The following is a 45,684-nucleotide window of genomic DNA, read 5'->3' as shown; positions in this document are numbered from 1 at the left end:
ACTTGATAGGGATATAAACGCAGCAATTAATATTCTAAACCGCTGGTTCAACGGGGATAGCCTGATAAAATACTTAAATTAACCATTATTAAGTGAAAATAATTCAGGAATCCCCATCCTCTATAGGATGGGGTGGTTCAAGGCCGGTTACCATACATGGGGTAATTGGACACCAGGTTCTTCCCTCCACTTGAAAGTTTACTTTAACACAACTGAAGTGGGAGTATACAACAACAGCGCTCACATTTATTGGAAATGGAAAGATTGGGGTCCTGATGACACCCACGAGGCGCTTGAAGTATGGGCCAATGCATCAATAATCGTTGCAGAACCGGAATTTACCGTCAATAAGGTTGCTTCAAGCAACATTGTTGAGGTCGGTGACATTATAAACTACAATATTACCGTGACAAACACAGGACTTGTGAATCTTACTGGTGTCTTCGTTCAGGATAAGAATTATTCCAATGGATTGAGATATCTGGACTATACCGATAAAGATTCATGGGAGTTTGATGGTGTTGACAAATGGACTTTTGTAGGAGTTTTAGCTCCTGGTGAAAGTACAAGTCTTCTCCTTTCATTCGAAGTAACCAAAGCAGGTTTGCTAATAAACAATGTTATTGCAGGTAACGGCCTTAAAAATGAAACTCACAGTAGTGAAGCTGACGTAGAAGCAGAAGAACCGGAAGAAAACAAAACAGATGGTAATCCTGATGGTCCAGAGGGATCAGACGAAGATGAGATTCCACATGATTCTGAAAACGTGGATGATGATTCTGATAAATCCGGTGATGGTTCTGAAGAAGCAGATAATGTTTCTGGTGAAACCCAGGATGGAAATGAAGTTCAAGCTGAAACTTCAAAATCAGTGATGAACGCCACTGGTAATCCTTTATTTGTTTTGTTACTCTGTTTAATTGCTTTAGGTTTAGTTCCGTCAAGAGGTAAAAAATAAACATATGTGATTTAATCATATATTCTTTTTCTTTTTTTTAGATTTCAAATAGGAATTCTTTAAGTTTTTTTCTGTAAAAATTGATATACAATAGGTTAAGTTTATTTAACAATTTCAATAAAATAATTTACATGGATTTGCCTTTAAACATAGTCATTGGGAATGTCATTTCGCTGATTGCGGGTGTTTTCATCATTTTAAGCATGTGGGTCAATGATGAAAAGCAGGCATACAAATACCAATTCCTCAATGCTTTTATCCTGATTGTATCTTCAGTTTTCTTCTTTTCATGGACTGGTGTTGTTACCATGGCTGTTGCGGCTTCAAGAAATGCAATGGTCTATTTTGACAGGCTGACATTCGGCTGGACCATGTTTTTCATTTCTGTTTCAGTGGTATTTGGCCTTCTGGTGAATACCCTCGGGCTTGTTGGAGTTTTGCCAATCATTGCGATAATCCAGCTTTCACTGTGCAACTATTATCTAAAGACTATCAAACCGATTAAAATCAGTTTCATCGTAAACAGCGCCATTTATGTTGTCTATTTTCTTGCAATTTGGGATATTTCATCAGCTTCCATCGAAAGCTTTACAGCTCTTGTCGGATTGGTATCCCTGGCAAGGCTGATTTCCTCAGAGTCCAAGTCAGCCTAATTTGCTGATGAATTCCATGATTTTTGCCACGGTCTGGTTTTGCTGGTTTTCCGGGGTAATGTTCGCGTCATTGTCACCGGTTTGTTTTCCGTAGTATCCGAATTGGGCATGATTTCCGCCGTCAATGACATGTTCGGTCATATTGCTCATAAGAGGCTTTGCTTCATCATATGATTTTTTGTTAAGATTCCCGTCGTTTGATCCATAGATTGAGAGTGTCGGTTTTGTAATGTTTTCAGTCGGATATCCTGCAAGCAATATCAGCCCGTCACCTTTTCCCGAATGTGCCATATAGGAAGATGCAACCACTCCTCCCAAGGAATGTCCGCACAATACATATTTTGAGTAGTTAGTTGTATCGATAATCTTATTTGCTTCATTTTCGCCAAATAATGCGAGATTGAACGGCATCTCGACAAGATAGCAGTCAATGCCTTTTGAGGATAATTCGCACAGCATCGGCAAATAGGAGGTGTATTCAATTTTGGCACCGGGATAGAATATCAATGCGGTGTCGTTTCCATATCCGTTCAGAAATAATCCGTTATCAACTTTAGTGACATTAACGTCATCAGTTCCGTTCAGATAATCTGTTGCAGTCGCTTCGGCATGGCTGCAGTCCGTTAAATAATACATGGAATATGCAACGGCCAATACTGCAATCACGATAATTGCGATTTTGATTTTTTTGTTCATGGTAATATATTTTTTTCGAAACAATATTTAAATTAAACCTCAAACAGAACTAATGTCATGAAAAGACTTGCGATTTTTGATTTTGACGGAACACTGTTCGATTCGATTCATGATGTGCTGATTTGCTTCAACAGGGCACTGGCGATTCATGATTTTCCTGCACTGGCCCGTGAGGAGCTCATTCCATGCCTGGGAGGAAATATTGATGAGATTGTTTCGCTTGTTTTAAAGGACAACAGCACTCCCCAGAATGTTGAAGCGGTTAAGGAGACATATCTTGACTTGTACTATTCGTCTGAAAAGGAATTGACCGTTCCATTTCCAAAAGCCCATGGACTTTTGAGAAAACTGCAGGATGATGGGGTGATATTGGCCATCAATTCAAATCGGCTGTCAGATTCATTAGAGCATTTTGTCAATAGATTCTTCAGCGACATTGATTTTGTCCTGATTGAAGGCCACAATCTCGTTGACCCGTCAAAGCCTCATCCGTGGGGTGTTCAAAAAATATTGAAAAAGGCGGAAGTCCCTCCCGAAGATGCAATCTACATCGGGGATTCCAATACAGACATTGCCACTGCAAAAAATGCAGGAATCGATTGTGTTGTCGTAAAATGGGGTTATGGCAGTGAAAACGACTGGAAAAATGACTATATTCTTGAATCCGTTGATGACATGTGCGAGATACCAAAGTATTTTTAATCCAAAATCCAACTATTAATTATGTTATTCGTAAACTATCCCAAATGTTCAACTTGCAGAAAAGCTAAAAAATGGCTGGACGAACACAATATCGATTATGACTCAAGGCATATCATAGATGACAATCCCTCTGCCGATGAATTGCGCAAATGGTGGGAAATATCCGATTTGCCTCTCAAAAGGTTTTTCAACACAAGCGGCATGAAATATCGCGAACTCAAACTGAAGGACAAATTGTCTGACATGTCCGAAGATGAGCAGTTGGATCTTCTGGCCACTGACGGCATGCTTGTCAAAAGGCCTATTCTTGTCGGTGGTGATGTCGTGCTGGTCGGCTTTAAGGTAAATGAATGGGAAGAGAAATTATTGTAGTTTCCTAAAGAATGCAAATTTTTAAAAATCAATTGAATTTTTGAAAATATCATATTTATTTTATACTATAAGATGTATGTAACGCAAAATGTTAGTTAAAAATAGTTTTTTCAAAAAAATACATATAAAAGCATAATAATGGATACCATGCTTTTATTCTTTTTTCATTCAAGAAATTAATATGTTTTTAACAATTCAGGGATGTCTTTGATTACCCTTTCAAATCTGACCCCATAGGTGTGGCTTGGATCGTCAATGGTTTCCTCTATTGCCTTTTTGGTGAGTTCTCCGGCAATCTTTGCTGCTGAAGTAGGGCTTTTGCCAACCATGATTGATCCTACAAATGATGAGGCAAATACATCTCCGGTTCCGTGGGATATGTAATCAACTCTGTCGTTGTATACCATTTCCATTGATGATTCGTCCTTGTCCAATACAATCATTCCCATCTTATTTTCCTTGTGGGTATCTCCTTTAAGGATAACGTATTTTTTTGTAAACTCTGAAAGCTCGTTTGCCATTTCAACCATTTCTTCCTTTGTGAACTCTTCCTTCCATGGCTTGTGCAGGATGTAGCATGCCTCTGTTGTGTTTGGTAAAATGAAATCACCTATTTTACAGAGCTCACCCATTTTGTCTGCAAATTCCTGGTCGAATCCGTTGTAGAATTCGCCCTGGTCTGCCATTGCCGGGTCAACAAATACGATTCCGTCCGGTTTCAGTCTAGAGTCTATTATGTCTTTGATGTAGTCTAGTTGTTCTATTGAAGCTATGAATCCAGTGTATATCGCATCGAAATATATTCCCTCCTTTTCCCAGTGCTTTTGGATGGCCGGAAGGTCTTCTGTCAAATCCCTTACAGTAAAGTCTGTAAATCCTGAAGTGTGTGTGGATAAAACAGCGGAAGGCAATATTGCAGTCTCTATTCCGAAAGCAGATATTACAGGCAATGCAACGGTTATTGAGCACTGTCCGTAACAGGATATATCCTGAATTGTTAATATTTTTGTTGTGTCACTCATTCTTTCAACTCTAAATTAATAATATAAGTTAATTTGTATTTTTGCCTAGAAAAATATTTATATATTGGTATTGTTACCTCAAAAATCATTTTTTCAATCTGATTCTGGAATTCAAATTAACTATATAACAATAGTTATTATATATTTATAAATGTTTTCATATCATTTAAAAAAAGATAGAGATGGGTTAGAATTTTTTGATTCAACTTTTTTTTAAAGGGAATTAACTATTTAGGCTGATATCGCAATGATTTGTCAAAAAACTCTCTTAAAATCCCATGGTCATTGAATATGTATGCGTGTTGTATTTAGAGGAAAATGGGCGACCATGTTCATTTGCAATCTTTTGAATTCACCATCTCTCGAAAGTGCATTGTGCGCTTTCACTCAATAGTAGGTCAATGCTATTTAAAAAGTTTTGGTAACCGATTGGTCACCATAAACAGAAAAGTTTATATACTTCAAAAACAAGTCAATATAGCCGACTGATTTTTTGGAGGTAACTATCATGAACATCACTAAACATGTAACATCTTGTCCTATAGAATTGGTTGTAAAATTGATTAACAAAAAATGGGTAATTCAGATATTGAGAGATTTATTTTACGGTAAATCCCGTTTCTATGAATTCAAGGAAGACAAACCTGATCTTTCAAACAAGGTATTGAGCCACTGTCTGAAAGACATGGAAAACAACGGCCTGATTCAAAAGATTGTCGACAAGTGCGACAAGAAGAACGTCAGGTACATATTGACCGAAAAGGGCAAATCGCTCAACAAGGTTATATATGAAATCGCCATGGTGACCGTTGACAGCGAGAACTACTCTGATAAAATCAGAAATGACCTGAAAACAAGTTTTCAGGAAAACCTGCTTTAGGTTGAAAAATTAATATTTGGGTTTCGGTGTGGACCCTAAAAAACTACTTTTTTTCATTAACTTTAATATACAAAAGAAACTTAATTATTATTGAATAAAATATTTTAGGGGACAAAATATTGTTAGATATAAAATTATTCAGAGAAAATCCGGAAATAATTATAGACTCTGAAAAGAAGAGATTTAGAGACACTGAAAATGTTGAAAAGGTAATAGAATATGACACCTTATGGAGAGACGGTGAGAAAAAGCTCAATTCATTAAGGGCTGAGAAAAACAAATTATCCAAATCATTCAAGAAGGCTAAAGAGGAAGGCAATCTGGAAGAGGTAATTGCCAGATCCAAGGAAGTGGCAGCTGAAATCAAAGAGCTTACAGCCAAAAATGCCGATTACCTAAAGCTCAGAGATGATTACAGGTATAAGGTAGGAAACGTCATTGACGAGGACGTTCCGATTTCAGACACTGAAGATGACAATGTGGTTGTTAGAACCTACGGCGAAAAGCCGGAATTTGATTTTGAAGCTCTCAATCACGTCGATTTAATTGAATCAATTGACGGTGCAGATTTGGAGACTGCAGCTGAAATCGCAGGAGCAAGATTCTACTATCTGAAAAGAGATATTCTACACTTGAACCTGGCATTGATTCAATTTGCACTCAATGAATTGGAAAATGAAGGTTACATTCCAATGCAGACACCATTCTTTGTAAAAGGGGAAGTTGCAGCCGAAACCTCCGAACTCGGCGAGTTTGAAGAGACCCTATACAAGGTTGAAAACGAAGACATGTACCTGATTGCAACCGCTGAGCAGACCCTTGCAGCATTTCACCGTGATGAAATCATAAATCCCGATGAACTGCCGTTAAGATACTGCGCTCTTTCAACCTGCTTCAGAAAGGAAGCGGGCTCACACGGTAAGGATACCCTGGGAATTTTCAGGGTCCACCAGTTTGAAAAAATAGAACAGTTCATCTTCTCAGCACCTGAAGACTCCAAAAACCAGCATGAGAAACTGATGGAAGTGACTGAAGGAATCTATCAGAAACTTGGTCTCCCATATCAGATTATAGCTATCGTGTCCTCTGCATTGAACGACAATGCGGCCATTAAATATGACCTTGAGGCATGGTTCCCTGGATCTGAAACCTACCGTGAACTGGTTTCATGCACCAACTGTAAGGACTATCAGGCACGTAAGACCAAGACCCGTGTTGGAAGGGCAGGTTCCGGTGATGCTCAGACATTACACACCTTGAACAGTACTGCAATCGCAACCGAAAGAACAATGTGCTGTATCTTGGAAAACTATCAGCAGGCTGACGGCAGCGTTAAAGTTCCTGAAGTGTTGGTCCCTTACATGAATGGAAAAACCGTCATTGAAGCTAAAAAATAATTAATTTTAAATTTTAGTGTGTTTACACACACTTCAACTATTTTTTTTGATTGATGTAAAAAATTTATTACTTTCAATTTTCTTTTCAAAATACATTTAAACTACACATAATAAACTATTACTCATGAAGAGTAGTATCGCCAATTATCTAAATGGAAAATTCGACCCTATCGTTTTAATCAAAACCAATGAAAAGCCTGAGGACATCAAAGGTCCGAAGGAAGGACGTGGCGGATGTGTAATGTCTTTTGTTGCACAGTGTATAGCTAAAAGAAAGGCCTTTGTTTTTGGTCGTGAAAATGGAACCTGCGGAGGAATCTGGCCAGGATTTGGATGGGGAGACGGCTTTGCAACCGAAGATGCAAAGGAATTTCAGGCAACATTCCTTTCAAAAGGTGTGGATTCAGCTAAAAATAAAGAAGAATATCTTAAAAAACTTGAATCAAGACCTAAGCATGTAAAGGAAATGTTCACTGAAGGTGAAAGAATATATGAGGATTTTGAAACCGCATATGGACATATTTCATCAAGGCCAATCTATGACAGCGAGGATTATGTTGTATTCAAGCCTTTGGAAGAGCTGGATGAAGGCGAAATTCCTGATTCAGTGATATTCACAGTCAATGCATTTGAACTGATGCTCTTGCTGCAGCTTGACGGATCCCATAGGGTTGAAAGCAATCATGTTTGTGTGCCTCAATCTTCAGCCTGCCAATTGATAGGCTGTTTCACATTTGAACAGGCAGAAACCGAAGATCCTCATCTCCTTTTGGGTCCGGTTGACCTTGCGGCACGTAACCACATGAAGCATTTCATTCCGAATGATTACGTGACACTTGCAATGCCATGGAAACTGTTCATGAAACTTGAAAAGCTCAGTGAGGATAGCCTTTTCCAATCACATTTATTTAAGGATTTTGACAAATAGTTATAGTGATTATTATGAAAACAGTGGTTATTAATGCAAGTCCGAGAAGAAGATGGAACACCGCACAGGTAATGAAGGAAGCCGCCAAAGGTGCCGAATCAGCCGGTGCGGAAGTTGAATATGTTGATTTATACAAGCTTGATTTACATGGATGCATGAGCTGTCTTGTCTGCAAAAAGGCTGACAAGGACAGATGCAAATGCTATTGGAAGGATGAGCTGTCCCCATTGATTGAAAGGATTTTGGATGCTGACACATTATTGATTGGTTCTCCGATTTACTTCAACGAGCCTACCAGCCACTACCGTGCTCTTATGGAAAGGCTGATATTCTGCATATTGTCATATGACGGTTTCGGTTCATATTTTGAAGGTAAAATCAATGTTGGGCTCTTCTTTACAATGAACGCTCCTGAAGACTATTATGAGACAATGATGGAGGAATACCTGGAAAGCTCATCACAGGTCTTCGGAATGCTCAATGGTGAAGTCAAGATTTATCCTGTATTCAATACACTGCAGGTCAATGACTATTCCAAATATGCAATGGGAGCATTTGATGAGGAAGACAAGAAACTGAATCATGAAAAGCAGTTCCCGGTTGATTTGAAAAAAGCATTTGAGATTGGTGCTGAGTTGTCAAAATGAAAACAATTGTAATCAACGCAAGTCCAAGAAAGACATGGAACACTGCAGAAATCATGCAGGCAGCCCAAAAGGGTGCCGAATCTGTCGGTGCCGAAACGGAATATTTTAACCTGTATGATCTGGTCTTCAAGGGCTGCAGAAGCTGTCTTGCCTGCAAGCTCAAGACCAACACCAAGGGCAAGTGCTACTGGAATGACGACCTGACAGATGTCATAAATAAGATTTTCGATGCTGACTGTCTTTTGATTGGCTCACCGATTTACTTCGGACAGCCTACAAGCGAGTTCAGGGCATTGGTTGAAAGACTGATTTTTTGCATCATGTCCTATGATGACGGCACAAGCTATTTCACTGGCAAGGTCAATGTTGGAATATTTTATACTATGAACGCCCCTAAGGAGTTCTATGAGCAGTCCATGAAGGACAGCCTTTCAACTACCGAGTATCTCTTCTCATTTTTGAATGGGGAGATTGTAACATATCCGGTCTGCGATACTATTCAAATCAGTGATTATTCTAAATTCAACATGGCGGGCTTTTCGCAGGAGGCCAAGGAAAAGCAGTGGATTTTGCAGTTTCCGAATGATTTGGAAAAGGCATTTGAAATCGGTGCGGAGTTGAGCAAATGAAGACTGTTGTAATCAATGCGGGTCCCAAAAGAAGGGATATCAATGCGCAGCTGGCAAAATCTGCTGCAGAAGGTGCAAAGTCAGTCGGTTCGGAAGTTGAATACGTTGATTTATATAAGATTGATTTGTCTGGCTGTCGCGCTTGTCTTATATGTAAAAACGATGATGATGTCTGCAAATGCTTTTGGAGGGATGAACTGTCTCCATTGATTGAAAGGATTTTCGATGCGGATTCTCTGTTGGTTGCAGCTCCGATATTTTTCTCACAGCCTACAAGCCATTACATGGCTCTGATTGAAAGATTGATTTTTAGTCTGATTTCATACAAGGCAGGAAACAAGTTCAGGGGCAAGGTCAATGTTGGGCTTTTCTATACAGTCACCTCTCCGATGGATTATTTCGAAAAGTCTGTAAGGCCTCAGCTTAAACAGTCTGAGGATTTGCTTGGTCTTCTCAATGGGGAAGTTGTCATTGAGTCATTTTCAAATATATCCAAGAATCTAAAGTCAGATTTATCTGATGATGAGCTTAATTCAAAAGAGAATCAGTTATCTCTGGATTTAAAAAGGGTTTTTGAAATTGCTGCCGATTTAAGCAGCTAATTTTTTTTCAAATTTTTGCGTATACATTTTTTAAAAATGAATACAAACCTTTATATACTACATCGTCACAATATTTAATTGTATACAAAAATCAAATTTGTAATACAATAAATAGAGTGATAAAATGTCAAACCAAAAAAGAACTAGAAAATTTGTATTCGGAAATGAAAGATTCGGAGGTTCATATACTCCAGGAGAGTTTGAATTCACTTTCCCTGAAGATATGACCCGTGAAGACTTTGAAAAAATATTCACTCAAAAAATGGAATCCTTACACAAAAGAGGAAATGAATTTGCAGAAGAGATATTTGATCAGAAATCCAAAAGGGAAAATCTGAAACCATTAAGCATACGCGTAAAACCTCATACCAAGGAATTTTTCAAAAATCATTCTATTTTATCTCCAAGAGATGTATTGGAAATGTATGAAGAATTCAACAACGGTTCCGAAGCATTCATCAACTCATTGATTGAGGAAGAAAAGGAACTGGAAAAGGAACTGGTTGAGGTTCAGGAAAAGCTTCACAATGCAAAGCTCTTCAGAGAAAAGCTGGTTGAAATCGAGCCTGACAGTGACATTTTGACTGATGAGGGAAAATTGGCCAAACTGCAGAACCAGTATGAGGATACTGAAGTCAAGACAATCGGAAATGAGACTCCAGTTGAAAAGGCCAAAAGCGATATAATCAAGGATATTCAAATCTACAATACTCTGGATGTATGTGTTTACGGCAATGAGTATCTGATAATCACTGTCTATACCAATGCCAAACCTATTGCATACTACTTTAAAAACGAGTATTCCGATGAGGACATCTCTCAAATCATCGCTCATGTTGAAGAGTACTGCAGCGAAAATGATATAGGATTCCAATCGATCGAAAATTCAGAAATATAATTTTTTAAAGTCAAAGTGTGTTTTACACACTTCAACTATTTTTTTTGTTTTAAGTGGTGATGGTTAGTTAAGTTGCATTCATCTGTCAAAGAAGAGCAATGCTATACCTTCAATAATCAGGATGATTCCTATTATTATTGCAATATATATCGGTTGGGCCCATGCAAATGCTCCAAGAGCTATTGCGATGATTCCCATGACAAGAACCAATATTGATGTGAAAAGTGAAAATGCACTTACCCTTGATAACAGTCCGATTATACCGAAAATAATCAGTATAAATCCTATAAGATAGAATTGGATGCTTACAAGGAATGATAATGCATCAATATAGAATATGAATAGGAATCCCAGAATGATTACTATAATTCCAATTACCATTAATGGGACTGCATAGGTGTTGTTTGCATATTTTTTCATATCCAATCCGGTGTAAACTGATGAGATACCGAAAAACAGCAAACTAAATCCAACAATTATTGAAATCAGTGATTCGGATAACATTGGGAACAATATGAAAATCAGACCGACGATTATTGATAATATTCCCATGCCTTTGTTGCCGTCCATTACTGTCACCTCCATTTAGTTTATATATGTTTAAGATGTTATTTATATTATGGCAGAATTTGAAGAAATTATTAACACTAGAAGAAGCATCCGTGAATATGCAGACAGGGATGTAAGTGATGATGACATTTTGAAAATCCTTAAGGCGGGAATGCAGGCACCCGGATCAAGGCTTGGAGCCGAACCGTGGGAATTTGTTGTTGTAAAAGACAAAGAGACTCTTGCAAAGCTTGGAGAAATAAAGCCTAGGGTTACAAATGCTCCAGTTGCAATAGTGCTTGTTGCCAATATTGAAAGGTCATTTTATAAGGCAGTTTGGCAGCAGGATATGGGTGCGGCCTGTGAAAACATGTTGCTTGAAGCGGTCAACCTCGGATTGGGCGGACTCTGGAATGGAGTCGCTCCTGAAGAGGAACGCATGGAGGCAATCGGCAAAATCATAGGCATCGATGACATCGCCGATTTGAAGCCTTTCTCAATTGTCACAATCGGATATCCTGCTGACGGATGGGAAAACAAGTTCATGGACAAGTTTGATGAGGAAAGAATACACTATGAAAAATACTAGATATGACTTTAAAAGCGTAATTGACAGGACAGGTACCAATTCACTTAAATGGGAGCTTTTTGATGATGACTTGCCCATGTGGGTGGCAGACATGGACTTCAGGGTGGCTCCGGCCATTGAAGAAGCTATTCTAAAGAGGACGAAACATCCGGTATACGGCTATACGATAGTTCCCGATAATCTTTTTGAAGCCTATATTGGCTGGTGGAAGAGAAGATATGGCCTTGACATGTCAAGGAATGATATGGCATACTCAATTGGGGTAATGCCGTCAATATCATCAATGATCAGGTGCCTGACAGAAGTCGGCGATGAAATTCTGATACAATCTCCTGTATATCATGTTTTCTACTATGTGATTGAGGACAATGACCGAAAAGTCCTTGAAAACGAACTGGTCTATGAAAATGGCGAATATAAAATTGATTTCGATGATTTGGAAGAGAAACTGTCAAAGGTAGGGATGATGATACTCTGCAATCCCCACAATCCGATTGGAAAAATCTGGTCCAGAGAGGAACTTGACAGAATTGCCGATTTGTGCATAAAGCATGATGTCATTCTGATTTCCGATGAGATACACTGCGATTTGACAGATCCTGGAGTTAAGTATAATCCGTTCAAATCAGAGGATAATGTCATCAGATGTCTCTCCCCTTCAAAGTCATTCAACATTGCTGGATTTCAAAGCTCAGTGGTCCATGCCAAAAATGCTGAACTCTTGGATGAAATTAAAAAGCAGATGCACATTGACAATTCAGATTCATGCAATGTATTTGCAACGGCGGCTGTGATTGCAGCTTATGAAGAGTCTGAGGGCTGGCTGGAAGAGTTAAGGGAAGTTTTATATGAAAACAAACAAATAGTAAAGGAATTTTTAGCCAGGGAATTGCCTGTTGTCAAGCTTGTCGAGTGTGATGCGACTTACCTCCTATGGCTTGACTGTTCAGCTTTAAAGACTCCATCAAAGGTATTGTCTAAATTTTTAAGGCAGAATCAGGGCTTGTTTCTTTCTGCCGGTAGCGATTTTGGCCAAAACGGGGATGATTTCTTGAGATTGAACATAGCATGCCCTCAAAAACTGTTGAATGAGGGACTGCTGAAACTTAAATCAGGTGTCATCGCTCTTAATAACATCAACAGGTTGTCTAAAAACATATAATAATGGTTAAAGGTGAGTTAATGACTAAACAATGTTTTTACTGCAGCTATCCGAACAGGGACGATGCGACACGATGCATCAACTGCGGATTGGCACTGGATACATACTGGGATAAATCAGAAAACCGGCCGGAATTGGTTAAAAAACCAAAGAAATGATCAATCAAGTGGATTCATTAGATGATGGATACATAAACTTTTTTTTTTAATTAGTCTAGAACCTGTAAAGTTTAATCAAAATTTCTTCATGAAACGTACGGTTTTTTTTTAATTATTTTTTTCACAAATTATATATAATTTTTATTTAGTTAAATATAATTATAGAAATAATTTTAATTTGTGGTTTAGATGGAAAATAATAGGATTATCATTATATTGTTATGCATAATCATCGCAATTCTTGTTGTTGGTGTCTTTGTGTTTTCAGAAATGGCAAAAGAGGATTCCAATCTTTCAATTGCAGATAAAGAAATCAATGTTGGAGACTCCCTGGTTGTTGTACTGACCGACAGCAGTGGCAAGCCTATCGCCAATCAAACTGTTAACGTAAAGTTAACTGACAAGGACGGAACAGTGATTGATGAGGACATAACAACCAATTCCAAAGGAAAAGCGAAATTTAAGATGGAGGAAAAAGGAAAATATTCTGTTGAGTGCAAGTTTGATGGAAACGGCCAGTATGCATCAAGTTCTATTGCAGATAAAGTCAGTGTTAAAAAAGCGACTACTGAGGAGGTCAGTGGGGAACAAACCTCAACAACAACTCACACCAGCAAATATGCTCCTAACGGAGGAATATATCCTGAATATGGGCCGGAAGTCGATTCACATGGAATAACAAGGGAATATGCAATTGCACATGATATGCATTATGTCGAAATCACTGTTGACGGCGACAGACCTGGAGAAATGGTGACTGTTGGAGGTTATACAAGAGCTGATCCTAATACAGGATACTATCATACATAATTGGGGGGGGATTAAAATGGAAAACAAAAATATAATTATGATATTGCTTGTAATCATTGTCATTCTTTTAATTGCTATTGGAGTAATGTTTTTTAATCCGATTAATGCAAAAGAGCCTTGTAAGATTAAGATTACAAGTGATAAGGAGCAGTATGAAGGTGGAGAATTATCAATCAAGTTGACTGATTTGAATAAGACTCCGATTTCAAAGGAAATTATTAATGTCACCATTACCAACAAAAAGGGTAAGGTGGTAGTTGATGAGGTTATTAAAACCGATTCTAAAGGTAAGGCTAAGCTTGATTTGGATTTGAAAAAGGGTAAATATACTGTTAATGTTACTTATGGTGGAAATGATAACTATACTGGAAATAGTTCTTCCCAGAAATTGGAAATTAAAGAGGCAGTTACTGAAGCAACAGTATCATCATCAAGTGATTCTGCTTCTACCTCACAAAATAGTGTAAGGGAAGAATATCTTACAACTCCTGATGGATGGAACCCTGGGGAACATGAAGTCTCTCGTGATTCAATAGGGGATGGAAGAGAAAGAGTGCATTACGATGATGGTTATTTTAGAGTAGTTGATCAAGATGGAAATATTGTTACACATGGATGGGAATAACTTTTATTAGGTGGGGCATATATGGAAAACAGAAACATAATCATAATTTTAGTTGCTGTAGTTATTGTTCTTGCAGTTGTTGCAGGAGCAATGTTTTTGCAGTCTAGCAATGCTAAAGAGCCAACTAAAGTAAAGATTACAAGTGATAAGGAGCAGTATGAAGGAGGAAAACTAAAAATACAATTGACCGACTTAAATAAAACTGCATTATCAAAAGAAAAAGTAAATATTTTGGTAAAAAATAAAAAGGGCAAAGTCGTTGTAAATGAAACGGTGAAAACTAACTCCAAAGGTAAGGCTAAGCTTGATTTGGATTTGAAAAAGGGTGAATATAAAGTTAAAGTTATCTATAAAGGTAATGAAAATTACACTGGTAATAATACAACACAGAAATTGAAAATCAAGGAAGAAGTAAAAGAAACTGTTATTGAATCATCTAGTTCTGATTCAGGGGGTTATGATAAATATTCTCAACAGTATGGCACATATATAAAGCAGTATACTGATTCAAATGGTATACAGCATATTGATGGTGCTAACGGTATGCATGAGAGTTATGATCCTAGTACTGGTTTGTTATCAGGTGTAGATAGTAATGGTAATGAATATCAGGATTATATGCGTTAGGATAATATTCATGTTTTTTTTTAAAGTGTTCAATTAGGTGGACACAATTAAACAAAAAGTTTAAAAAACAGGATTATTATAGTTTTATCCATGGAATTGAATTGAATAAAATTGAATCAGATGCCTATTATAATGAGGTTTTGGCGATTGTTTCCGATTATAAGAAGCTGGTAAAAAATCCCCGACAAAAAATTAAAGGATTGACTAGGCAGGCAGTTACATTGACTGTCATCGCACTGGCTTTTCTTGTAATCTTTTTAGCATTGTATCTCCAGAACCGAAGCAATTCCTTGTATTTGATTGTGGTTGCGATATTTGCAATTGCATTCGTTTTGGGCATAATATATAATGTTTTGATTAGAAGAAGAATTTCAAAGCTTAAGAACAGGGGTTCCTTTAGGAAACTGGTAATTGAGGATGATTATGTTGAATTGACTGTGGGAAATGAAAAGTCAAGACTTGAAATGTCTGAAATTCAATATGTTTTAATAAATAAATATTCAATATCTTTTATTCCGAACAAGGTCAATCTTACATTAATATCTATTGGAATAAGTTATCGGGAAGATGTTTTAAATAATTTTTCCCATAAAGAACTTATTATTGACAATTCCAGTCTGTATCAATGAAATTTTGAATCAACCAATCAGATATGCTGATGTCAGAGTCATATCTGATTATTTCATCTTTTTTAAACCATTTTGCCTTGACGATCTCATCACCGTCAACTTTAATATTACCTGATTCGTATTCGGCAGTAAATCCGAGCATCAGTGAATTTGGAAATGGCCAGGATTGGCTTTTCATGTATTTCAGATTTTTTATTCTGATTCCTACCTCTTCTAAAACCTCACGATGAACAGCTTCTTCTATTGCTTCACCAGGTTCCACAAATCCAGCTATCAGTGCATATCTGATAGTTTCATGGTAGCTGTGCTTTGCCATGAGTAATTCGTCATCATTTCTTATGGCCACAATAATTGCAGGAGCGATGCGAGGATAATGGTTTTGGCCGCACTCAGGGCATTTTAACATCATGTCTTTTTCATCTAATTGAGTCTTGGCTCCACATCTTCCGCAAAACCTGTGTGATATATACCAATCGTTTATCAAAACAGCTTTTCCTGCAATATGGTACAGGTCATGATCAAATTCATAGACCTCCATCAGGTTATGGAATGTCCCGTCCCCATTGGCATTAACCACGAATGCTTTCATTCCTTTATACATTCCAATAAACAAACAAAAATTAACTTCAAACTCATTTAAATCTTTTGGCAATCTTTTATCTTCATCCAGATACAATTCTCTGTTTTCATTAAAAATAAATAGGTAATCGTCATTATCGGGAGTGATTTCATCACTAAAATCGATTTGGTAGTTTTCATATAGGGATTTTTCAATCATGTTAAATGATATGTTTTAATCGTTATTAAAACTGTAGTGAAGAATTTCAATGTAAATTATATAAGAAATCAAATACAAAGATAATAATGGTGATATTTAATGGTATCTGAAAATATGGAAAAAGCTTTAAATGGTCAATTGAATGCTGAAATCTACTCAGGTTATTTATATTTGTCCATGGCATCTTACTTTGAAGATGAAGACTTAGCAGGATTTGCTAACTGGATGAGAGTACAAGCAGAAGAAGAATTAGAGCATGGAATGAAATTCTATGACTACATTATCAGAAGAGGAGCTTCAGTAACCTTGACTGAAATCGAAGGACCTCAAACCGAATGGGACTCCCCAGTAGCTGCATTCGAACATGTCTTAGAACATGAGAAAAAAGTATCAGGATTAATTGATGACCTTGTTGATTTAGCAATCGAAGAAAAAGACCACGCAACCAACAACTTCCTACAATGGTTTGTCGAAGAGCAAGTCGAAGAGGAAGAAAACGCTATGGAGTTAGTTGCCAAAATCAAATTGGCTGATGGCGACAACAGATTGATTTATGAATTGAACAAGGAATTAGGTGCACGTTCACCATCCGAAGACTAGATTTAATCTAGTCTTAACTTATTTTTTTTAGGTGTTTAAATGAATTATCCGAAAGAACCGACAAGCGAAGCCCAGGTTGACTCAACAGAATATGAGTGCGAACTTTTAGGCAGGAATGATTTAGGCAGCGTCCATCTGCACGGTCCTTTTGGAGATAAAGACTCGAAGGTTAAAATAGCTTATGTGATTGGAATGCATCCTCTGGAAAGCAAGTCCCACAGAGCTTTGTTTGAAAAGTTAACCTCAAAAAACGATTTAAAAAATTGCTATTACCTGTACAACATCAATGTCAATGATGATTCCTCAGAAACGGAAGGTCGTCTTGAGGGCCAGCTCCTTGCACAGGAATTCATCAGAGATGACATAATAGGCAAGGAATACGATTTGTTTTTGGATATCCACTCAAACCGTGGACCTCAGGGTCCGGGAGACTATCAGATAACCAATTTCGTCTTTGCACCGGGCTTTGACGATAAGTCATCCGAATACATGAACCGTATTATTGACAATATGGATGAAATCGTATATTATGCTCCGGAATTCAGATCAAGCCCACCATACATAACAGAACCGACAGCAGATGCAGGAATACCTACACTGGTCTATGAATGCTATTCTTCAGAAGATTTTGAGTTCACATGCATGCTGGCGGAAAAGTTGGTCAGTGTTGTCGATGGTCTGTTTTAGGTAGTTAATATATACTATTGAACCTAATACTATTAATTATGAAAAAGCAACTTGTGTACTTAGTCGGAATAGTATTAACTATTTTTGACATACTCTTTTTGTCATACATTACATTTTATCCCGTTGACACTTCGTTCAAGGTTAATGTTATTATCTTTGACTTGTTGTTATGTGCAGTTTTCTGGATCGAATTTCTATACAGTCTTAAAAAGTCAGATGACCGGAAGGAATATCTGAAAAATAACTCTTTGAGCATTTTGGGAATGCTTCCGTTCAATTCTGTGTTTATGAGATTATTGAGATTCGTCAAGCTTGCCCAATTGATTAAGATTTTCATTCTGATTCGCGATGACGAAAAGATATTTGCGGACTTTTTGAAAAAGACTTATCTGGACAAGATAATTGCAATAACAATCGTATTCATTGTCATTGTCACCATTCTCGTTTGGCAGGTTGATTCAAATATCATCGACTTTAGAACAGCTATCTGGTACACTTTTGTTTCAATGACCAGTACAGGATATGGTGATGTCGTTCCGGCCTCAAGTTCAGGCAGGCTGATAGGCATTGTGGCAATGGTTGGAGGCATCATAATCTTTTCCCTCATCACTGCAATAATCTCATCGGCATATGTTTCAAAGTTGAACAGGGATAAGCGCAATGACCTAGAATCCAAGATTGATTATTTGACCTCTGAGGTTGAAAAATTGAACGAAAAAATTGATGAAATGAATAAACGGTAGATTTTTTTTACAAAATGTTATATATATTTAAAAACAAATATTTTATAGTAATTTAAGGATGTGAAAAAATGATTATAAGAGCACCTTCAAGAATACATATGTCCCTTATTGACTTGAACGGGTCATATAGAAGAGTCGATGGTGGTATTGGTCTAGCATTAGCTGATCCACAATTTGTATTGGAAGTTGAGAAAATCGATAGCGGTATTGAGCTTGAATTTGCAGATACCGTAACAGATGAGGAAGCGATTTTGGAATGTCAGGAAAAAATCCCTGATGCCGCTCAAAAGACAATTGAGCACTTTGATATAGATTCAGGTTTCAGATTTATTGTACATAATACTTATCCTCCGCATTCAGGATTTGGAAGCGGAACCCAAATAGCAGTTTCAACAGCTCATTTGATTACTGAAACAATGGGCATTGAAGTGGAAAGTCGTGAATTAAGTGCGATTGTTGGAAGGGGAGGAACTTCCGGTATCGGAACCTACACTCACGATTTGGGAGGATTCATCCTGGATGGCGGACACAGCAAAGAGGAAAAACCTTTGTTCTTGCCTTCAGGTGCTTCACAGGCAAAGCCTGCAACATTGATTGCAAGATATGATTTTCCGGAAGAATGGAACATTTTAATCGCAATTCCATACATTGAAAAGCATGTGGAAGGTGATGATGAGGTGGATGTGTTCCAGACATACTGTCCTATTCCAAAAGAGGAAGTTGAACAGGTATCTCATCTGATTTTAATGAACCTTGTTCCTTTCATGCTTGAAAAGGACATCAAAAATTTCGGATGGGCTGTAAGCGAACTTCAAAAAGTTGGTTTCAACAAGTTGGAACACTCACTTGATGCAAGCTATCTTCCTACAATGAAAGCCATTGAAGAGGCTGGCGCATACGGTGTTGGAATCTCATCATTCGGACCGGTTCTCTACACCATGTTTGATGAATCAAATGCAGATATTGTAGAAAAAACCAAGGAAATCATTGGTGATAAGGGTACTGTATTTGTCACCAAGGCGCAAAACCATGGTTTTGTCATTGAAAAGTAAACATTAGAATTAATTTTTTAAGGGTGTTGGTATGAGCAGTAAAAATAGAGTGACAAAGTTAAAAAGAAAAAATATGGTTTTTCTTCTGATTTTTTTTGTATTGCTCATATCTAATATTTTTCTTTATTACTCATTTTTAAATTATTATTTTAGTCATCATTTGGTCAATGTCTCATTCACTGTATTAAATAATCTTTTGACTATGGGTGCGGCAATCATAATTTTCGGATTCATTTCAACAAGGCTGCCTCAATTCAGGAATTTGAGGGACAGCTCGATTTATGAAATAGGATATCTGATTATTATCGGAATTTTCAGTATAGTCATTTCCATTTTTAATCAGAGTACCCATTCAGCGGAATTTCTCATGCCGTTTTTAAACATGTTTAAGGTATTGTCCGTCGTGCTTATATTTATGCTTATTGCAACCAAAACAAAATCATTTAATAATATACTGCATAGAGAGTTCACTAAAAAGGATCTGTTCATTGCTTTCGTGATTTTCAGCATTCTGGGCTGTCTTGCATCAAGGTATACAATTCCGGTAAACAGCTCTTTTGCCAATGTCAGAAATCTTATAATTCTGATTGCAGGTTTGTTCGGCGGACCTTATGTTGGAATTCCTGCAGGAATAGTTTCCGGAGGATTCAGGTTTTTTGCAGGTGGTACTACTGCCCTGCCGTGTTCTTTGGCTACGGTGATTGCAGGATTTCTTGGAAGTTTAATCAATATTCTGAATGATGGAAAATTCCCTAAAGGAAGGTCTGCGGTTATTCTGATGTTCTTATATGTGGGATTTGAGATGGCTCTAATTATTTGGCTGACTCCTCCGAACATTTCAATCGTATACATTAATGACATTTATCCTCTTATGCTGTTTGGCGGCGTGATGGGTATGATTCTATGTGTCATGATTTTTAGAGAAGTAAAATCTGATAATGAATTCAGCTATGAAAAGCTGGAAATCAAGGAACTTGAAAATACACTGGAATCATATCAGGATGAACTTGAAAAACTGCAAGAGGATGTTGAACTCTTAAAAAAGAAAAATGATATAGAATAAGTACTTTTTTTTAAAAAAAGGAAGTTATAATTAGACTAAAAAAACACTAAAATAAAAAATAAAATAGGGGTAGTGGATAAAAATCCAACTACTTTAAAAACTTAACACTCAAATCCGCCGTCACATCTGATGATTTGACCATCTACGAATTCAGATTCGTCAGAAGCAAGGAATAATGCTAATGCAGCAATATCTTCTCCTTGACCAACCCTTTTCATAGGAGCTCCGTCAACCATCATTTGCAATGCTTCAACTCCACCAATACTATCTACCATAGCGGTGTGGATAGCACCTGGAGCAATACCATTACATCTTATTTCAGGACCAAGTTCAAATGCCATGGATTTGGTAAGGCCTGCAATAGCGTGTTTGGATGAGATGTAACCTACAAATCCAAAGTGTGCAGCGTAGGATGCAACTGAACAAGTGTTAATTACAACACCTTTTCCTTTTTCTTTCATTACAGGAGCTACTAATTGGGTTAAGTATAATGGAGCGTATACATCAACTGCAAATACTTTGTCCCATTCCTCTTTGGTAATTTCTAAAAGAGGAGTTACGCTTAAAAGTCCTGCATTGTTGAACAAAATGTCGACAGTTCCATATTTTTCAATGGTTTCATCAAAGATTTTTTTAATGTCGTCAACATTAGCCATATCAGCAATAACTGCGAATGCTTCTCCACCAGCTGCTTTAATGTCATCCACTACAGCGTTTGCTCTTTCTTCGTTTCTTCCAGTTACAACAACTTTTGCACCTTCTTCAGCATATAATTTAGCTGTAGAACGACCCATACCGGAGGTTGATCCGGTTACGATTGCTACTTTTCCGTCTAGTTTTCCCATTTTAATCACCTTTTTTATAACATCAAACAACCTTGATGTTAATAATTATATGTATGATGTAAAATATATTTAATGTTATCTAAAAAATGTTTAAAAAGTGTAATTAAAATTCAAAAAAAATAAAAAAGGATAAGAAGTTTATAAGTTATAAACCTCTTCAGCCGGAACGATAGTGATATGGTTTTTGCTCAAAACATCAATGAGTTTGTCAATGTCCTCAGCATGAAGCAATAATATTGCCTTGTCTTCTTTTTCATGTGAAAATGCATAAAGGTATTCCAAATCAATCAGGTTGTCTTTGATTATATCCAATACGCTTGTTAGGCCACCAGGGGTGTCGTTCATTTCAACACCTATAATATCTGTAATCTTTACTAGGAAATTGTTTTCCTCTAGTGCATCCTTTCCTTTGATTGGATCATCAACGACAAGTCTCAAGATTCCGAATTCGGAAGTGTCGGCCATGCACATTGCCCTGATGTTCACATCTGCAATGGTGAGCACTTCAAGTGGTTTTGCTAAGCTTCCCATCTTATTCTGTAAAAATATTGATAATTGTTTAATTTTCATGTTTACACCTTTTAATGCAAGTTCCTTTTGTCTATAACTCTTTTTGCTTTGCCTTCAAATCTTGGCAAGGTTTTTGGCTCTACCAATGTTACCTTTACTCTTATTCCTGTTTCGTTTTCAATTGATTTTGCGATTTTTGTTTGAACACCCATCATATCTTTCACGCCATCGAAGAAGATATCCTGTGATACCTCTACCTTTATTTCGATTTCGTCTAGGGTTTCAGGTCTTGTAACTATAATCATATAATGAGGCTCTGCATCGCCGACTTTAAGCAATGCTTTTTCTATTTGTGATGGGAAAACAGCTACGCCTTTTACCTTAATCATATCGTCGGATCTTCCGGTTATCCTGCTCATCCTTGCATGTGTCCTTCCGCATTCGCACTTGTCATAGGTAAGCTTTGTCAAATCTTTTGTTCTGAATCTGATGACAGGCATTCCTTCCCTTTCAAGATTTGTCAACACAAGTTCTCCAGGAGTATCTCCGCCCAGAACCTCGTGGGTATTTGGATTGATGATTTCTGGGTAGTATATGTCTTCTGCAATATGAAGACCCTTCTGGGCACAGCATTCGACTCCGACACCAGGCCCCATCAGTTCTGTCAATCCGTAAATGTTAAATGCTTTGCATCCGAAGAGTTCTTCCACCCTTTGCCTAATCTCTTCAGTCCATCCTTCTGCTCCGAATCCGATTGCCTTGATTCCTAATTCCTTAGGGTCAATTCCCTCTTCAAGGGCGACTTCTGCAAGGTGTATTCCGTATGAAGGAGTAAAGATGAGTCCTGTGGCTCCAAAATCTTTCATTATTTCGATTTGTCTACGGGTTTGGCCAGTTGAAATCGGAATGATAGCGGCTCCAACTTTGTGTGATCCGTAGTGAACTCCAAAACCTCCTGTAAACATTCCGTAACCGTGTGTGTTTTGGAGGATGTCGTCTTCGCCAATGCCCATCATTGTAAGTCCACGGGCGATTGTTTCAGCCCAGGTATCCAGGTCTTTTTCGGTGTATCCTGACACTACAGGTTTTCCTGTGGTTCCTGATGATGAATGCAGTTCCTTGATTTCCTTGATATCGACTGCAAACAATCCGAAAGGATAGCTTTCCCTAAGTTCGTCCTTTGTAATGAACGGCAGTTTTTCGATATCCTTTAAGGTTTCGATGTCCTCAGGATAAACTCCAATTTCACTGTATTTCTTATTGTAATACGGTATTTTTTCAAATGCCCTTTTGACGGTAGCCTGAAGCTTTTTGAGCTGTAACTCTTCAAGCTCTTCCCTTGGCATTGTTTCTATTTCTTCGTTCCAAAACATATTTTGCCTCATTAATTTTCAGTATGTTATATATTTATCATTATCTAACATTAAAGTTTTCACTTATGGAATTTTTTTAGGTTTTGACCTAAATCTTTTTTAATAATCTCGATTAAAAATATTATTGATATTGTATGAACTGCATATCGACTCTTGATAACTTTTATATATTTTGTTAGAGTAATAATAAAATGTAATTAATTAAAATTAATTTGATTTGGAGAATTACTATGGATATGATGAGTGTATTGTGGCAAGTTGGTATCTTTGCTTCCGTTTTGGTATTTGGTATCAAGATAGGGTTGGCTTCAGGATTGGCCAATTTGTCTAAAAAGTTATTTGCGGCAATTTGTATTGCCTATGGTGGAGGAGTTATTCTCATTTCTGCTATCGCTTCACTATATTCGGAACAATTGGTTCAAGCAATTTATAGTTACAACACTATTTTCTACATTATAATGGCTTCTATCATGATTATTGCTGGACTGTTTACAATAAGAGAATGGAAAATACACGATAAGAATACATCCACTGCAACATCTCTTGCTATCATTGCTCCTTGTCCATGCTGTTTCGGTTCAATTATTGCAAGTGTCCTAATCGTTGCGCCGACAATTGGCGTCACTTCACTTGACCTCAGCTGGTATGCTGCCGCAGCGCTTGTAGGAGTTATGATTGTGACTTATTTTGCATCAAACACAATAGTCAAGATAATAAACAGGCCTTATCCGATTGTATTGGGCAATTTCATGCTTTTGCTTGGTGCATATTTCCTGCTTTCAGCAATCGTCATACCGAATATTGCAGGAGTATTGTCTAAAACTCAAAGTCCTATTACAATAGGTTCTCCTCAAGATATCCTGATGGTTATATTGGCGTTTGCCATTTTGATTGTTGGAGGTATCGTTTTAAATAAGAGAGGCAGAAATATTTTAAGATAAAGGTGAAAAAATATGGCTTTAAATATTCCAGGTGGGGAGTTTCTAACAGGTTCTCTTGATGTAATTTCACAAAGCTTGACAATACCTGTACTGGTTATTTTGCTTATTATTGTAATCATTACAATAATTACACTTGGTGGAATTATTGCGGAGTATACCTCAAGACGTAAGGTTCCTGTTGGAACAATCAGGGATTTAATTTATGAAATCAATCGTGCACAATCAATTGACGCTTTAAAGAATGTAATTGAAAATGCAAAAATACCAAAATCTCAAAAGAAGGTATTGGCTGAAATCGCTTCTTCAAGTGAACTGGGCGATTCTTCAAGGGAAGCCCTTGCGCGCAAACTATTTGAATTTGAAGAAGAAAAGACAATGAGCAATCTACAGAAAACAGACATCATTACACGTATCGGACCTACATTAGGGCTGATGGGTACATTAATTCCGATGGGTCCTGGTCTTGCAGCATTAGGTGCTGGAGACATCAATACGTTGGCATCATCCCTTACCGTTGCATTCAACACTACTATTGTCGGTATCGGTTCAGGTGCATTGTGTTATGTTATGGGTAAAATCCGTTCAGGATGGTATGACAGATACCTGTCCGATTTGGACGCTTTGATTGATGCTGTCCTTGACAAAATGAATAGTTAGTGATTTTTATGGTAAGAAAACAAGGTAGACGCAGATCTAAACGTGTCGAAGAGGACCCGATGGCCGGTACATCCAACCTTGTGGATGCGATGCTGGTAATTGCAGTCGGCTTTTTGGTTTTTGTTATCATAAGCTGGAACATGCAGGCTATGATTGACCCTAGCCAGAATGTTCATGAACAGATGCAGCAGAAAATGACTGAAGTTGACCAGGGCCAACAGCTGAATGAAACTCCGGATACTTCAAACTCATCAGGTCAGGGATATACCGAGATGGGTAAGGTTTACAAGGATCCTGCTACGGGTAAGCTGATAATGGTGGAAGGTTGACCCTTTCACATCAAACTTTTTTTTATAACTTTTTTATATATTGACAACCAATATAATATTGATGTTGGAAAGTCACTTATCAAGAGTATTATCAATAAATTTCATATCCGCACTGATTATTTCACTTGTGGGATGCTATTTTTTAAAGACAATCAATCTCACGAATGTGATGCACATTGCCAATCTGCTAGGATTATCATTCCTTGTCATTTTTGGAATAAACATTCTGGTTGAATCAGGGGATATTAGAAATGGAAGCCAGAGGTTTCTTGTAGCCATTGCGCTAATCTTGATATTTGATTTGGTATTCTTGTTTATTGTGCCATTTTTCTTTGAAGATGTTCTCTCCGTTACTGATTCATTTGTTTTTGCATTCAACGGTGCAAGGGTTAATCTTCACTTAAATGTATATGTCTATCTGGCGATTTATGCAATTGTCATGCTTGTATTCAACCTGTCTCTGTATCTCAGGGATAGGGGAATGTACTCTTATGAATAGTTAAATTTTGAACGATATTCATATCATTTCAAAACATTTAAATAATCTTAAACTATATTTTTAATTAAGTTGGTATGTAATTTACTTTTTACACAATCAACTTATAGATTTTTAAGGAGATAAAACAATGAGAGGACTAGCAAGAATAGATTAGGATGTAATGGATTGGGTTGAAAAACCTAAACCAGAATGTGGACCATATGACGCTATAGTAAAACCAATTGCACTTGCACCATGTACTTCAGACGTACACATTGTATGGGGTAATGCATACATGAGCGATGCGCCAAACAGAATTCTTGGACACGAAGCAACCGGTATTGTTGAAGAGGTAGGAAGCCATGTAAAAGACTTCAAACCTGGAGACCGTGTAATCGTACCTGCAATCACTCCGGACTGGCTGACTGTTCCTGGACAAACAGGATTCGGTCAACACTGTTACGGAATGGGTACCGGAATGAGCTTCATTACCTTCAAGGACGGAACCTTCGCTGAACACTTCCACGTAAACCTTGCAGACGGTAACCTTGCACACTTGCCTGACAGCGTTTCACTCGACCAGGCTGTAATGATTTCAGACATGATGACCACCGGTTTTTACGGTGCGGAGCTTGCGGAAATCAAACCTGGAGACACCGTAGCAGTATTCGGTATCGGACCTGTCGGTCTTATGGGAGTTGCAGGAGCACACTTCATGGGAGCATCAAGAATTCTTGCAGTAGGAAGCAGACCGGTATCAGTAAAGGTAGCAAAAGAATACGGTGCTTCAGACATTGTAGATTATCATAACGGTGACACAGTACAGCAAATCATGGACCTCACAGACGGCGCAGGTGTCGACAAGGTAGTTGTAGCAGGTGGAGGAGCATCTACAGTCGGTGAAGCTCTTGAAGTGCTTAAAGTAGGAGGAGTCCTTGGTAACGTTAACCACTACGACGGCGTTGCTGAAGTTCCATTGCCTGCACTTGCATGGGGAGCAGGTCTTGCTGATAAGACAATCCGTGGTGGAGTATGTCCTGGTGGACGTGCCAGAATGGAACAACTCGTGAAATTAGTTGAATATGGCAGATTCGACTCATCCAAACTGATCACTCACAGATTCACCAACTTCGATGACATCTATGAGGCAATGATCATCATGAGGGACAAACCACGTGACCTTATTAAACCTGCCGTCATTTTAGAATAGTTACTTCGGTAACTTTCTTTTCTTTTTTTTAACCGATTATTTTATTAACCTCTTTTGCTAAACTATTACTTACGAATTTTTAACGGTGTTTTTTAATATGGAATTCTGTCCTAATTGTGGTAAGATGCTTATGCCGAACAAAGGTAAAATCAAATGCAGATGCGGCTATGAAAAATCGCTTTCCAGTGAGGATATTGAAGAGCAGTATCATATGGAAGGCGAAAAGAATCCTGAGATGAAGGTTATTGTAACGGATAGGGATAACGTGGCATTGCCGACAACCAGAATAACCTGCTACAAGTGTGGCGGAACAAAGGGCTACTGGTGGACAGTTCAGACCCGATCTGCCGATGAGGCACCGACAAATTTCATAAGATGTGCCAAATGCGGCAATACCTGGAGAAGCTCTAATTAATCGTTAAGCATAATTTTTTTTTAGTTCATGAATTTATGAATTTTTTTAACATGCTGTTAAACACATTTCCATTCGTTAAAAAATAAAAATATTCCATTAATTCTGCCTTTTTTTTAAAAATATATTATTATATTCAAAATCATTTTAATTATTTTTATATTTCTATTCAGTTTTTAAAAAAACTGCTTAAATCAGCAGTTTCAGTAAGTATATATATAATATGTAATAAAAATCATATATGAGTTAAATATTAGATGAGTATTTAATTCAAATAACAAAAATTAGCTCGAAATTCGGGTTATTATTTTGTTATGGAATAGAGAAGAATAATTTTGTTATTGATGGGGGAAGGTGGTAAGAGGATAAGATTTTCTATTATTTTCCTTAAATAATGAAATTATGAAATTGTGACAGACAGATTTAAAATTAGAGGTAAAAGATGAATAATAAAGTTAAACAAGTTTTAGTTTTATTATTTGTTGTAAGTACTTTGTTAATAATGATCGGTTCTGTCAGTGCGAATACTGACAATTTGAACGAGAATTTAGAAGCTTCAATTACATTGAATGATGATTTGTCTGCAGTTCCGGAAGTCGATTCCGGTGCAGATGAAGATGTTTCTAATCAACTTACAATAAGTAATATTGATGAACAAACAAACGGTTCTTCCAGTTTGGGAGAATCCGGTTCAGCAAATGTGGTTTCTAATTATGAAGACACCACTATCTATGCAAAAGATAGTGACAATAATATTATCAAAGCAAGTAATGAAGGCGATGATGTCCTAACAGATTCTTCTAGCTTTATTATAACAAACACTGCATTAAATCCTTATGCAAAAGTTGGAGATATTGTTACTTTCCATGTTTTCGGTAGAAATGTGGGTGGCGATTTTGATGGTAATCCTTTATTGATAGGTTTTGATTATAATAAGGATCAATTAGACTTTGTTTCGTTTACTCCAGGTATAAATTCGGAGGCACCACCATGGTATGATGCTATTACTCATTATAATCTTGGTTCAAACCCAAATCCAAATTTCGATATGAATCCGAATGGGCTTTTAGTTGGCTATGACTGTTCTGATTTTAAATTTGCTAACGGTTTTCTTTTTAACTTCACAGCCAGTTTCAGAGTTAAAAGTACTGGAACATTGGAAACTACTGCATATATGTGGCATGATTCTAATGTTAAATCAAAAGCTCAAACTAATGTTGCTGATTTCACTATAACAAACACTGCATTAAATCCTTATGCAAATGTTGGTGATGAGGTAAAATTTGAAGTCTATGTTGTGAACAATGGTGGTACCTATGACGGCATGTATGACCAACAGACCAATACTCATTTCGTTGGATTGAATTTCAACTATGATTCTAGTAAGTTGGACTATATTGGTTATACCCCAGCGGTTTATGCTGGCAATTATCTTACACCTAGGGTGTATGCTAGTCAAAATCTTGTACAGTTCGGTTATAGGATTTATAGCGAAGGCTTCAAAAATGGTTACAGCTTTAACTTCACAGTTAATTTTAGAGTTAAAAATCCTGGAACCATGCAAACCACTGCCTCTGTTATAGGATTTGATTCTGCTAAAGAAGATGCTCAAGTTGATGTTGCAGACTTCAGAATGACAGTCACTCCATCAAATACAGTTACTGTAAATAAGGGAGATGAAGTCAACTTCAACATTGTTGTTACAAATTATGGTGGTACTTTTTATCCGGAACCTTTTGAAGGGTATCGCTTTGTTGGAATAAACTTTGGGTATAATTCCAATGTATTGGAATATGCAGGTTACACTCCAGGCAAAAATCCTTTTGACGGAAACTATTATGCAGAGAATTATCTTGTACCTAAGATAAATCCTAGAAATAATCTTGCACAGTTCGCTTACAATATCAGTGAAGAAGGTTTCCGTAATATGTACTGTTTCAACTTTACAGTCACATTCAATGTCTTGGACTATGGAACCTCTGTAAACAATATTGCCATTACACAATATCCGAATGTTTCAAAATCAGTTACAGTCAATTCAAAACCTGTAGATATCACTATTACCGACACTCCTAGTGCTAAGACTATGAGAGTCGGTGATATTTTAGCTTTCGATTATGTTGTTAAAAACCAAGGATCCAGGTATAATGGAGATCATTTCACTATAGATATTGATTTCGATGCAGATAAACTCAAATACATGGGTTTTATGGATATTCCAAATTTGAGCGGAAATCCAGTTTACTACACATCAGCTCATGATTCCACCAATCATGTATTGGGAGCGGTTGACGGCGATGTGTTAGGTGCCGATTCAAGTGTTGGACATTTGAAACTTTCTTATGCATCACCAAATGGATTTGATGCAGGAGAATCTTTCAATTTCAAAGTTGTATTCACAGCTGCTGAAGATGGAAAACTCAGAAACACTGCAAAAGTATCTGGAGACCAATTGGCAACCTCAAGAGCATATGGTGTTGCTTATGCTGGTGATCCTAGCCTCAAGTTAACCAAGACTCCTGACAGTGATTTTAAAAATTTAGGGGACACTGTTGACTATGAGATTTTCCTTGAAAACAATGGAACATTACACTATACCGATAAGAACTATATCGAACTGAATGATTATTATCATGACGGATTGGTCTATAAAGGTTATACTGTCAATTCCGTTGATGCGAATGGGGAAAAGGTCAAAATTCATGTCACAGAGAATGTAACTGCTAGAAATAACGTTCACATTATCTATAACCTGACTGAAAACGGTTTGGAGGATTGGGCACCGGGCTCATCATTGAACCTTACACTTCACTTTTCAATTCATGATAAAGGTATAACCTGTAATTTCATATTCAGTGAATGGGGTACCAGTGATGTGGCAAGTATCGTAGTTGAAGAGCCGGAAATAAACTTAACCAAAAAATGTCTCAACGAATCAGTCAATTTAGGCGACATTGTCTATTATGAGATATTTGTTGAGAACACCGGTAACATTACCTACTATGACCATACAAACGCTTATGGGGAACAATACCTCATTGTTGAAGACATATTCCCTGAAGGATTGGAGTATGTGGGATATATATTAAATCCTGATAAGAATGGTATCATATGGGAAGGCAACTATGAATCCATTGAAAATACCACTGACCGTGTTATAATAAAGTATAAGACATGGGAAGGTTGGGAACCTGGTTCCACTTTAAACATAACCCTTAAATTCAGAGCTGTTGAATTAGGAAAATTGGTTAACAAAGCCCATATTCAATGGCAATGGAAAGATTGGGGTACTAAGGAATCTCAAGAAGAGATGGAATTGGATGATGAAGCGGAAACCGTTGTTGGACCAGCAAAATTCGCTATAGATAAGATTTCCAACTTTAAGGAAGCTAAAGTCGGTGATATTGTAAGTTTCTCCATTGTTTATTCAAACGTTGGTAATAAAACCATAACTGGAGCGTATATCACAGATAATGAGTACAGTCAAGGTTTGAAATTTTATGACTATTCCGATAAGGAAGACTGGACTTACGTTAGTGAAGAAAATACATGGTACTACAATGGTAAGATTGAAGCAGGACAATCAGTTACTTTGAAATTGTTCTTCGAAGCTTTAACCGTTGGTCAAAAATCCAACACTGCTACTGCTGGCCATAGTGGATCAAATGAAACATTAGAAGATACTGACACTGTTTTGATAAAAGAAGGAGTAAACGGAACAGCTGACACTGAAGGATCAGGTGTTGATCCTACAGAACCAGAGGATGACCCAGATGAAGAGCCTGATGAACCTAAAGGTGAATCAGATGCTGCAGTAAGCAATTCAGTTGCTGCTAAAAGCACTATTCATGAAACTGGAAATCCGTTGTTTGTTTTATTGCTCTCTTTATTGACACTATGTTTTGTTCAAAGAAAAGGTAAAAAATAATTAATTATTATTTTATCCTTTTTCCTTTCTTTTATTTTTTAAATAAACTCTTTTTTTATATTTTTTTTAAATTTTAGTTATTTTATTATTGCTTTTTTTAATTAGTGTTTTTTAATTGCAATATTTTTTTTGAAAAAAGGATTATCTTATATTACCTTTTATATACTATTAAGAAAATATATTATACCAATATAAATTTTGGAGGATATTATGATTGATAAGAGAAAATTATTGATATTATCATTATTTTTCATTGTTTTGGCCTCTTCAATTTCAGTTATCAGTGCCGCAGATTCAAATGCAACTGATGCACAGAATCTTGCTGATGAAGAAATTGAATTGGAGCAAAGTGATTCAAATCATGATGATTTGTCCAAGGATGGTGGCCTTGATGACACTATACAAAATGATGATGATAAAATCGGCACTAGAATTGTAGCCGATAACATTACTACAGTCCCCGGTGAGGGAATAATCGTTGCCAAATTGACTGATGATGAGGGAAATCCGTTAGAGGGTTATAATTTGACTTTGGATATTCTGGACACTTCAGTTAAAAGAAATTTTGTAACTAACAGCAGCGGTGAAGTTTATTTTGATTTGGAACGCCCTATATTAAATGTCGGAAACTACACAGGTGTAATAAAATTTTTGGGAAAGGACAACTATAATGAATCCAGTTTAAATATCAATATTGAAATTTCCAGGTTCAACACCAACATCACTGCAGACAACCTTACATTTATTTTGGGCGAGTCAGGAAATTTGACCATCCTATTAACTGACTTTAAGGGAAAGCCTATCGGAAATGCCACCATTAAGCTTGATGTCAGTCCGATTCATGAAGAGTTAAAGACCAATGGAAGTGGTGAAGCGGTTTTTGATTTCGGAATATTGGACACAGGCACTTATGAGGGTGATATTCAATTTGAAGACACTAACAAATATATTGGATCAAGTATTCCTATAAAAGTAACCATTAACAGGATTCCAACCGAAATCATTGCAGAAAATGTCACCTACACTTACGGTGATAAAAAGTATCTGGCCGTAACCTTTAAGGACAAGTATGGAAATCCTATTGCAAATGAAACCCTTGTATTTAAGGTAAACGGTATTCCATATGATAATATTACTGATGTTGAAGGCCAAACTGAATTTTCATTGGACTTGGCTCCTGGATCTTATAGTGCTACAGTCAGTTTTGCCGGAAACGAAACTCATGATTTAAATTCCGTTGCGGTAAGCATTGTAGTTAACGAGATACCTGAAAAAATCTCAATAAACAAATACAATTTCGCCAGTGTCTATAATGAAGGCAAATATCTTACAGTAACATTAAATGACAAGTCCGGAAAGGGTGTTGCAAATAAGGAATTTGTCGTTAAGCTAAACGGCAAGACCCGTAAGTATACCACTGACTCTAAGGGACAGATCAAGATTCCTATTTCTTCACTGGTTCCTAAAACCTACAAGGCAACAATTTCATTTTTAGGAGACAGGAAGTATGAAGCTGTCTCTTTTGACATAACTCTTGTTGTTAAAAAGGCAAAACCTTATATTTTCCCTTCAAAAAAGAAATTTAACGTAAAGACATCTGTTAAGAAGTATAAGGTTACTTTAAAGAATAACAAGAATGCTGTTATGAAAAAGGTTAAGGTTTATCTTAAGGTCAAAGGCAAGACCTACAAGGTCAAAACCAACAACAAGGGCCAAGCTATATTCAAGCTTAAGACATTGACCAAAAAAGGAACCTATAAGGCAGTCATTACCTATAAGGGAGACAACTGTTACAAAAAAGTTGTCAAAAATGCAAAAATCAAAGTTTGGTAGATGATTTTCATCTACTTTTTCCTATTTTTTTTTATTTAATTTTAATTTTTCAATTTAAACATTCTGATTTCTTTTAACTTAATGCTAAGTAAACGATTTCTTTTTTTTTAATAAATTTTATTTATTTTTTTTAACTTAATGTCTAATTTTGTAAAGGTATATAAGAAATAATTTTTATAGATATCAATATAAAGTAAAGTTGGGATTTTTTTTTATGGAAAGTCATGATAATAATTGGAAAGATGCGATTGTATTCATCAGCAGTACATTTAATGATATGCATGCGGAAAGGGATTATCTTGTAAAAGAGGTGTTTCCTGAACTGACCGAATGGTGTGAAAGGCGCCACATCCGTTTGACTGACATTGATTTAAGGTGGGGTGTGACAGAAGAGGACTCCAGCAACAGTAAGACAATTGAGACTTGTCTTCGCCATGTAGATAAGAGCCGTCCATTTTTCTTATGTTTCTTAGGTCAGCGTAGAGGATGGGTTCCTGATTTTGAAAGAGACATCAGTGAAGAAACAAAGGAATATTATAAAATGAAGGATCTTAAAGACAGATCCGCCACTGAAATGGAAATTGAACATGCATTGCTGAAACCATTGGAAATCTCAATTGGTCATGGTGATAGTAAGCAATCTGAAGAATGCAGACATTCCCTATTCTTTTTTAGAAATGGGGAATATGCGGATGTTAAAAATGAAATTCTCACTCCTCATCAAAGACAGATTTATACTAATGAATATCTGAAGGTAGTAGATATCTCTAGGGTAATGAGCCATTTGAAAGGAAATGATGATGAAAAAGGTAAAGACCCAGCTTTATATAAGTCAATATTGGATGAATTGAAAGGTAAATTCAGTGATGGAACTATAGAACATCCCGAATTCATCTCAGAGTTAATTTATGATATTCAAGATGATGATTGTGAATACTACAACAATCTGATAAATGACCTAGTAGAAAATCCTACCAAAGGCAATAACCTAACTTTGATTGCCGAACTTAAATTCAAAAATCCTGGATTGTATAAGCAGATTACTCACGAAATCAAGGACAGTGATGAAGATGAATATGATGCATTGATGGCTGCATTAGAAGATTATACCTATAATGATGTGGGAATTGATGAGTTCTGTGAGTTATATGATTATGAAATAATAAAAGAGATTATTAGTGAGATTAATATTAAGAATGAAGAAGTATTTGAAGTTCATGAAAATGAATTGGTAAACATTCGTGAAAAAATCGAGGAAAAACGGGACAAGGCTGAAGCTGACAATAAAAATTTAAATGATAATGAGAAGGTTCATGTTGTCATTAATGATTATAGGGGACATTGGAACCAAAACTTAACACTTCCCGAGCTTTCACATTATAAGTTTGGTGAGGGACAGGGTAAGTTAAAAGATTTTGAATGTGATGGGGTTCCCCTTAAAGATGTTATTATTTCAGAGTTTAAAAAGCAGTTTGAAATGGAATTCAAGGAGCATATTCAAAAAATCGCCAATAAGAACCCTGAAATCTATGATGGTGAAGAATCAGATATCATTGAAATAATTCTGGATGAGAGCATTTCAGATGAAGACAGAATATTGGCTAATGAGCTTGACCAGCAGGAAAACTTCTGTCACAATAACAGTGAAGGCTTTGTCAAGCGTGATGAATACACAGGTTACCTAAAGGAATATGTGGACAGTGAGGATAGGAGATTATGTTTGGTTACCGCTGAAGCGGGTTTGGGTAAAACAATGCTTCTTGCAGATTTTGCCACAAATTTTGATGAATACTGTGAAAATAGAAGATTATATAAAAGATTCTGTGGTGGGTCTGATTTAAGTTCAAAGACATATTCGTTATGGAAATCCATTATTGATGAAGCAAAAATTGACAGGAATGAAGAAATTTATCCTCAAAATATTGTTGATTTAAGAAGAAACATCAATGACATTTTAAAAGAGATGTCTAAAGATGAGGAAGTAGTGATTATCATTGATGCCATTAACCAGATGGAAGATGGAATGGAAATGATTAACTGGTTTGCTGAGCTTCCGGAAAACTTAAAGCTCATAATCAGTGCTAAAGAAATCAACCTAAATAAAAATGATGAAACAGATGATGAGGATGAGTCTAAAAAGGCTGAAAGAGAAAAACAAAGGGAAATTGATAAGAAATATCAGGACAAACTTGATACCATTACAAAGAAAAACACAATATACAATTTTTCCCTGAAAAAATTGGACTACAGAAAAGAGGAATTCATTTCTGATTATGTTGATAACCTTAAAAGGTATGTTGAAAGCGATGACGATGGCATTTGCGTTATAAATTCCGAAGCCAATTATGATAAGTCATTGATTTTTCATATTTTCAATGATAAATATTCAGATGGAAGAATCTCCAATTTCAGGTGTGTTCTTAACAGTAAATTAGGGTGCCCTAATGACAAAATCATAAAATCAGTTAGGGAATTTGGCAAAAAGAGCAGTATTGATTTAGTGGAAATCACAGGTAATGCTAAAGCTATAAAAACAAAACTCGAGGGTTATTTAGCCGAATTGGAAAATGACTCAATTGTCATCATTGATTTGATGAGCAATGATAAAAATCTAATTGAAGAATTGGAAAATGTCGATTATAAGTTTAAAACAGTCATTGGCGTAAAATCACAAAAAGATGAAATCATATTCAAAAATCAATCAGAAAACAGTTTCACCATTAATGAATTGGATTCAGAGAAAAAAGGCATTATTAAATCATATTTAAGTAATTATTTGAAGGAATTGGATGAAAAGGAGATACATGATATCTGCAACTTTAAAGGATCTAAAAATCCTTTGTTCCTGAAAATCTTGCTTGCTGAGTTAAGAGTCTTCGGTTCATTCGACCAGCTCAAGGATGAAATCAAAAGCTTCGGAGATTCTCCTGAATCCGCTTTTGACCACGTACTTGAAAGATTGGAACAGGATGAAATAGAACGGGGTGAAGAGACAAAAGTTGCAAAACCTCTGTTTTCACTTCTGGCCAGTTCTCGTGTGGGCGGTTTATCTGAAGAGGAGATTGTCACAATCATAAAGGATGAATATAATCTGGATGAGGATGAGGTCAGAGCTAATGTCAACCTGAACTTAAGGCAGGTAAGGCCGTTCATGGCAAGAAAAGAAATGCGTCATGACTTCTTCTATGAAAAATTCAGGGAAGCTGCCGAAAGCAGATATAAACCCGATTATGAAAATGATATAAAGTTGCTAACCGATTACTTTAATGACAAATCTGATAAAGATGAAGCAAGAAGATTCGTTGAACTTCCATATTACCTTCATGAGTCCAACCGTATCGATGAATTGGAGGATGCCCTGTCATCTTATTCATTCATTAAAAATAAGCTTGAAAAGACAGGTGATGTTTACGGTCTGATTTCAGATTATGAAGATTATGTTGACTTTGAAAAGGTTGAAGACGGTCCTTTAGAGCTTATCCAAAGGGGATTGGAATTGTCTTCCCCTGTCCTGATGAATCATCCTGAAGAGCTTCCAGTTCAATTATGGGGAAGAATGAATGAAATTAAAGAGGAAGATGACGATGAGGACAAGCATAAGTATGACAGAATCAGAACATTGCTTCATGATTTGGTTGAAGACACTACCGGAAAATGGCTAAAGCCAACAACAAGCGCGCTGTATTCTCCAAAAAGCTCAATCATAAAAAGATTATTGCCGGACGGTAATAAGAGTTCCTCACAAATTGCATTCACAAAAGATAATAAGATTATCTTTGGAAGCTCCGATGGGATTTTGAGCATGTATGACATTGATGACAATTCATTTGAAGTTCTTGAAAGCAAGGATTCAAAAATTGTAAAAATCATTCTTAAGGATGACGGATCATTGTATGTGGCAAGATTCAATGGTGAAATCAAAAAATGGGACTTGACTGCCAGAAATACTGAGGATTATCCAGATAAAAACAGTAAAGTTGAGGATTATGGTGAAATTAGGGACATATATGTGTCAGATACCTATGGAAAGATATATGCCGTTTCACACAAGGGAGTATTCTCAATTGACATCGAGACAAAAGAATTGAAATCTGAAGGCATTGAACCTAAAAACTATAATCAAATCCTTGTTCCAAGAAGAAATGAAGCAATCCTTGTCTGTGATGAAATGGAAGTTGACGGATGGGACGTATATGAGAAGAGAAAAGCATATAACAGACACCATCAACAGAACGATGAGGAAGATGACGGTAAGCAATTGGATTCATCTGAAGAAATAAGGTTCATGGGATTGAACAAGAGATTCTTGACTTTAATTTCTGAAAATGGGCAGATGAAATTCTGGAACACTCTCAAAAACTCTGGTGGAGGAGAAAGTATTGATGAGGAAAGGGTTTGCAGTCCAAATGATAAATTCAAACAGGCATTGACTCTTGAAGATGAGAATAAGATTATCACCATCTCTGAGATGGGCGTATTGAAAGTTTACAATATTCCTCAGCCAAGACAACCTAAGTTCAATGTGGAGAAGAATGAAAAGACAGGTATGGAATTGGATATACAAACAGGTATAAAATCACCTACTGCCCTTAATTATCTAAATGAGGATGACAAACGTTGGGTCATTGTTGGAAATGAAAACAATGATGTCAGCATAATTGATTTGGACAAAAAAGTTGCAGAAAACACAAATGTCAGGCATGCCGAATCCGTTCTGTCGATTAAAATTAATGGAAATCGCATGATTACCTCATCTGATAACGGTGAAGTTTTCACATGGGACATTGACAGTGAAGAATGTCTGAATAAGTTTGAAAATGACTTCAGGTGCAACTCCATTTCATTTAATCGAGACGAATCTAAACTGGTTCTTGCCGGTGTAAAAACAGACAACGATAAAAAGATAAATAAGATAGCTACCTGTGATGTTACTGATGACATGTGGAAATCTATTGAAAAGCCTGAAATTGAAAATGATAAACAGAAGGAGAAATTTGCAGCTTTAAAGGTTTATGATGAAAAATCCGGAATGGGTGAAGTTGTGGAAATCACCCAGAACCTCTCTGGAATCGTATTCATTGAAGAAAATAAATTATCCATCGATGATAAAGTCTTTGAGTTGGATGGAACCGCAACATCAGTTGATGCGCTATTGAGCGCAGCCGACGCTTATGTCGGATTTAAAGACGGAAGCATCGTTAAATATCCTTCATCAGTATCATTCGAAAGAAAAGTTGATTGTCCTGTAACTAAAATTAAAATTTTTGGTGAAAAATTAATTGCGGGTTATAAGGACGGATCCGTTGAGGTCTTTGATTTGGACGGAGCTCATTTAGCTTCATTGAAAGGCCATGACAAGGAAATCAACAACATTTATGTTGATGACTCAAGAATCATCACGGTATCCAAAGACAACACTCTAAAGATATGGAAAAATGATGAGTGCATTTACACCTACTTCCTCGATATTTACGCAACTGCTGTAAACATTAGAGAAGACAAATTGATTGTTGGAGACACTTTAGGTAATGTAAGGTTCTTCACTTTCGAAAATTAAATCTACAGTTAGGGAATCATTTGTTTAAAATGTTTTCCTTTTAACTTTTGTTTTTTTTTTGAGTTGGATTTAAAGTTATACTGAACAAATTTTCATATTCATGTTTTTATTTCTCATCATGCTTTGATGGATACTCTCCGAGGGACATGAAAAATCATTTTATATTCTTAAATATATGGGCGATTATTCATGCACTTATCACATTTCTTATACAAATGATAATGCGAATTTTCAATCTATTCAATTCATAACTAAAATTATCTTTTTCAAATGTGGACGATGCATATCAGATGTTGCATTTATTTAAATTTGTAAAAAAAGATTGGATTAGGATGTTAATGATTATTTAGATTAACTAATTAAGATATGTAATGACATCTGAATTCTATGAAATTATCCATAAAGTAACTTCTTTAAGTAATTTAAATACTTGAATCATTTATATTAATATAATTTAATATAGAATTGCAGTTAATTCGATTAAACTTATTTGTATTTGAACACAATATTTTAGTAGGTATAACCATGAAAAATTCTAAATTCATTGAACTGTCAAACCAGAAGAGACTGGCTGAAGAGTATGCTGAAAATACCGAATGCCCTGAACACGTTAGAATTTATGCAATCGGGAAAATTTTTGTTAAATCAATTCTTGCCGATATTATTGAAAACACTTCAGAGGAATTTATTCGGGAGGCTTGCCTTAAGAAGATGTATTATTATGACTACCTCTTTAAAATGGCTTGCGATGACACTAACTGGCGCAATAGATTAATAGCCATGTCAACATTAATGGCTTTCTTTTTGCTGACTGAGGATTCCCGTTTAATTGATTGTCGAGATGAGATTTTGGACAATGAAGCCTACAGGGATTATCCTGCATCTGATAATTTGCAAAACATTGCACTTAATGATGAAGACTGGAAAAACCGTTTGGCTGCAACTTTGATGATTGATGATGCTTCAATTCTGGAAAATATTGCACTTAATGATGAATCAAAGTATTTGAGAATTGCGGCATTGTTTAAAATTGACAATAATGATAAGTTAGTTGAAATAATTGAAAATGATCAGGATGTTGATGTTGTGGATATGGCATGCAAAAAGCTCGATGATGAGTCCAGATTGGTTGAAATTTATCCTCAACGCATGAAAACTGCAATACTCAGAAACATTCATGACCAATTCATTTTAATAGACTCCATATATGGCAGTGACGATTGGGGAGAATGCATTGAAATTTCAAAAAATATCTATAATCCTAAAGTGTTGTATGACATGATTGTTGGAGAAAGCTTCCAATCAAAATACCGTCCTGTTCAACGTTTCACATCTTTTTCTGATGATTATGTTTATTTTGAGGATTTGATGGGGCATGTATTCTCTTTAATTAATGATGATGAGCTGCAAAGGGAAATTGTAATCAACACTTCATCATATGTTGTTGAGGCTATTGAACATATAGGGGATGCTGAAATTTGCAGCGAACTTTTAAATTCATTCAATTATGATTGTTTTCCATATTCCTTGAATGAAAAACTGGCTGATGAGGACACATTGTTCAACATGGCATTAAACCATCCTTCAGAAAACGTCAGATTTAACGCTGTTTTAAGAATTTTCGACAAATCCAAATTAAAGGTAATAATTGACAATGAATCAGTCAAAAAGGTTAAAGACCAGGCTTTATGGAATCTGAATTTGGATGAAAGCGAATTTAATTTAGACAATGACAATAGATTTGTCCGTGCAGAAGCCGTAAAGGCAATCAAGGATGAGGCTAAACTGGTTAAGATACTATGTTATATGCATGATGACTACATCTCACCGGTTGCCATAAACAACATCGACGACGATGAGCTTTTGGCCGATATTGCATGTGAAATGCCATTGCGATTTTCCAAATTAGCAATAAATAAGATTTCAAATGAAAAGGTTTTGGCCAGAATTGCCTCTGATGCCCTTGATGAGTCTAATGCTGCTTATGCAGTTACAAAAATCAATGATGATACAATATTGGCTGATGTCTTAGATAATTCTCCTTATCCAAGATGCCATACTGTTAGTGTGTTGAGGATTTGCGATGAAGAGATGCTGAAAGATATTGCATATAACAATGATGACGACTATCTTAGAAATGTTGCAGTATCCAAGATTGATTCACAGGATATCTTAAAGGATTTCGCTTTGAATGATTCGAATTTTCATATCAGGCAACAGGCAGTTGAAAGAATCACTGATGTGTCTTTCTTAAGTGATGTCAGTGAAAATGATGACAGCCATAGTGTTCGAATGGCTGCAAAATATACCATGAAACGTGAAGGCAATGTATAAGGATTTCAGATTTTTGGATGATTTGATTCATGGCACAGCAAAAAAGATATGTCTCAGCTCAGATATCAGATTGGATGATGATGAAAAGTATAACCCTATCCATGGGATAAAAATTGATGTTGACGACCTGGTAATTGACGGTATGGGCCATTTTATCGATGCAAGACATTTTGGAAGAATATTCTCAATCACAGGCAAAAACATCACAATCAAAAATGTCCACTTCATGAACGGTTATTCCTTTTCAAGGTCAAAAGATGAGGAAACCGACGGAGTCTACAGAAATCCGATTCTTCCGACAGGCTATGGTGGTGCCATATATAACCGGGGTGAAGTAACCATGATCAATTGCCGTTTCACAAAGAATCATTCCTTTTCCTATGGTGGGGCGATAGTGAACACAAGCAGATACCCATTGAAACTTATGAACTGCTATTTTGATCAAAACAGCGGATATAATGGTGGCGCTATATTCAACAGGGGAGAACTTGAAATATCTCGATGTGATTTCTACCAAAATGGCGGACCGATATTTGTACCATCATATAACAGGATACTTTCATTGGATGATAAGTTCACCAAATATGGTGGGGCAATACTCAATGAAAAGCAAATGGAGATTTCAAATTCCAGATTCTCTGAAAATTATGCAAGGAATGGAGGTGCCATTAACAATTTTTATGGTGAAATCAGGGCAAGCAATCTGATATTTTACAGGAACGCTTCAAAGTTTGCAGGTGCAATAAACAATTGGAAGGGTGGAATTGAAATTGAGAACGCTGACTTCAGGAACAATGTGTCAAAAATCAGATGGGATCCGAATTACATTAATTATGCTTCGTCTGTAACAATGATTGAAAAGACTGAGATTGAATATGGTCATGTTGTTGGGGCAATATTCAATAAAGGACATTTCAGGATAACTAACTGCAAATTTGAAGAAAATCAGGGAAATATAAATTCGATATATAATGATGACATGTATGAATGCATTGTTGAAAATTCCCAATTTGATGGGGAATTTGACTGTGAAGTGAAGAATGTGACAAATATTGTGAATTCAAAATTCAGTCATGTTGATGGTGAAAGGTGTTGAAATGAAACCAAATGAGTGTCTGGAAGATTTTGAAAGGATGAACACGACCACAAGAAGCATTTGTGATTTGGAAGGCAATAGCGTTTTAATCGTACTTGAAGACGGAACAAATCTGACAGATTGGGAAGATGTTGAAGATAAGGATGATGTCTTATATGTAAGTGAGGATTTGTCAGGATTTACGGATTTAAAGGGGAAATATAACTCTTTTTATCATCTAAAAGCAGTTGTAGCCTCGGGTGTAACAAATGAAGTGAAAAGCTTGGAATCGATGTTTGCCAGTTGTTGGAATCTGAAATCCATTTTGGCCTTAAATTGGGATTTGAGCAATGTGGTGGATATGAGAAACATGTTCAGTGGTTGCTATTCCTTAAAGGACATATCATCTTTAAGTGATTGGGATGTCGATAATGTGGAAAATATGGAGTTCATGTTTGAGTACTGCAAATCCTTATCGGATATTTCCCCTTTAAAATCATGGGATGTGGGAAATCTCAGATTCACCGAGTGCATGTTTGCGAGTTGCTCATCATTAACTGATATTTCTGCTTTAAAGGATTGGGATCTATCCAATGTCAATCCTAATAATTATGTGGGAATGTTTGACAGGTGTTTTGTGAATACTCATGTTTTAAAGGATTTGGATAGGGAAGTTTTGATGGATAGGGATAGTTTGTTTGCAGGTTGGCGTTAGCTAAAGGAATTACTTTACAATGATGGATTTTTTGAAATAATTCTTCCGAATTTTGAAGCATATTTTGAAGGGTAGGAATAATTTTTAAATTTTTTTGCCTAAAATTAAAAAGACTTTTTAACTTTTAAAACTAAATATTACATATTGGTGATAAGATGGATTTTGATGAAAGACGTATCGATTTAGTTAAAACTTCAATTAAAAATGTTAATTCCGGTCAGAAAATCATTTCAAAGGCATTGGATAATAAGGTTCATGTTCATTGGCCAAAAGAAGATGAATATTTAGGTAGTGAATCAATTTTGGACCATTTGACTTGTGATGATGCCAATTGGGATTATGAATATCTTGGCGAAGCTGTCGTTGAACGTCAGGTAGCCGGTGATGGGCAAAAAGCTCATGGCGGCGATATTGAAACAGAACAGGTAGTTGTTGCCAAGCTTAGAGTAAAAACCGGAAGGGATGAGAATCCATTAATAGATTTGGCTTTGAACCATCCTGAACCTCATGTTAGGATAGCTGCAATTAAAAAAATTGTAAATCCAAATGTTTTAACTGCAATCATTATTAAAGAGAGTGAAGATAAAGAAGTTAAAAAAGCTTGTTTGGAAAGATTGGATGAGTTATACGTTGAATAAGGTAGTATGGCATCTTATGAACAGTATGATATAAAAAATGAAATTATCAAACATTCGCATAATCAAGAGAAAATAATTGATATAGCTCAAAATGACTCTAACTGGCATGTTCGCCAATTTGCAGTTTCCTACATTAAAGACGAAGAAGTTTTAAAAGATATTTTGGTTAATGATTCTATACAGTCCGTATCCATTAAGGCTATGGAGCGGATTAATGACATTGACTTTTTGGTTGATACCTGTCTAAACAATCCGTTTTCCCACATCCGTCTGGCGACGCTGAATCGCATAATCGATGAATCGCTTCTTTCAATGTCTGATTTGGCAGACCTTTTGGATAATGTTGCCTTAAATGATCCTAATGATTTTATTGTTAAAATAGCACTTGAAAATACTGATTCTTATAATCCTGAAACGTTAATGATCATCGCAAAATCTATGCGTGATGAGGAAATTAGAAAAATTGCCGTTTCAAAAATCACTGATGGGAAGGTCTTGGCTGATTTTGCATTAAATGATTCTAGCGTATTCATACGCAGGGAATCCATTTTAAATCCCAATCTATGTGATTTGGAAGTCTTGGCTGATGTAATAAAAAATGATGATGATGAATTTAATCGCTATTGGGCATGCGAAAAGATTGACGACAGGGATTATCTGCTCAAACTAATTTTTGACAAATCATTTTACCATCGTTTGGATGATTTGTCTCCTAATCCTAAGCTGAATTGTCCGGAATATTTTAAAAGAATCTTTGAGAATAGCGATGAGGAATATCCACGAATTGTTTGTGCAAATATTATCCGGGATAAGCTATTTCTAGATAACATTGTCCTGAATGAATCTAGTGATGAAATCAGGTTGGAGGCAATTAAGAATAGAAGTTTTTCAAATCAGGATATCTTAAAGGACTTGATTTTCGCTGAAGATAATCAGGATATTCTTTTTCACGCGATTTCAAAAATTAAGGATGAAAAGGTATTGGCAAGATATATTAAAACAAATTTGAACGATAATGCGGCCACTTTGCAGGCCATATTGAATATTGATGATGTTGAATTGCTTAAGGAATTGTCAAAACATCAAAATCCGAAAATACGCCTTCATGCAGTCAGGTCATTATCAAATAATTTAAATGAGGGACATGATTCTTTCTTAAGAGATATTGCACTTTTCGATGAAAACGATGAGGTATGTCTTGAAGCGGCTAAGGCAATCACTGATTCTTATGTGTTGGCTGATGTAGCGGATAAAAGCAGCTATAGGGATGTAAGGCTTGTCGCATTAAATAAAATTCCAGCATCGAAATTGCTGGATAACTTTTTGTTTGCCCGACGTCTGAAAATAGAATCACTTGATGATACAAAATTCAGGGTTACATTAAGACATTTGGCTTTGGACGAAAAGGATGATGACATTCGACGCCTTGCAATATCCAAGCTTAACGACAAGAAAATACTGGACCAGATAATCTCCCTTAGGAATGACGATTCAAGAATTGCTCAAAAAAGGATGAACACTCTTTTTGAAGATATTAAACGCATCGATAATGAACTTCTGCTCAAAAATCTGATTTCATCGGATGACAGTGATGTTTCATATATTGCCCAGAAAACATTGGATGACATGATTAACAGCCAGAAACATATAGATGAAATAAATGAGATCTCAGACATTGAGGAATTGAAAAGGATAATCAATGATGATTTCAATTATTATGTCAGATGCGAAGCCGAAGGAAAACTTGAAAATCTATTGTTTAACATAAGATTGGATGAGATAGGTAATAATGACAATCAGGATAAATTAAAAAATATATTAAATGATGAATCATTCCCATTGGAAATAAGAAATGAGGCTTTTTTGAGGATAACTGATGAAAAATTCAAAGAGGATTATTATATGGAAAATGGAGATGATTTGGGGGAATTTGAGAAATTGAACGCCACAGCAAGTTGTATGGATTGCAATAATGTTGCCTTAAAGGCGTCTGAAATGACATGTCCTGAATGTGGCGGAAAAGAAATGATTCTTGATGAGTGGGGAGTGTGGTGTAAGGCTTGCGGTCTTGTGATACATGACAAATCACTCTAAATCCATCGTCTCATAACTCTATTATTTTTAAGTTGAACCACCCCACCCTAAAAGAGGGTGCGGATTCCTGAATTTTTTTCACTTAATAATGGTTAATTTAAGTATTTTATCAGGCTATCCCCGTTGAACCAGCGGTTTAGAATATTAATTGCTGCGTTTGTGTCCCTATCAAGTATTTTTTCGCATTTTTGACATTTCCAGTTGCGTGTTTTGACTTTTAACTCTTTGTTTATGTGTCCGCAGTGGTGGCATGTTCTGCTTGTGTTGTGTGGTTTTACGAATTGTACGCCGTCTGCTTC

General features: G+C 36.4%; 45 protein-coding genes. 37 read left to right on the top strand and 8 right to left on the bottom strand.

Annotation, left to right across the window (positions count from 1 at the left end):
- Positions 1–127: 127 nt before the first annotated feature.
- Complete coding sequence (locus ACJMML_RS00480) at positions 128–958, top strand: hypothetical protein (protein ID WP_405305479.1); 831 nt, start codon at positions 128–130, stop codon at positions 956–958.
- A gap of 131 nt (positions 959–1,089) precedes the next feature.
- Entirely contained in the window at positions 1,090–1,611 is a 522-nt protein-coding gene (locus ACJMML_RS00475) for a YgjV family protein (protein WP_405305478.1), read from the top strand.
- Here ACJMML_RS00475 and ACJMML_RS00470 read toward each other — a convergent pair.
- Positions 1,603–2,307, bottom strand: coding sequence for an alpha/beta hydrolase (locus ACJMML_RS00470; RefSeq protein ID WP_405305477.1), 705 nt, complete (start codon positions 2,305–2,307; stop codon positions 1,603–1,605). The two genes, ACJMML_RS00475 and ACJMML_RS00470, sit on opposite strands and share 9 nt — an antisense overlap.
- Before the next feature lie 57 nt (positions 2,308–2,364).
- Between ACJMML_RS00470 and ACJMML_RS00465 the strand changes: the two genes are divergently transcribed.
- Together ACJMML_RS00465 and ACJMML_RS00460 are read left to right on the top strand one after the other, a co-directional pair.
- On the top strand, positions 2,365–3,009 hold the full coding sequence (locus tag ACJMML_RS00465) for an HAD family hydrolase (protein ID WP_405305476.1): 645 nt from the start codon (positions 2,365–2,367) through the stop codon (positions 3,007–3,009).
- A gap of 21 nt (positions 3,010–3,030) precedes the next feature.
- On the top strand, positions 3,031–3,381 hold the full coding sequence (locus tag ACJMML_RS00460) for an arsenate reductase family protein (RefSeq protein WP_405305475.1): 351 nt from the start codon (positions 3,031–3,033) through the stop codon (positions 3,379–3,381).
- 176 nt (positions 3,382–3,557) lie between these two features.
- Here the strand turns inward: ACJMML_RS00460 and ACJMML_RS00455 are convergent, their stop codons facing one another.
- On the bottom strand, positions 3,558–4,403 hold the full coding sequence (locus ACJMML_RS00455) for a pyridoxamine kinase (protein WP_405305474.1): 846 nt from the start codon (positions 4,401–4,403) through the stop codon (positions 3,558–3,560).
- 508 nt (positions 4,404–4,911) lie between these two features.
- Between ACJMML_RS00455 and ACJMML_RS00450 the strand changes: the two genes are divergently transcribed.
- From ACJMML_RS00450 to ACJMML_RS00420, 7 genes are all read left to right on the top strand, one after another.
- Positions 4,912–5,283 (top strand): winged helix-turn-helix transcriptional regulator, encoded by a 372-nt coding sequence (locus ACJMML_RS00450; protein ID WP_405305473.1) that lies wholly within the window; start codon positions 4,912–4,914, stop codon positions 5,281–5,283.
- Positions 5,284–5,402: 119 nt separating this feature from the next.
- Positions 5,403–6,680, top strand: a complete 1,278-nt coding sequence (serS, locus tag ACJMML_RS00445) for a serine--tRNA ligase (protein ID WP_405305472.1) — start codon at positions 5,403–5,405, stop codon at positions 6,678–6,680.
- 124 nt (positions 6,681–6,804) lie between these two features.
- On the top strand, positions 6,805–7,608 hold the full coding sequence (locus ACJMML_RS00440) for a DUF169 domain-containing protein (protein WP_405305471.1): 804 nt from the start codon (positions 6,805–6,807) through the stop codon (positions 7,606–7,608).
- Between the two features lie 14 nt (positions 7,609–7,622).
- Positions 7,623–8,255, top strand: coding sequence for a flavodoxin family protein (locus tag ACJMML_RS00435; RefSeq protein WP_330025466.1), 633 nt, complete (start codon positions 7,623–7,625; stop codon positions 8,253–8,255).
- Positions 8,252–8,884 carry a flavodoxin family protein gene (locus ACJMML_RS00430; protein ID WP_405305470.1) on the top strand — a complete coding sequence of 211 codons (633 nt, stop codon included), beginning with the start codon at positions 8,252–8,254 and terminating at the stop codon, positions 8,882–8,884. Before ACJMML_RS00435 ends, ACJMML_RS00430 begins: the two co-directional genes overlap by 4 nt.
- On the top strand, positions 8,881–9,486 hold the full coding sequence (locus tag ACJMML_RS00425; protein WP_405305469.1) for a flavodoxin family protein: 606 nt from the start codon (positions 8,881–8,883) through the stop codon (positions 9,484–9,486). Before ACJMML_RS00430 ends, ACJMML_RS00425 begins: the two co-directional genes overlap by 4 nt.
- Before the next feature lie 124 nt (positions 9,487–9,610).
- Complete coding sequence (locus ACJMML_RS00420) at positions 9,611–10,384, top strand: hypothetical protein (RefSeq protein ID WP_405305468.1); 774 nt, start codon at positions 9,611–9,613, stop codon at positions 10,382–10,384.
- Positions 10,385–10,462: 78 nt separating this feature from the next.
- On the opposite strand, the gene ACJMML_RS00415 is transcribed toward ACJMML_RS00420, so the two are convergent.
- Positions 10,463–10,954 (bottom strand): DUF308 domain-containing protein, encoded by a 492-nt coding sequence (locus ACJMML_RS00415; protein ID WP_405305467.1) that lies wholly within the window; start codon positions 10,952–10,954, stop codon positions 10,463–10,465.
- 49 nt (positions 10,955–11,003) lie between these two features.
- On the opposite strand from ACJMML_RS00415, the gene ACJMML_RS00410 reads away from it, so the two are divergent.
- From ACJMML_RS00410 to ACJMML_RS00380, 7 genes are all read left to right on the top strand, one after another.
- Positions 11,004–11,522 carry a nitroreductase family protein gene (locus ACJMML_RS00410; RefSeq protein ID WP_405305466.1) on the top strand — a complete coding sequence of 173 codons (519 nt, stop codon included), beginning with the start codon at positions 11,004–11,006 and terminating at the stop codon, positions 11,520–11,522.
- Positions 11,509–12,684, top strand: a complete 1,176-nt coding sequence (locus ACJMML_RS00405; protein ID WP_405305465.1) for a MalY/PatB family protein — start codon at positions 11,509–11,511, stop codon at positions 12,682–12,684. The genes ACJMML_RS00410 and ACJMML_RS00405 overlap by 14 nt, the downstream gene beginning before the upstream one ends.
- A gap of 20 nt (positions 12,685–12,704) precedes the next feature.
- Positions 12,705–12,842 carry a hypothetical protein gene (locus ACJMML_RS00400; RefSeq protein WP_405305464.1) on the top strand — a complete coding sequence of 46 codons (138 nt, stop codon included), beginning with the start codon at positions 12,705–12,707 and terminating at the stop codon, positions 12,840–12,842.
- A gap of 189 nt (positions 12,843–13,031) precedes the next feature.
- Positions 13,032–13,652, top strand: coding sequence for a hypothetical protein (locus tag ACJMML_RS00395; protein WP_405305463.1), 621 nt, complete (start codon positions 13,032–13,034; stop codon positions 13,650–13,652).
- Between the two features lie 16 nt (positions 13,653–13,668).
- Positions 13,669–14,277, top strand: coding sequence for an Ig-like domain-containing protein (locus tag ACJMML_RS00390; protein ID WP_405305462.1), 609 nt, complete (start codon positions 13,669–13,671; stop codon positions 14,275–14,277).
- Between the two features lie 21 nt (positions 14,278–14,298).
- Positions 14,299–14,904, top strand: coding sequence for a hypothetical protein (locus ACJMML_RS00385; protein WP_405305461.1), 606 nt, complete (start codon positions 14,299–14,301; stop codon positions 14,902–14,904).
- A 101-nt stretch (positions 14,905–15,005) separates the two neighbouring features.
- The gene (locus ACJMML_RS00380; protein ID WP_405305460.1) at positions 15,006–15,533 is read left to right on the top strand and encodes a hypothetical protein; all 528 of its coding nucleotides are present in this window, start codon (positions 15,006–15,008) and stop codon (positions 15,531–15,533) included.
- Here the strand turns inward: ACJMML_RS00380 and nudC are convergent.
- On the bottom strand, positions 15,505–16,311 hold the full coding sequence (gene nudC, locus ACJMML_RS00375) for an NAD(+) diphosphatase (protein WP_405305459.1): 807 nt from the start codon (positions 16,309–16,311) through the stop codon (positions 15,505–15,507). The two genes, ACJMML_RS00380 and nudC, sit on opposite strands and share 29 nt — an antisense overlap.
- Before the next feature lie 99 nt (positions 16,312–16,410).
- On the opposite strand from nudC, the gene ACJMML_RS00370 reads away from it, so the two are divergent.
- From ACJMML_RS00370 to ACJMML_RS00350, 5 genes are all read left to right on the top strand, one after another.
- Positions 16,411–16,911: a ferritin gene (locus ACJMML_RS00370; protein ID WP_405305458.1), complete on the top strand. Its 501-nt coding sequence runs from the start codon at positions 16,411–16,413 to the stop codon at positions 16,909–16,911.
- A 39-nt stretch (positions 16,912–16,950) separates the two neighbouring features.
- Positions 16,951–17,598: an adhesin gene (locus tag ACJMML_RS00365; RefSeq protein ID WP_405305457.1), complete on the top strand. Its 648-nt coding sequence runs from the start codon at positions 16,951–16,953 to the stop codon at positions 17,596–17,598.
- 38 nt (positions 17,599–17,636) lie between these two features.
- On the top strand, positions 17,637–18,341 hold the full coding sequence (locus ACJMML_RS00360; RefSeq protein ID WP_405305456.1) for a potassium channel family protein: 705 nt from the start codon (positions 17,637–17,639) through the stop codon (positions 18,339–18,341).
- 68 nt (positions 18,342–18,409) lie between these two features.
- Positions 18,410–19,393, top strand: a complete 984-nt coding sequence (locus ACJMML_RS00355; protein ID WP_405305455.1) for a beta-ribofuranosylaminobenzene 5'-phosphate synthase — start codon at positions 18,410–18,412, stop codon at positions 19,391–19,393.
- Between the two features lie 160 nt (positions 19,394–19,553).
- Positions 19,554–20,456, top strand: a complete 903-nt coding sequence (locus tag ACJMML_RS00350) for a LytS/YhcK type 5TM receptor domain-containing protein (protein ID WP_405305454.1) — start codon at positions 19,554–19,556, stop codon at positions 20,454–20,456.
- A 101-nt stretch (positions 20,457–20,557) separates the two neighbouring features.
- On the opposite strand, the gene ACJMML_RS00345 is transcribed toward ACJMML_RS00350, so the two are convergent.
- The 3 genes from ACJMML_RS00345 to ACJMML_RS00335 form a co-directional block, all read right to left on the bottom strand.
- Positions 20,558–21,301 carry an SDR family NAD(P)-dependent oxidoreductase gene (locus ACJMML_RS00345; protein ID WP_303738063.1) on the bottom strand — a complete coding sequence of 248 codons (744 nt, stop codon included), beginning with the start codon at positions 21,299–21,301 and terminating at the stop codon, positions 20,558–20,560.
- A 138-nt stretch (positions 21,302–21,439) separates the two neighbouring features.
- Positions 21,440–21,871, bottom strand: a complete 432-nt coding sequence (locus tag ACJMML_RS00340; RefSeq protein ID WP_405305453.1) for an acetolactate synthase — start codon at positions 21,869–21,871, stop codon at positions 21,440–21,442.
- Between the two features lie 11 nt (positions 21,872–21,882).
- Positions 21,883–23,184 carry a phenylacetate--CoA ligase family protein gene (locus ACJMML_RS00335; protein WP_405305452.1) on the bottom strand — a complete coding sequence of 434 codons (1,302 nt, stop codon included), beginning with the start codon at positions 23,182–23,184 and terminating at the stop codon, positions 21,883–21,885.
- A 230-nt stretch (positions 23,185–23,414) separates the two neighbouring features.
- Between ACJMML_RS00335 and ACJMML_RS00330 the strand changes: the two genes are divergently transcribed.
- From ACJMML_RS00330 to ACJMML_RS00265, 14 genes are all read left to right on the top strand, one after another.
- On the top strand, positions 23,415–24,125 hold the full coding sequence (locus ACJMML_RS00330; RefSeq protein WP_405305451.1) for a DUF2162 domain-containing protein: 711 nt from the start codon (positions 23,415–23,417) through the stop codon (positions 24,123–24,125).
- A 12-nt stretch (positions 24,126–24,137) separates the two neighbouring features.
- Complete coding sequence (locus ACJMML_RS00325) at positions 24,138–24,782, top strand: MotA/TolQ/ExbB proton channel family protein (RefSeq protein ID WP_405305450.1); 645 nt, start codon at positions 24,138–24,140, stop codon at positions 24,780–24,782.
- Between the two features lie 8 nt (positions 24,783–24,790).
- Positions 24,791–25,111, top strand: coding sequence for a DUF2149 domain-containing protein (locus ACJMML_RS00320; protein WP_303738058.1), 321 nt, complete (start codon positions 24,791–24,793; stop codon positions 25,109–25,111).
- A gap of 61 nt (positions 25,112–25,172) precedes the next feature.
- Positions 25,173–25,610 carry a hypothetical protein gene (locus ACJMML_RS00315; protein WP_405305449.1) on the top strand — a complete coding sequence of 146 codons (438 nt, stop codon included), beginning with the start codon at positions 25,173–25,175 and terminating at the stop codon, positions 25,608–25,610.
- A 160-nt stretch (positions 25,611–25,770) separates the two neighbouring features.
- The gene (locus ACJMML_RS00310) at positions 25,771–26,799 is read left to right on the top strand and encodes an NAD(P)-dependent alcohol dehydrogenase (protein WP_405305448.1); all 1,029 of its coding nucleotides are present in this window, start codon (positions 25,771–25,773) and stop codon (positions 26,797–26,799) included.
- 97 nt (positions 26,800–26,896) lie between these two features.
- Positions 26,897–27,214, top strand: coding sequence for a transcription factor S (locus tag ACJMML_RS00305; protein ID WP_296785269.1), 318 nt, complete (start codon positions 26,897–26,899; stop codon positions 27,212–27,214).
- Between the two features lie 439 nt (positions 27,215–27,653).
- Positions 27,654–31,139, top strand: a complete 3,486-nt coding sequence (locus ACJMML_RS00300; protein ID WP_405305447.1) for a hypothetical protein — start codon at positions 27,654–27,656, stop codon at positions 31,137–31,139.
- 210 nt (positions 31,140–31,349) lie between these two features.
- Positions 31,350–32,972, top strand: a complete 1,623-nt coding sequence (locus ACJMML_RS00295; protein WP_405305446.1) for a hypothetical protein — start codon at positions 31,350–31,352, stop codon at positions 32,970–32,972.
- A 214-nt stretch (positions 32,973–33,186) separates the two neighbouring features.
- Positions 33,187–38,529 (top strand): DUF4062 domain-containing protein, encoded by a 5,343-nt coding sequence (locus ACJMML_RS00290; RefSeq protein WP_405305445.1) that lies wholly within the window; start codon positions 33,187–33,189, stop codon positions 38,527–38,529.
- Between the two features lie 525 nt (positions 38,530–39,054).
- Complete coding sequence (locus ACJMML_RS00285) at positions 39,055–40,863, top strand: hypothetical protein (RefSeq protein WP_405305444.1); 1,809 nt, start codon at positions 39,055–39,057, stop codon at positions 40,861–40,863.
- Positions 40,847–41,959: a hypothetical protein gene (locus ACJMML_RS00280; RefSeq protein WP_405305443.1), complete on the top strand. Its 1,113-nt coding sequence runs from the start codon at positions 40,847–40,849 to the stop codon at positions 41,957–41,959. Before ACJMML_RS00285 ends, ACJMML_RS00280 begins: the two co-directional genes overlap by 17 nt.
- Position 41,960: 1 nt before the next feature.
- Complete coding sequence (locus ACJMML_RS00275) at positions 41,961–42,653, top strand: BspA family leucine-rich repeat surface protein (protein ID WP_405305442.1); 693 nt, start codon at positions 41,961–41,963, stop codon at positions 42,651–42,653.
- A gap of 155 nt (positions 42,654–42,808) precedes the next feature.
- Complete coding sequence (locus ACJMML_RS00270; RefSeq protein WP_405305441.1) at positions 42,809–43,291, top strand: hypothetical protein; 483 nt, start codon at positions 42,809–42,811, stop codon at positions 43,289–43,291.
- 6 nt (positions 43,292–43,297) lie between these two features.
- Entirely contained in the window at positions 43,298–45,385 is a 2,088-nt protein-coding gene (locus tag ACJMML_RS00265) for a HEAT repeat domain-containing protein (RefSeq protein ID WP_405305440.1), read from the top strand.
- A 92-nt stretch (positions 45,386–45,477) separates the two neighbouring features.
- On the opposite strand, the gene ACJMML_RS00260 is transcribed toward ACJMML_RS00265, so the two are convergent.
- On the bottom strand, positions 45,478–45,684 hold a 207-nt coding region (locus tag ACJMML_RS00260), incomplete at its 5' end, for a zinc ribbon domain-containing protein (RefSeq protein ID WP_405305439.1).

Origin of the sequence: Methanobrevibacter sp., assembly GCF_045130115.1 — an archaeon.
Classification (GTDB): Archaea; Methanobacteriota; Methanobacteria; order Methanobacteriales; family Methanobacteriaceae; genus Methanocatella.
Note: the sequence above shows the minus strand (reverse complement) of the source record. Positions and strands in the feature narration are given on the sequence as shown.

Bases quoted from the DNA above. Each gene is read 5' to 3' on its own strand.
- ACJMML_RS00480 (WP_405305479.1), top strand. From the start codon at position 128: ATGGGGTGGTTCAAGGCCGGTTACCATACATGGGGTAATTGGACACCA.
- ACJMML_RS00475 (WP_405305478.1), top strand. From the start codon at position 1,090: ATGGATTTGCCTTTAAACATAGTCATTGGGAATGTCATTTCGCTGATT.
- ACJMML_RS00470 (WP_405305477.1), bottom strand. From the start codon at position 2,307: ATGAACAAAAAAATCAAAATCGCAATTATCGTGATTGCAGTATTGGCC.
- ACJMML_RS00465 (WP_405305476.1), top strand. From the start codon at position 2,365: ATGAAAAGACTTGCGATTTTTGATTTTGACGGAACACTGTTCGATTCG.
- ACJMML_RS00460 (WP_405305475.1), top strand. From the start codon at position 3,031: ATGTTATTCGTAAACTATCCCAAATGTTCAACTTGCAGAAAAGCTAAA.
- ACJMML_RS00455 (WP_405305474.1), bottom strand. From the start codon at position 4,403: ATGAGTGACACAACAAAAATATTAACAATTCAGGATATATCCTGTTAC.
- ACJMML_RS00450 (WP_405305473.1), top strand. From the start codon at position 4,912: ATGAACATCACTAAACATGTAACATCTTGTCCTATAGAATTGGTTGTA.
- ACJMML_RS00440 (WP_405305471.1), top strand. From the start codon at position 6,805: ATGAAGAGTAGTATCGCCAATTATCTAAATGGAAAATTCGACCCTATC.
- ACJMML_RS00435 (WP_330025466.1), top strand. From the start codon at position 7,623: ATGAAAACAGTGGTTATTAATGCAAGTCCGAGAAGAAGATGGAACACC.
- ACJMML_RS00430 (WP_405305470.1), top strand. From the start codon at position 8,252: ATGAAAACAATTGTAATCAACGCAAGTCCAAGAAAGACATGGAACACT.
- ACJMML_RS00425 (WP_405305469.1), top strand. From the start codon at position 8,881: ATGAAGACTGTTGTAATCAATGCGGGTCCCAAAAGAAGGGATATCAAT.
- ACJMML_RS00420 (WP_405305468.1), top strand. From the start codon at position 9,611: ATGTCAAACCAAAAAAGAACTAGAAAATTTGTATTCGGAAATGAAAGA.
- ACJMML_RS00415 (WP_405305467.1), bottom strand. From the start codon at position 10,954: ATGGACGGCAACAAAGGCATGGGAATATTATCAATAATCGTCGGTCTG.
- ACJMML_RS00410 (WP_405305466.1), top strand. From the start codon at position 11,004: ATGGCAGAATTTGAAGAAATTATTAACACTAGAAGAAGCATCCGTGAA.
- ACJMML_RS00405 (WP_405305465.1), top strand. From the start codon at position 11,509: ATGAAAAATACTAGATATGACTTTAAAAGCGTAATTGACAGGACAGGT.
- ACJMML_RS00400 (WP_405305464.1), top strand. From the start codon at position 12,705: ATGACTAAACAATGTTTTTACTGCAGCTATCCGAACAGGGACGATGCG.
- ACJMML_RS00395 (WP_405305463.1), top strand. From the start codon at position 13,032: ATGGAAAATAATAGGATTATCATTATATTGTTATGCATAATCATCGCA.
- ACJMML_RS00390 (WP_405305462.1), top strand. From the start codon at position 13,669: ATGGAAAACAAAAATATAATTATGATATTGCTTGTAATCATTGTCATT.
- ACJMML_RS00385 (WP_405305461.1), top strand. From the start codon at position 14,299: ATGGAAAACAGAAACATAATCATAATTTTAGTTGCTGTAGTTATTGTT.
- nudC (WP_405305459.1), bottom strand. From the start codon at position 16,311: ATGATTGAAAAATCCCTATATGAAAACTACCAAATCGATTTTAGTGAT.
- ACJMML_RS00370 (WP_405305458.1), top strand. From the start codon at position 16,411: ATGGTATCTGAAAATATGGAAAAAGCTTTAAATGGTCAATTGAATGCT.
- ACJMML_RS00365 (WP_405305457.1), top strand. From the start codon at position 16,951: ATGAATTATCCGAAAGAACCGACAAGCGAAGCCCAGGTTGACTCAACA.
- ACJMML_RS00360 (WP_405305456.1), top strand. From the start codon at position 17,637: ATGAAAAAGCAACTTGTGTACTTAGTCGGAATAGTATTAACTATTTTT.
- ACJMML_RS00355 (WP_405305455.1), top strand. From the start codon at position 18,410: ATGATTATAAGAGCACCTTCAAGAATACATATGTCCCTTATTGACTTG.
- ACJMML_RS00345 (WP_303738063.1), bottom strand. From the start codon at position 21,301: ATGGGAAAACTAGACGGAAAAGTAGCAATCGTAACCGGATCAACCTCC.
- ACJMML_RS00340 (WP_405305453.1), bottom strand. From the start codon at position 21,871: ATGAAAATTAAACAATTATCAATATTTTTACAGAATAAGATGGGAAGC.
- ACJMML_RS00335 (WP_405305452.1), bottom strand. From the start codon at position 23,184: ATGTTTTGGAACGAAGAAATAGAAACAATGCCAAGGGAAGAGCTTGAA.
- ACJMML_RS00330 (WP_405305451.1), top strand. From the start codon at position 23,415: ATGGATATGATGAGTGTATTGTGGCAAGTTGGTATCTTTGCTTCCGTT.
- ACJMML_RS00325 (WP_405305450.1), top strand. From the start codon at position 24,138: ATGGCTTTAAATATTCCAGGTGGGGAGTTTCTAACAGGTTCTCTTGAT.
- ACJMML_RS00320 (WP_303738058.1), top strand. From the start codon at position 24,791: ATGGTAAGAAAACAAGGTAGACGCAGATCTAAACGTGTCGAAGAGGAC.
- ACJMML_RS00315 (WP_405305449.1), top strand. From the start codon at position 25,173: ATGTTGGAAAGTCACTTATCAAGAGTATTATCAATAAATTTCATATCC.
- ACJMML_RS00310 (WP_405305448.1), top strand. From the start codon at position 25,771: ATGGATTGGGTTGAAAAACCTAAACCAGAATGTGGACCATATGACGCT.
- ACJMML_RS00305 (WP_296785269.1), top strand. From the start codon at position 26,897: ATGGAATTCTGTCCTAATTGTGGTAAGATGCTTATGCCGAACAAAGGT.
- ACJMML_RS00300 (WP_405305447.1), top strand. From the start codon at position 27,654: ATGAATAATAAAGTTAAACAAGTTTTAGTTTTATTATTTGTTGTAAGT.
- ACJMML_RS00295 (WP_405305446.1), top strand. From the start codon at position 31,350: ATGATTGATAAGAGAAAATTATTGATATTATCATTATTTTTCATTGTT.
- ACJMML_RS00290 (WP_405305445.1), top strand. From the start codon at position 33,187: ATGGAAAGTCATGATAATAATTGGAAAGATGCGATTGTATTCATCAGC.
- ACJMML_RS00285 (WP_405305444.1), top strand. From the start codon at position 39,055: ATGAAAAATTCTAAATTCATTGAACTGTCAAACCAGAAGAGACTGGCT.
- ACJMML_RS00275 (WP_405305442.1), top strand. From the start codon at position 41,961: ATGAAACCAAATGAGTGTCTGGAAGATTTTGAAAGGATGAACACGACC.
- ACJMML_RS00270 (WP_405305441.1), top strand. From the start codon at position 42,809: ATGGATTTTGATGAAAGACGTATCGATTTAGTTAAAACTTCAATTAAA.
- ACJMML_RS00265 (WP_405305440.1), top strand. From the start codon at position 43,298: ATGGCATCTTATGAACAGTATGATATAAAAAATGAAATTATCAAACAT.